40 protein-coding genes and 1 pseudogene (1 of these 41 running past the window's edge) are annotated in these 57671 nt (G+C 73.3%); 29 read left to right on the top strand and 12 right to left on the bottom strand.

The features are described from left to right. Window positions 1–168 carry the start of an NUDIX domain-containing protein gene (locus ACFYST_RS35650; RefSeq protein WP_387648267.1) on the bottom strand. The gene continues 384 nt to the left of window position 1, outside the view, so 168 of the gene's 552 nt are visible here — the first part of the coding sequence; it begins with the start codon at window positions 166–168; the stop codon falls past the left edge of the window. Between the two features lie 354 nt (window positions 169–522). Here ACFYST_RS35650 and ACFYST_RS35645 point away from each other — a divergent pair, with 354 nt between their 5' ends. The 7 genes from ACFYST_RS35645 to ACFYST_RS35615 all read left to right on the top strand — a co-directional run bounded on the left by ACFYST_RS35645 (window position 523) and on the right by ACFYST_RS35615 (window position 13311). Further along, window positions 523–732 carry a hypothetical protein gene (locus tag ACFYST_RS35645; RefSeq protein WP_387868522.1) on the top strand — a complete coding sequence of 70 codons (210 nt, stop codon included), beginning with the start codon at window positions 523–525 and terminating at the stop codon, window positions 730–732. A 230-nt stretch (window positions 733–962) separates the two neighbouring features. Next, complete coding sequence (locus ACFYST_RS35640; RefSeq protein WP_387868521.1) at window positions 963–1976, top strand: UbiA family prenyltransferase; 1014 nt, start codon at window positions 963–965, stop codon at window positions 1974–1976. Then, the gene (locus ACFYST_RS35635; RefSeq protein ID WP_387868519.1) at window positions 1973–3718 is read left to right on the top strand and encodes an AMP-binding protein; all 1746 of its coding nucleotides are present in this window, start codon (window positions 1973–1975) and stop codon (window positions 3716–3718) included. The genes ACFYST_RS35640 and ACFYST_RS35635 overlap by 4 nt, the downstream gene beginning before the upstream one ends. Window positions 3719–4108: 390 nt before the next feature. Beyond that, a complete protein-coding gene (locus ACFYST_RS35630; protein WP_387868516.1) occupies window positions 4109–5797 on the top strand; it encodes a protoporphyrinogen/coproporphyrinogen oxidase in 1689 nt (562 codons plus the stop codon). Next, window positions 5797–6615: a class I SAM-dependent methyltransferase gene (locus tag ACFYST_RS35625; protein ID WP_387868515.1), complete on the top strand. Its 819-nt coding sequence runs from the start codon at window positions 5797–5799 to the stop codon at window positions 6613–6615. The genes ACFYST_RS35630 and ACFYST_RS35625 overlap by 1 nt, the downstream gene beginning before the upstream one ends. Before the next feature lie 132 nt (window positions 6616–6747). Further along, window positions 6748–8361 carry a CoA transferase gene (locus ACFYST_RS35620; protein ID WP_387868513.1) on the top strand — a complete coding sequence of 538 codons (1614 nt, stop codon included), beginning with the start codon at window positions 6748–6750 and terminating at the stop codon, window positions 8359–8361. 3300 nt (window positions 8362–11661) lie between these two features. Then, the gene (locus ACFYST_RS35615; RefSeq protein WP_387868511.1) at window positions 11662–13311 is read left to right on the top strand and encodes a class I adenylate-forming enzyme family protein; all 1650 of its coding nucleotides are present in this window, start codon (window positions 11662–11664) and stop codon (window positions 13309–13311) included. Window positions 13312–13371: 60 nt separating this feature from the next. Here ACFYST_RS35615 and ACFYST_RS35610 read toward each other — a convergent pair whose 3' ends face one another. Both ACFYST_RS35610 and ACFYST_RS35605 read right to left on the bottom strand, forming a co-directional pair. Continuing rightward, a complete protein-coding gene (locus tag ACFYST_RS35610) occupies window positions 13372–14523 on the bottom strand; it encodes a DegT/DnrJ/EryC1/StrS family aminotransferase (RefSeq protein WP_387868509.1) in 1152 nt (383 codons plus the stop codon). Next, window positions 14520–15692, bottom strand: a complete 1173-nt coding sequence (locus ACFYST_RS35605; RefSeq protein WP_387868506.1) for a DegT/DnrJ/EryC1/StrS family aminotransferase — start codon at window positions 15690–15692, stop codon at window positions 14520–14522. The genes ACFYST_RS35610 and ACFYST_RS35605 overlap by 4 nt, the downstream gene beginning before the upstream one ends. Window positions 15693–16070: 378 nt before the next feature. On the opposite strand from ACFYST_RS35605, the gene ACFYST_RS35600 reads away from it, so the two are divergent. The 6 genes from ACFYST_RS35600 (at window position 16071) to ACFYST_RS35575 (ending at window position 22244) form a co-directional block, all read left to right on the top strand. Beyond that, on the top strand, window positions 16071–17207 hold the full coding sequence (locus ACFYST_RS35600) for a hypothetical protein (protein WP_387868504.1): 1137 nt from the start codon (window positions 16071–16073) through the stop codon (window positions 17205–17207). Continuing rightward, window positions 17204–18172 carry a sugar phosphate isomerase/epimerase family protein gene (locus ACFYST_RS35595; RefSeq protein ID WP_387868501.1) on the top strand — a complete coding sequence of 323 codons (969 nt, stop codon included), beginning with the start codon at window positions 17204–17206 and terminating at the stop codon, window positions 18170–18172. Before ACFYST_RS35600 ends, ACFYST_RS35595 begins: the two co-directional genes overlap by 4 nt. A gap of 121 nt (window positions 18173–18293) precedes the next feature. Further along, complete coding sequence (locus ACFYST_RS35590) at window positions 18294–19583, top strand: M20/M25/M40 family metallo-hydrolase (protein WP_387868500.1); 1290 nt, start codon at window positions 18294–18296, stop codon at window positions 19581–19583. Between the two features lie 119 nt (window positions 19584–19702). Then, entirely contained in the window at window positions 19703–20839 is a 1137-nt protein-coding gene (locus ACFYST_RS35585; RefSeq protein ID WP_387868498.1) for an Ldh family oxidoreductase, read from the top strand. Continuing rightward, window positions 20836–21795 carry a Gfo/Idh/MocA family protein gene (locus ACFYST_RS35580; protein WP_387868496.1) on the top strand — a complete coding sequence of 320 codons (960 nt, stop codon included), beginning with the start codon at window positions 20836–20838 and terminating at the stop codon, window positions 21793–21795. Before ACFYST_RS35585 ends, ACFYST_RS35580 begins: the two co-directional genes overlap by 4 nt. Further along, window positions 21792–22244: a DUF6917 domain-containing protein gene (locus ACFYST_RS35575; protein ID WP_387868494.1), complete on the top strand. Its 453-nt coding sequence runs from the start codon at window positions 21792–21794 to the stop codon at window positions 22242–22244. The genes ACFYST_RS35580 and ACFYST_RS35575 overlap by 4 nt, the downstream gene beginning before the upstream one ends. A gap of 112 nt (window positions 22245–22356) precedes the next feature. Here the strand turns inward: ACFYST_RS35575 and ACFYST_RS35570 are convergent, their stop codons facing one another. Continuing rightward, window positions 22357–22896 (bottom strand): EF-hand domain-containing protein, encoded by a 540-nt coding sequence (locus ACFYST_RS35570; protein ID WP_387648312.1) that lies wholly within the window; start codon window positions 22894–22896, stop codon window positions 22357–22359. 303 nt (window positions 22897–23199) lie between these two features. Here ACFYST_RS35570 and ACFYST_RS35565 point away from each other — a divergent pair. The 9 genes and pseudogenes from ACFYST_RS35565 to ACFYST_RS35525 all read left to right on the top strand — a co-directional run. Beyond that, a pseudogene (locus ACFYST_RS35565) lies at window positions 23200–23499 on the top strand (carboxymuconolactone decarboxylase family protein); the annotation flags it as partial. Between the two features lie 238 nt (window positions 23500–23737). After that, window positions 23738–24727, top strand: coding sequence for a homocysteine S-methyltransferase (mmuM, locus tag ACFYST_RS35560; protein ID WP_387868493.1), 990 nt, complete (start codon window positions 23738–23740; stop codon window positions 24725–24727). Between the two features lie 7 nt (window positions 24728–24734). Further along, window positions 24735–25370, top strand: coding sequence for a DUF7003 family protein (locus ACFYST_RS35555; RefSeq protein ID WP_387868530.1), 636 nt, complete (start codon window positions 24735–24737; stop codon window positions 25368–25370). 183 nt (window positions 25371–25553) lie between these two features. Next, window positions 25554–26180: an RNA polymerase sigma factor gene (locus ACFYST_RS35550; RefSeq protein WP_387648319.1), complete on the top strand. Its 627-nt coding sequence runs from the start codon at window positions 25554–25556 to the stop codon at window positions 26178–26180. A 107-nt stretch (window positions 26181–26287) separates the two neighbouring features. Continuing rightward, window positions 26288–26941, top strand: coding sequence for a hypothetical protein (locus ACFYST_RS35545; protein WP_387868490.1), 654 nt, complete (start codon window positions 26288–26290; stop codon window positions 26939–26941). Between the two features lie 110 nt (window positions 26942–27051). Then, window positions 27052–28227: a serpin family protein gene (locus ACFYST_RS35540; RefSeq protein WP_387868488.1), complete on the top strand. Its 1176-nt coding sequence runs from the start codon at window positions 27052–27054 to the stop codon at window positions 28225–28227. Window positions 28228–28869: 642 nt separating this feature from the next. Then, complete coding sequence (locus ACFYST_RS35535) at window positions 28870–29634, top strand: IclR family transcriptional regulator (RefSeq protein ID WP_387648324.1); 765 nt, start codon at window positions 28870–28872, stop codon at window positions 29632–29634. Window positions 29635–29936: 302 nt separating this feature from the next. Beyond that, window positions 29937–31460: a glycerol kinase GlpK gene (glpK, locus tag ACFYST_RS35530; RefSeq protein ID WP_387868485.1), complete on the top strand. Its 1524-nt coding sequence runs from the start codon at window positions 29937–29939 to the stop codon at window positions 31458–31460. Window positions 31461–31535: 75 nt separating this feature from the next. After that, the gene (locus ACFYST_RS35525) at window positions 31536–33119 is read left to right on the top strand and encodes a glycerol-3-phosphate dehydrogenase/oxidase (RefSeq protein ID WP_387648329.1); all 1584 of its coding nucleotides are present in this window, start codon (window positions 31536–31538) and stop codon (window positions 33117–33119) included. A gap of 71 nt (window positions 33120–33190) precedes the next feature. Here the strand turns inward: ACFYST_RS35525 and ACFYST_RS35520 are convergent, their stop codons facing one another. Both ACFYST_RS35520 and ACFYST_RS35515 read right to left on the bottom strand, forming a co-directional pair. Continuing rightward, the gene (locus ACFYST_RS35520; RefSeq protein ID WP_387648332.1) at window positions 33191–34591 is read right to left on the bottom strand and encodes a gluconate:H+ symporter; all 1401 of its coding nucleotides are present in this window, start codon (window positions 34589–34591) and stop codon (window positions 33191–33193) included. 80 nt (window positions 34592–34671) lie between these two features. After that, window positions 34672–35196: a gluconokinase gene (locus tag ACFYST_RS35515; RefSeq protein ID WP_387648335.1), complete on the bottom strand. Its 525-nt coding sequence runs from the start codon at window positions 35194–35196 to the stop codon at window positions 34672–34674. A gap of 169 nt (window positions 35197–35365) precedes the next feature. Here ACFYST_RS35515 and ACFYST_RS35510 point away from each other — a divergent pair, with 169 nt between their 5' ends. After that, the gene (locus tag ACFYST_RS35510) at window positions 35366–36064 is read left to right on the top strand and encodes a FadR/GntR family transcriptional regulator (protein ID WP_387648337.1); all 699 of its coding nucleotides are present in this window, start codon (window positions 35366–35368) and stop codon (window positions 36062–36064) included. Window positions 36065–36172: 108 nt separating this feature from the next. Here ACFYST_RS35510 and ACFYST_RS35505 read toward each other — a convergent pair whose 3' ends face one another. Beyond that, complete coding sequence (locus ACFYST_RS35505; protein ID WP_387648340.1) at window positions 36173–36424, bottom strand: hypothetical protein; 252 nt, start codon at window positions 36422–36424, stop codon at window positions 36173–36175. 312 nt (window positions 36425–36736) lie between these two features. Next, on the bottom strand, window positions 36737–37831 hold the full coding sequence (locus ACFYST_RS35500; protein ID WP_387868483.1) for an NADH:flavin oxidoreductase/NADH oxidase: 1095 nt from the start codon (window positions 37829–37831) through the stop codon (window positions 36737–36739). Window positions 37832–37940: 109 nt separating this feature from the next. On the opposite strand from ACFYST_RS35500, the gene ACFYST_RS35495 reads away from it, so the two are divergent. The 3 genes from ACFYST_RS35495 (at window position 37941) to ACFYST_RS35485 (ending at window position 43134) form a co-directional block, all read left to right on the top strand. Next, window positions 37941–38321 (top strand): ArsR/SmtB family transcription factor, encoded by a 381-nt coding sequence (locus ACFYST_RS35495; RefSeq protein ID WP_387868480.1) that lies wholly within the window; start codon window positions 37941–37943, stop codon window positions 38319–38321. Window positions 38322–38623: 302 nt separating this feature from the next. Further along, on the top strand, window positions 38624–40288 hold the full coding sequence (locus tag ACFYST_RS35490; protein WP_387868477.1) for a glycosyltransferase family 2 protein: 1665 nt from the start codon (window positions 38624–38626) through the stop codon (window positions 40286–40288). Between the two features lie 14 nt (window positions 40289–40302). Beyond that, complete coding sequence (locus tag ACFYST_RS35485; protein WP_387868474.1) at window positions 40303–43134, top strand: acyltransferase family protein; 2832 nt, start codon at window positions 40303–40305, stop codon at window positions 43132–43134. 159 nt (window positions 43135–43293) lie between these two features. On the opposite strand, the gene ACFYST_RS35480 is transcribed toward ACFYST_RS35485, so the two are convergent. Genes ACFYST_RS35480 through ACFYST_RS35470 form a run of 3 tightly spaced genes read right to left on the bottom strand, consistent with a single transcriptional unit; the run spans window position 43294 to window position 50354 of the window. Next, entirely contained in the window at window positions 43294–47841 is a 4548-nt protein-coding gene (locus ACFYST_RS35480; protein WP_387868471.1) for a hypothetical protein, read from the bottom strand. Window positions 47842–47899: 58 nt separating this feature from the next. Next, window positions 47900–48781 (bottom strand): hypothetical protein, encoded by an 882-nt coding sequence (locus ACFYST_RS35475; protein WP_387868469.1) that lies wholly within the window; start codon window positions 48779–48781, stop codon window positions 47900–47902. Between the two features lie 52 nt (window positions 48782–48833). Further along, window positions 48834–50354: a hypothetical protein gene (locus ACFYST_RS35470; RefSeq protein ID WP_387648357.1), complete on the bottom strand. Its 1521-nt coding sequence runs from the start codon at window positions 50352–50354 to the stop codon at window positions 48834–48836. Window positions 50355–50510: 156 nt separating this feature from the next. Between ACFYST_RS35470 and ACFYST_RS35465 the strand changes: the two genes are divergently transcribed. Next, entirely contained in the window at window positions 50511–51110 is a 600-nt protein-coding gene (locus tag ACFYST_RS35465) for a hypothetical protein (RefSeq protein ID WP_387648360.1), read from the top strand. A 26-nt stretch (window positions 51111–51136) separates the two neighbouring features. Here ACFYST_RS35465 and ACFYST_RS35460 read toward each other — a convergent pair whose 3' ends face one another. Beyond that, on the bottom strand, window positions 51137–51841 hold the full coding sequence (locus tag ACFYST_RS35460) for an ABC transporter ATP-binding protein (protein WP_387868467.1): 705 nt from the start codon (window positions 51839–51841) through the stop codon (window positions 51137–51139). A 153-nt stretch (window positions 51842–51994) separates the two neighbouring features. Between ACFYST_RS35460 and ACFYST_RS35455 the strand changes: the two genes are divergently transcribed. Next, a complete protein-coding gene (locus ACFYST_RS35455) occupies window positions 51995–55216 on the top strand; it encodes an FtsX-like permease family protein (RefSeq protein WP_387868464.1) in 3222 nt (1073 codons plus the stop codon). Beyond that, window positions 55213–57671, top strand: a 2459-nt coding sequence (locus tag ACFYST_RS35450) for a hypothetical protein (RefSeq protein WP_387868461.1), incomplete at its 3' end; no start/stop codon positions are given. The genes ACFYST_RS35455 and ACFYST_RS35450, both read left to right, overlap by 4 nt.

Genomic DNA, 57671 nt, shown 5'->3' with positions numbered 1-57671 from the left:
CGGGAGAAGGCTGACGGTGACCGGGAGCGGGTTGCGGTAGCTGATCTCGTGGCAGCCGGGGCAACTGCGCGGCCAGGTCATGGTGCCGGCCGGGTACGGCGTTCCGCACCAGTGGCAGTGCGTGTTGGGGCCGAAGAGGGTGGGGCGGGCGGACGGCTGGGTCGTCATGGATGGATGGTAGTTCGATCGGGTGACGGGCCGGGCGGGAAGCGGGAAGCCGGTGGCGGGGGTGGTGGCGCCGGGCGGGCGGCCGCGGACGTCATGCGTTGGGAGCGCACGGGGGGTGCGGGCGGGGCGGCCGGACGGCGTTGAGGACCGGCCAGGCGGGTGAATACGGAGTTTGCCGTTGGAATTCGGGAGTGCGTGCGCGATAGCGATGAGTGAGCCCGTGACAGACATGGGCTTTGAATGTGCTTAAGGATGATTGTGCGAGCAATTCTGGTTTCCCTGGTAGCTGCGGCATCGGTACTCGGCCTGGCGGCTCCCGCGCCTGCGGCGACGCGGTCGGCAAACGGCCAGGTCGTGGTGTTCTCCACCGAGCTGCAGCCGCTGGATGTTTACAGCAACCCGTCCGGCTGCCAGCAACTTCCCACTGCTGCACACGTGTTGAGCAACCAGACGGACGCTCCCGTGCGGGTGTACGGCAACCCGCTCTGCCTCGGCCCGTCGGTGACGGTGCAGCCCGGGTACGGGACGCACGTGCCGGGTGGCGCGGGGAGCTTCTCCGCCTGACCCGACGGTTCGGGAATTCGGGTGGGCGGACGAAGAAATGGGCGTCCGCCCGCTTTTATGGTTATCACAGAAATGCATCCAACCGGTGGCTCTGTGTCATCATAGTGATCGCCGACTTCTCGCCCGTCGTGGCGAATTGGCGCACCATCAGCGCGGTCGGCTCCTTGCCTGAGGCCCCCCGGCGCAGTGGCGTACCCGGGTTGCGGCCGCCACTGAGAGGACTGCGTCCCGTGGAGCACGTCGCTGTGTCCGTCGCCCCAGAGCAAGCCGCGTTGGAGGCGACGGTCGCCACCCGCGAGGCGACCCCAGCCTCCTGGCGGGCGTACGCCAGGCTGGCCAAACTCGACATCTACGACTACTACTTGAGCGTCCCGCTGGTGGCCGCGATGGTGGTGGCGACCGGGTCGGGCTCGGGGGCGAGTGTCGGCGGGGCGCTGGCGGTGCTGGTGCTGTTCCTCGGCGGCGAGGTCGCGATGAGTGCGGCGATGTGCACCTTCGACGATGTGACCGGGTACCGGGACGGCAGTGACGCGGTGAACTACGGGCCGGACGCGCCGGCCCGTCGGCTGGCCCGAAAGCCTTTGGTGGCAGGCACGTTGACCGAGCCGCAGGCGATCCGGTTCGGCTGGGCGACGGTCGCGGCGTGCGTGGTGTGCTGGCTTGCCGCGGTCGCGCTGGCACCGGCCCGGCCAGGGTGGGCGGTGGCCGGGGTGGTCGCGCTGGCGGTGTGCGGCTTCCAGTACTCGTGGTGGCTGCGGATCAGCTACAACGGCTTCCAGGAGTTCTTCCTCGCCGCACTCGGCTGGCTCTTCGTGCTGCCCCTGTACGGACTGCTGACCGGCCGGTTCGACGGCTTCGTCGCGGTGCAGGCGCTGGTGTTCGGCCTGGGGCCGCTGCTGTTCGGCGTGTACTCCAACACCAATGACATTCCGGGCGACCGGGCGGTGGGCCGCAAGACCGTCGCGGTACTGGCCTCGCCGCGCGGCAACGCCGCGTTCGTGGCCGGGTGTTCGGCGCTGGAGGCGGCGCTGCTGGTGGGTTCGGCGGTCGCCGGGATCGCGCCGTGGTGGTTCCCGCTGGTGATGGCTCCCGTGATGGCGTTGCGGACCCGGCAGTGGGTGCTCGGGTTCGTCCGGGGCGACATCCTGCTGGCGCGCCGGCTGGGCATCCACCTGCACCGGCTGTGCTGTGCGCTGCTGGTGGGCGTGGACCTGGCAGTGGCGGCGTTCGGCGGCGGGCTGTGACGGCGCCGGGCCGGACGAACCGGCGCGGCGGCCTCGCGTCCGTGGTGCGGCGGCTGCCGCTGGACCTGGGCCCGTTCTTCGACACACTGGCGTCGCAACGTCCTTCGGTGGACGTCCGGTTGGGGCGCCCGCTGGACCTGGCGCCGGACCGCGGCACCTGCTGGGACACCGCCGGGCTGGCCCGGTTGGTGCAGGAGACGGCGGCGTGGCTGGCGGCGGCGGGTGCACGTCCGGGGTCGTCGGTAGCGATCGTGAAGCGCAACCACTGGGACTACGTGCTGCTGGCGTGCGCGGCGGCGCGGCTCGGTGCAGTACCGGCACTGCTCTCCGACCGGGTCGCGCCGGACGGGCTGGTCGCGCTGCTGCACCGGCTGCGCCCGGACGTACTGGTCACCCAGCGGGACGTCCTCGTCGGCGCCCGGGCGGCCGGGCACGACCTGGACCGGCTGGCCGTCCGGACAGTGTGCCTGGACGGGCCGGCGGAAGGCACGTTGACGCCGGACGACCTGCGCGGCGGGGCGGTTCCGGCGGTGCACACGCGCGGGGACGACGAGCCGCTGGCGATCATTCACACCTCGGGCACCACCGGGGTGCCCAAGCTGGTGGTGCACTCCACCCGGACGCTGATCCGGCGGCTGTCCGCGTTCGAGGCGCGGCCCTGGCCGGTGCTGTCGGTGCGCGGCGACGACACCGTTGCCAGCGCCATCTCGTTCGCCCACGGGCGGGCTCTGACCTGGACCGTCAGCGCGTTCTGGCGTGCGCCGCGAACCGTCGCGCTGCTTCCGGACTCCGACGTTTCGACCGCTGCCGCGCTGCTGCGCAGCCACCCACCGACCGTGCTGGAGGCGATGCCGTCCAGCTATGTGCGGTGGCAGCAACTGGCGGGCGGAGGGGAGAGGGTGGGTGCGGGGGTGGATGCGGGGGTGGGTGCCGAGGGGGCCGCTGGGTCTCTTGGGCCTGCCGGGGCGGCTGCGGCCGCTGCGGCGGCGAATCCGTTCCGGGACGTGCGGCTGTTCATCTCGACGTTCGACGCGATGCATCCGCCGACGGTGCGGGCCTTCCTGGGGGCGAGCCGGCGGAGGCGGCCGTTGTGGATGCAGGGGTGGGGGCAGAGCGAGACCGGTCCGTTGAGCTTCCGGTTCCTGACTCGGAAAACGCTTTCCACACCCACTGGGCGGCATCCGACCACGCGCGACCTGGGACGTCCGGTGCCCGGGTGGGTGCGGGTGAAGGTGGCCGATCCCGAGCGGCCCGGGCGGGCGGTGCGGCGTGGCGAGACGGGCATGCTGTACGCCCGCACCGGGGCGCTGTGCCTCGGCTACCTCGGCGAGCCGGAACGGTGGGCGCAGAAGGTCGACGGCCCGTGGTTCAACACCGGCGACCTCGGGGTGCACACCCGCGACGGTCGGGTCTTCGTGCTGGACCGGGAAGTGGACATGGTTCCCGGGCTGAGCTGCGTCGAGATCGAGGACGTGCTGCACGAGCGCCTGCCGGACGTCGAGGAGGCCGTGCTTCTGTCGGTGGCGGACGGACACCCGCAGCCGGTGCTGGTCACCGCGGCCGGCGAACTCGACCCGCAGCGCTGGCAGGACGCGGTGCGTGATCTACCGCCACTGGCCGAACCGTTGGTCGTCCCCTGGGACGCGGTGCCGCGCACGGCCACCGGGAAGGTGCGGCGGCACGAGCTGCGTGAGCAGGTGCTGGCGGGGAGCTCACCGATCGGGACTGGGCGGTGGACGTGAGTTGGTGGCGAGTGGGCGGTGAGCCTGGGCCGGCGGGGGTGGCCGATGGAGGTGGGCCAGCGGCCGGTGAGTGGGCGCCGGGTCGGGTAGCTCTGGGGCCGTGGTTCTCGGCGGGGTGGTCACGCGCTGGAGATTGTCTACGCATAGATCAACTCGCCGCGGGGGCGCTGGTCATTTTCGATCAGCGGTCGTACGCACGCCGGAGATTGTCTACGCGTAGACCAACTCGCCCGGGGGTGCTGATCATTTTCGGTCAGCAGCGATCACGCGTCGGAGATTGTCTACGCAGGGACTAAACGGCCCTCGAGTCCGGCGGTAGGGCCGGTTGGGTCACGGGCGGGGTTGCAACGGGTCGGCTGGCGGACGTGGGAACGGACGGAGGAGTTGGACATGGACGAGCTCGATGTTGCGGTGGTCGGTGCGGGGATTGCGGGGCTGTCTGCCGCTCACCACCTGGCGGCCGCCGGGCGTGAGGTGCGGGTCTTCGAGGGTGCGGAGCGGGTGGGTGGGCGGATGGCGTCCACCAGGGTGGACGGGTGGTTGCTGGACGAGGGTGCGGAGACCATCGCAGGGGCCGGGTACGAGGCGACCTGGGAGTTGATTCGCGCGGTCGGCATCCCGGAGTCGGAGGTGCCGGTGATCGAGCCGGGCTTCGCGCTGTGGCGGGGCGGTCGGGCGCATGCTCATCTGGGCCGCCCGAAGGGCCTGTTGACGGGTGCGGGACTGTCCTGGCGGGGCCGGGCGGCGTGGGTGCGGTTCGCGATGGAGTTGGCCACGTCCTGGCGCGGTTTCGACCCGGATCGGCCGGAGACCGCGCCCAGCCGGGATCTGACGCTCAGCGAGTTCTGCGCCGGTTCGGCCGGGCGGGAGGAGTTGCTGGCGGCGATGCTGCAACCGCTGTCCAGTCACTGTTTCGGCTGGCGGCCGGAGAGTTCCGCGGTGGCACCGATGGTGGCGACGCTGATGTCGGTCGGTGGGGCCGGTGCCCGCTGGATGACGTACCGGGACGGCATGGACACCCTGGCCCGACGGCTTGCGGAGCGCCTCCGGGTGGAGCTGGGCTCGCGGGTCACGGCAGTCCAGGAGCAGCCCGGTGGGGCCGGCGTGCGGCTGGAGTTCGCCGACGGTTCGGAGGTGGTGGCCCGGCAGGTGGTGCTGGCGGTGCCTGCGCCGTTGGCCCTGGAGTTGCACGGTACAGCGGCGGAGGATGCGCGGCCGTACCTCGCGGCAAGTACGTTCACGCCGATGCTCAAGGTGGCGTGCCTGCTGGACCGTCCGCTGCCGAGTCCGACCCGCTCCCCCAGTTATGCGATGTCGGTGCCGGAGAGTGAGAGCCGGGTGTGTACCGGCGTGATCCTGGACCATCTGAAGGCGGAGGGCCGGGCCCCCGAAGGGCAGGGGCTGGCGAGTGTCTTCGCGTCGCCGTGGATCTCCCCCGAGTTGATGGACGAGCCCGACGAGCGGGTGGTGGAGACGGTTTGCACGGAGGCCGAACGCTTCCTGCCGGGCCTGCGGGACGCCACCGTCCGCACGCTGGTGCACCGTTTCCGGCTGGGCCTGCCGCAGGGTTCGCCGGCGGCGGTGCGGGAACGGGCCGCGTTCCTGGCCCGGCCGGCCCGGGCGGTGGAGTACGCCGGTGACTGGGTGATGCTCCGGCCGAGCAGTGAAGGTGCCGTCCGTTCGGGCAAGTTGGCGGCCGAGCGGGCGCTTGCCTTCGCGGCGGAGCGGTCCGGGGTGGTGGGGGCGTCCAGGGTGTCCGGGGTAGGGGCGTGCGGGGCGGTGGCGGTGGCGGTTTCGGTGCCGGCGCCTCGCGTTGCTGAGCCGGATGGCGTGGAAGCGGAGGTCGCGGAGACGGACGCGGTGCGGTCGGATGTTGCGACGCCCGAGGATGCGGTGGCGGTGGCGGTGCCGGCGCCTCGTGCGACTGAACCGGATGGTGTGGAGCCGGGTGTGGTGCGGTCGGATGCTGAGGCCGATGCTCCGGGTGGTGTGGAGCCGGGTGCGGTGCGGTCGGATGCTGAGGCGGATGCTCCGGGTGGGCGGGCCGGTGGGGCGGCTGAGACGGCCGAGGTGGCCTGATGGGTGGGGTGGTGCGGGAGTTGGCGTTCGGGATTGGTGGGAGTTCGTATCTGTTCGACAACGCCAGTGCGCATGCCGGTGGTCAACATCGGTGTCTGGCGGGGTGGTTGGACCGAATCAGCATCGGGACACTGAGCCGGGTCGGGGTTCGGCCCGGGATGAGTTGTCTGGATGTGGGGGCCGGGGCGGGGAGTATCGCGGTCTGGCTCGCGGACCAAGTCGGGCCCGAGGGCGCGGTGTTGGCCACGGATGTGGCGCCGCTGCCGATGGCCGACCGGCGTGCGTTGGCGGTGCGGCGACACGATGTGGTGCGGGACGCGTTGCCGGAAGCGTCGTTCGATCTGGTGCATGTGCGGCTGGTGTTGTCCCATCTGCCGGAGCGGGAGGCCGTGTTGGCGCGCCTGTTCGCGGCGTTACGGCCGGGCGGTGTGCTGCACCTGTTGGAGTTCGATGCCGAGTACGCGCCGGTGCTGACCGTCCCGGGCGAGCGGGCCCGTGATCTCTACGAGCGTTACCAGCAGGCTAAGTTGCGGGCCTTCCGCGCGCGCGGTTCGGATCAGGGCTGGGGGCGGAAGTGCGCCGCCGCCATGGTGCGCGCCGGGTTCGTCGGGGTGGAGGCGTCGCCGTACCTCGACACGCTCGCGCCCGGCACGCCGCAGTTGGAGATGCAGGTGCACAACACCTGGCATCTTCGTGAGGCCCTGCTGCGTGAGGGCCTGACGGACGACGAACTCGCCGAGCTACGGGCCTTGTTCGCCGATCCGGCGTTCCGGGCCTGCTCGAACGTGGTGTACGCGGTGCACGGCCGCAAGCCGTGACGGTGGTGGAGGTGTCTGTTCTCGCTCACCGGTCGGGGTGGGCGAGCGGTTCGGCCGGGTGTGACGTGGCGGCCTCTCGGTGAGGCGGGGCGGGGTGGTGCGGCTGGCCCGTGACGTGTCTGGGAGGTTCGGATGGATGTCAAGCAAGTGCTGTGCGATGAAGGGGCGTTGGTCAGAGAGGCGCAGGACACATTGCCGTCGGTCGCTTCTCGGGTAGCAGCCGACCTGCTGCGGGCGGCCGGGGCGGAGGTGACGGCGGCGGGCGGGGCGCTGGAGGTCGGCGGGGCCTTGACCTGCCGGTTGACGTGGGCGGGGCCGGTGGCGCTCCCGTTGCGAAGCGAGGCGGACGTGCAGGCGGCGTGCGGGGTGATGCACGTCCACGGGCGCAGGTACGGTGGCCCGCGCCTGCTCGGGGTGGACTTCGCGTCGGTTGCGGCCGGGGTGCTGGCCGCCGGTGGCACTCTCGCGGCCTTGCGGGCACGGGAGTTGGGCGTGCCGTACCGGGAGGTGGAGGTCTCGGTGGCGCAGGCCGCGCTGCTCGGCGTGTCGCAGTACCTGGCGGCGGCGACGGCGGAGGAGCCGTGCCCGGAGCCGGCGGGGGCGGGTGGTCCGCCGTTCCGGTCGTCGGACGGTGTCCGGTTCGAGCTGGAAGCCCTGGCCGCCGACAGGTGGTTGCGGTTCTGGACCGAACTCGGCGTCGAGCGGCGGGTGGTGGGCCGTTCGTGGCTCCCGTTCCAGGCACGGTACGGGACGGCGACGTGTCCGTTGCCGGACGAACTCTTCGTTGCGGCTGGTCGGTTGACGTTCCCGGAGGTGGTCGCGTCGGCGGAGCGGTGTGACGTCACCGCGACGCCGGTGGAGGCGCGGCCGATGGCGGCAGGTGAGGTGCCGTGGCAGTTGTGGGAGGGGTCGGCAGGGGCCTCGCGGTGCGTTGCTCCGGCGGGTGGGCGCGGCCCGCTGGACGGCGTGACGGTCGTCGAGGTGGCGCGGCGCGTACAAGGCCCCATGGCTGGACGGGTGTTGAGCCTGCTGGGTGCGCGGGTGGTGCGGGTCGAGCCGCCCGGCGGGGACCCGTTGCGGGGCGTGCCGCCGATGACCGGGATCGACGGGGAGCCGGTGTCGGCGCGGTTCGCTGCGCTCAACCGTGGCAAGGAGGTGCGGGAGGCGGACCTTCGGTCGGCGGAAGGACGGTCTGCTGTAAGGGAGTTGGTGCGGGGTGCGGATGTGCTGCTGCACAGTCTCGCACCGTCGAAGGTGGTCTGCCTGGGCCTGGACGCCGGGACCTTGGACGCGGTCCGGCCTGGCCTGGTCTACGCACAGGCGTCCGGGGGCGCGCCCGGGTTGAACACCGACTTCCCCGTGCAGGCGCACTCCGGTCTCGCCGCGCTCCTGGTCCCGCCCGGGTTGCCGCCGCAACCGACGCTACTGACGGTCTGCGACGTGCTGGGCGGACTGGTCTGCGCGACGGCGGCCGTCGCCGGGCTGGCGGCGCAGGCGCGGACGGGGCGGGCGCAGCGGGTGGAGTCGTCGCTGTTGTCGGCGGCGCGGCTGTTGTGTGGCGCGGTAAGTGCGCCCGGTCGGTGTGGGGTTGAGGTCGAGAGCGGGAACGAGAGCGGGAACGGGAACGGGAGCGGGAGCGGGGTGTGCACGGATCTGGCGGCGCTGGCCGGGGATCCGCGGTTCGCCGAGGCGCTGGACAGTTCGGGGTGCGCCATCGTGCGGGCGCCCTGGGAGTTCCGGACGTGAGCGGGTGGCGGTGGCGCGAGCGGCGCCCGCGACCGCTGTGCGGACGCTCAGGACAGCGGGCGTCACGCCGCAGGGGCCTCGCCGGGCGGGGCCGCAGGCGCTGCGTGTACGGGCGGTGGGGTCGGTGCTGCCCTCCGTCCGAGGGCGTTTCGGACGGAGGGCAGGGGGGCGGGTGCGGGCCTGGGCGCAGTGACGAGTGGCCGGCGACGACGGGTGGGTGGACGGCTGACGGCGGTGGGCGGCGGGGCGGCGCGCTGGGGTCTGGTGGTTCGGGCGGGCGGGGGGCGTGCGCGGCGGGGCGGCGTTGGCGGGCGGGTGGCCCGGCGTCGGCGGCGAGGAGCGGCGTGGGCTCGGCTGGGGTGGGCCGGCACGGAGGCGTTCGTCGTGGTGTGGCGGGCACGGCTGCGCCTGCGGGTCTACGGCGCACCAGGTGCGGGCCCGCGGGCGGCTCGGCAAGTGCCGGTTCGCGGCGGGGTGGCCGTGCGGCCTGTGGTGGGCTTCGGCGACGGCGGGTGTGTCGTGCGCTGACGCCCGGGGCGGGGGCGGGGTGGTGCGGCGCCGGAAGCGGGTTGGTGGCGGGCAGAGGGCGGCGCGGCCGGGGAGTTGTTCGCGGTTCGACGGTTGGCGGTGGCGGCGCGGTTCGACGCTGCGGGCCCTGGACGCGTTCGCCCGGCGGTCGGCCATCCGCGCGCTGTCGAGCAACGGCCCTGCTCCGGGTGGCCGACGGCGGGTGGGAAGGTTCGCGGAGGTGCCACGCTCCGGGTGTTGGGGTGGGGGGGCGGCGTGGGGCTTCGACGGGCGCGGTCGGGTGGCATTGCGGCGGTGCGGCGGGCTCGGCGGGTGAAGGCCGTTGTTTCGGTCCGGCCGGGACTCTGCGGGGTGGCTGTGGACAGCGTGTCGCGTCACCAACGTCCTTGTCCTGCCCGGGTGGTGGCGGTTCAGGCCACACGCTCCGGCCACGATCGAAGCGCGGCGCATGTACGCGCGGCGCCGCCGCCGGGCGGCGCGACGCCGTGACACGCGGCGGCAAGTGGGCCTGCGGAGCCGCGCACGCCCCCGGGGTCGGCGACGCCCACTCGGCTGGAATGGTCCGCTGGTGCAGGCACTGGTCACGTACACCTGGCAACCGACCAGACTCCCGTTGCCCAGCAACGACCCTGCGCCGGGCAGCCGATGCCAGGTGGGGGTGCGCTCGGAGGTGCCGCGCTCTGCCTGCTGCGGCGGAGGGGCGAAACGGCGGCCCGGCAGGTGCGGTCGGGTGGCATTGCGGCGGTGCGGCGGGCTTGGCGGGTGGGGGTCGCTGTCTCGGTAGAACTCCCGCCACGCCACTCATGCCCACCCCCGCCGGGATTCCGCAGGAGATCTGCGGGCGGCGCGACTCGTCACGCCGCAGGCACTGGCCGCGACCGAAGCACCGTACTTGCGCATCCGACCCCGGAGACCGGCGGCACGGCAGCGCGAAGACGTCGGTGACAGGCAGGCACGGCCGGGGCTTCGGTGCTGCCCAGGCTCCAGTGATCGGTAGCGCCCCCGCAGGCGACGCGGACCCGCGGAATGGGGCCCGGTCACGCGGATCTGGCGATCGACCACACGCGCGCTGCGGAACAGCCACCCCCGTCCAGGCGGCCGATGGCATGTTGGGGCGCTCGCCAAGGTGCCGCCCTCTGCATGGCGGAGCGAAGGGATGGCGCTGCGTTGCGGCGGATGCGGTTGGGTGTCGTTGCGGCGCCGCGGCTGGCGCAGCAGGTCGATGTCGTGGCCTCAGTGGGACGGGCCCGCAGCTGCGAGCTCACTCCGGCGCGCCGGGAGCTTCTGCCTCGGTGGAACCGCCGCAGGGTGCCGGTGCGCGGTGCGACAGGTCACCAACGGCCCTGCCCTGGAGGCCCGGTGGCGCTGAACCCCTCACACCTCGACGGACACGCCCCACCTGCATGCCAGGCACCGCCACCGGGCGGCGCGACGCTGTGAACGCATCGGCGGCGGGCAGACACGGCTGGGGCTGTGGAGCTGGCCAGGCTCCGGAAGTCGGCCCTGCCCACTCAGGCGAAGCGGAACCGCGAAACGGGTCCCGGCCACGCGAATCCGGCGATCGACCACACGCACGCTACCGACCAACCACCCCCGTCCAGGCGGCCGACGGCATGTTGAGGCGTTCGCCAAGGTGCCGCCCTCTGCCTGCTGGTACGAAGGGACGGCGCCGCATCCCGGCAGACGCTGTCGGGTGGCACTGCGGCACCGCAGCTGCCCCAGCAGGTGGACGCAGTGGCCCCAGTGGGACGGGTCCGCAGCTGCCGGCTCACCCCACTCCTGGACCGGTAGGGCAGCCACCGGGCGCCGGTATGCGAGCTGGGAGACCGTCAACGACCGCGCCTTGTAGAGACATTGACACCGAACGTCGCGCCTCTCGGCTACGACAGACACGCCACGCCTGCACGCCAGGCACCGCCGCCGGGCGGTGCGACGCCGTGAACGTATCGGCGTCGGGCAGGCACGGCTGGGGCTGTGGAGCCGGCCAGGCTTCGGAAGTCGGCGCTGCCCACTCAGACGATGCAGGCCGGCGAGGCGGCGTTCGGTCATGCGGATCTGGCGATCGACCATTCATGCGCTGCCGACCAACTGCCCGGCCTCAGGCGGTCGACGGCAGGCGGGGGCGCTCGGTGGTGCGCCGCCCTCGGCCTGCGGACGGCAAGGTGTCTCGACGAACGTGGCCGGGCGGCGTTACGGCGCTGCGGCAGGCTGGGCAGGTGAACGCCGTTGTCTCGATGGGACGGGTCCACATCTGCTGGCTCACCCCGCCGCGCCAGGAACACGCGCACTGGCGGAACCGCCGCGGAGTGCCGGCGGGCGGCACGGCAGGTCACCGACGGCTCGGCCCTGGAAGGCCGGTGACGCTGAACTCCGCGCAACTCGGCAACGACCAACTCGCCCCGCCTGCACGCCAGGCAGTGTTGCCGGGCGGCGTGACCCCGCGAACGCATCGGCGTCGGGCAGACGCGACTGCGGCTGAAGAGCGAATCAAAGCCGGTGGCACCTGGCGTTTCGGCAGCGACAAATACCGACTGCCCGGACCGCAGGTGCGTTGGTGGCGGCCCGGACGCTACGCGGCCCGGTGGGTTCGGCCGGGCGGCACTGCGGCGTTGCGCCTGGGGCGCCCGTGTCGGCCCCGCCGTCGGCGGCGTGTCGGGGCAAGGGGTGTCGGCGGTGCGGGCAGGGGTGGGCGGCAATGGCGTGGGGTGGGCGGGGAGTTGGCGTGTTGAGCGAGGGGTGTTGGTGGGGGTTTCGGTGTGGGATCGATCAGTGATGGGAGTGGTGGTTGTGGGCGGTATGTGGGTCTCGGTGGCTGGGGTGGAGTTTCCGGATCAGGTGGGGCGGGAGTTGCGGGAGGAGTGGGTGGCTCGGGGGTGGTGTCCGGGGCGGGGTTTGTACGAGTTGTTTGTGGGGCGGGTGGGGGTTGATGGGGGGCGGGTGGCTGTGGTGGATGACGGGGGTGAGGTGACGTTCGCGGAACTGGCGGGGCGGGTGCGGGGGTTGGCGGCGGGGCTGGCGGCGCGGGGGGTGGGGCCGGGGTCGGTGGTGGCGACGAAGGTGCCGGCGGATTGGCGGGCGGTGGCGGTGGATCTGGCGGTGGCGGCGCTGGGGGCGGTGGTGTTGCCGTGTGTGCCGGGGCATGGGCGGCGGGATCTGCTGGCGTTGTTGGGGGCGTCGCGGGCGGATGCGGTGGTGACGGTGCCGGAGTGGAAGGCGCTGGTGGACGGGTTGCGGCCCGAACTGCCTTGGCTGCACGAGGTGGTGGTGTTGGGGGCGGAGCCGTGGCCGGAGCGGGTGGGGTGGGAGCCCGCGGTGGTGGATGCGGAGGCGCCGGCGCGGATTCTGGTGTCGTCGGGGTCGGAGGGCGCGCCGAAGTTGATCGCGTATTCGCACAATGCGCTGGCGGGGGGCCGCGGGCGGTACGTGGAGCGGGTGTTGGAGACGGTGGACGGGGCGCCGCCGCGGGTGTTGCTGTTGGTGCATCCGGCAACGGCGTACGGCTCGTTGACGGTGGTGTCGTTGGTGCGGTGCGGGGCGACGGTGGTGTTGCGGGAGCGGTTCGATCCGGCGGATGCGCTGGCGGCGGTGGGGCGTTGGCGGCCGACGCATCTGGCGGCGGTGCCGACGATGCTGCGCCGTCTCGCGGATCAAGCGCCGGTGGCGGGTGAGGACTTGTCGTCCTTGCAGGCGGTGGTGTCGAGTTCGGCGATGCTGTCGTCCGCCGTGCTGGGGGCGGCGTTGCGGCGGTTCGGGTGCCCGGTGGTGAATGTGTACGGGGCCAGTGACGGGGTGAACTGTCATGCGCGGTGGACGAGTTCGGACGTCGATGTGCTGCGGGTGGGGCGTCCGGATCCGGCGGTGGCGGAGTTCCGGGTGTGCGGGCCGGACGGGCTTCCGGTGCCGGTGGGGATGGCGGGTGAGGTGCAGGCGCGGGGGCCGATGAGTCCGCTGTGTCACGTCGGGGAACCGGAGTTGGACGCCCGGCTGCGGGTGGACGGCGGGTGGGTGCGGTCCGGCGATCGGGGGGTGCTGGAGGCGGACGGGTCGCTGCGGGTGGTGGCGCGGATCAAGCAGATGGTGAACCGGGGCGGGGTGTCGATCGGCCTGTCGGAGGTGGAGCGCCTGCTGGAGGGCCACCCCGGGCTGGTGGAGGCGGTTTGCGTGCCGGTGCCGGATCCGGATCTCGGCGAGCGAATGTGTGTCTGCGCGGTGCCGCGCGAGCCGGCGGGCGGGTTGGCGCTCGTTGAACTGACCGACTACCTGGGCCAGTTGTGCGGGCTGGAGAAGTACAAGTGGCCGGAGCGGCTGGTGCTGCTGGAGCGGTTGCCGCTGGGTGCGTCCGGGAAGCCGGACCGTTTGGCGCTGACGGAGTTGGCGGCCGCGGCAACCCGTGGGCAGGGACAGGTGGTTGCCGTGAGTTGAGACGCGTGACGGCCGGGGCCCACCACAGCTGCTGGGTGGGCCCCGGCGATGCGTGGCGGGTCAGCCGACGGGGGCGGGCGCGTCGGCGAAGGAGAGCACTGCGGCGGTGATCCGCTCGACCTGGGTGTCCGTCAGGTGGGGGTAGACCGGGATGGAAAGGCACTGGCGGGCGGCGCGTTCGGCGTTCGGCCAGTGGCCGCCGTCGGGGACGGCGGAGGCGAACGCGGGCTGGTGGGGCAGCGGGCTCGGGTAGTAGACGTGGCTGTCGATGCCATGGGTGGCGAGGTGCTTCCTGAGCTGGTCGCGGTGCTCGGCGAGCAGTGAATAGACGTAGTAGCAGCGGCCGTTGGTGCCGGGCGGCGGCGGCGTGATGCCGTGGCCGGCGAGCGGGGTGAACCGTTCGGTGTAGTGGGCGGCGATCTCGGCGCGGCGGGCCAGGCGGCGGGCCAGGCCGGGGTGGCGGCGCAGCTGGAACGCGGCAAGGATTTCGTCGAACCGGCTGTTCATGCCGATCAGGTGGTGCCGGAAGCGGTGCACGCCGTCCTGCCCGTGGTTGCGCAGCATCCTTACGGCGCGGGCGAGTTCGGGGTCGTCGGTGACCACGACGCCGCCTTCGCCGGGGCCGCCGAAGGACTTCACCTGGACGAACGAGAACAGGCCGGCGTCGCCCCAGGTGCCGGCGGGCCGGCCGTCCAGGACGGCGCCCTGGGCGACGGCGGAGTCCTCGATCAGGCGGAGGCCGTGGCGGGTGGCGAGGGCGCGCAGGCGTGGCATGTCGGCCATCACGGAGAACATGTGGGCGGGCATCAACGCCTTGGTGCGGGCGGTGATCAGGGCCTCGGCGGCGTCCGGGTCGATGACCAGGGTGTGCGGGTCGATGTCGGCGAACACGGGGGTGGCGCCGACGCCGAGGACGGTGTTGGCGAGTGGGGCGCAGCCGAAAGCGGGGACGATCACCTCGTCTCCGGCGGTGATGCCCATGGCGCGCAGGATGAGGGTGAGTGCGGTGGTGCCGCTGCCGCAGGCGATGACGTTGGCGACGCCGAGGTCGGCACGCAGCAACTCCTCGAGGCGGGCGGTTCGTTCGCCGAGGATGAAGCGTTGGGCGGGGTCGGTGGCGACCTCGTGGACGACGTCCAGCAGCAGGTCGCGGTCGTCCTCGAAGAGGTCGGGCGGGAAGAACGGGATCGGCGGGGGTGCGGTGGTGGTCATCGGTGAGTCCCGTGCTTTCGGTGCTGGAAGCCGCGGACCAGGTCGCTGACCAGGTCCAGGTCGTGGTCTGCGAGGTCGGGGTAGAGCGGCAGCGCGAGGGCGCGTTCGCAGGCGGCCTCGGCCTGCGGGAACTCGCCTCGCCGGTGGCCGAGTTGGGCGAAGCAGGGCTGGAGGTGCAGCGGCGTCGGGTAGTAGGTCTCGGTCTGGACTCCGTGCCGGGCGAGGTGGGCGGCGAGCTCGTCGCGGTGGTCGGACTCGATCAGGTAGACGTACCAGACGGGGTTGGTGGCGGCTTCCCGCGGGACGACGGTGGGCAGGGTCAGGCCGGGGGTGCCGGACAGGCGCTCGGTGTAGCGGGCGGCGAGCTCGGCGCGGCGAGCGATGCACTGGTCGGCGCGGGTGAGCTTGGCGAGCAGGACGGCGGCCTGGATGTCGTCCATCTTGCTGTTGGTGCCGAGGAGTTCGGTGGGCCGGTTGATGGTGGGGAAGTCGTCGACGGTGCGGCCGGTGCGGCCGTGGTGGCGCATCGCGGCGACGGCGTCAGCGATGGCGGGGTCGTCGGTGAGGACGGCGCCGGCGTCACCGATCGCGCCGAGCGTCTTGGTGGGGAAGAAGGACAGTACGCCGCCGGTGCCGTGCAGTCCGGCGTGGACGCCGTCCCAGCGCATGCCGAACGCCTCGGCGCTGTCCTCGACCACGGTCAGGCGGTGGCGGTCGGCGAAGTCCAGCAGGGCGCGCAGGTCGGCGAGTTGGTGGAACAGGTGGACCGGCATGATCATGCGGGTGCGCTCGGTGCGGACGGCTTCCGCACTGGCCGGGTCGATGCTGTAGCTGAGCGGGTCGATGTCGGCGAAGACCGGGCGGCCGCCGGCCAGCACCACGGCGGTGGCGGAGGCGACGAAGCTGTACGTCGGGACGATCACCTCGTCGCCGGGTTGCAGGCCGGCCGCGCGCAGCAGCAGGACCAACGCGTCGGTGCCGCTGTTGACGCCGACGACGTGGCGGGCACCGGTCCAGGCGGCGAGGGCGGCTTCGAGTTCGGCGACCTTGGGGCCGTGCGAGTACTTGCCGCGGTCCATCAGTTCGTCGAGGTGGCGCCGGGTGGTGGGCCAGAGGGATTCGAAGGTCTCGGCCTGGCTGAAGAAGGAGACGCCGGAGGAGGCACCCATGGAACTCTCATCGGTTGTGGGGCGGTGATGGACGGTGGGGCGGTAGGGGGGCATGCCGACGTTGCGCGAAGGCGGCGCCGCCGGTTCGGAGGCAACCGGAAAACGCTTTCCGAACACCGCCACAGGGAACGGGAAAGCGTTTTCCGGTTGGATTCGGTACCGGCCTTCCGGAGCAGGTGAATCGTCCGCACGGCAGCCGGGTGCACCCCGCTGAATCTATGCCGCCGCCACCGCCGTCCACCGCGCGAGAATGGCGACTTCACTCTTTCGAATGGCTTGCAGGACAAGCGAGTTGACGTCCACGCGGTCATGGCCGGAAGTGCTGGTTGAATACCCGGCGAAGCGATCCCCGCGAATCGGACGGAAGGACGGCTCGCCATGTCGAACGGACTCGGGACCTTACTGGTCGGAATGGGACGGGCGGGCAGCGGACTCCATCTGCCGGTGCTGCGCCGGTTGCGCACCGCCGCCGATTCAGCGCACCTGTTCGCCCCCGCACCGATACTCGCGGTCGACCCGCACCGCCGTCCCGGGGCAGCCGTCGATCTGCGGCCGGTCAGCCTCGCGGAGGCACCCCGGCTGGCCGACCCGGCCGACACCGTCGTCCATCTCTGCACCCCGCCGACCGAACGGGTCGCCGCCCTGGACACCTTGGGCCGCCTCGGCTACCGGCGCATCCTGCTGGAGAAGCCGTTCGCCGCCGACGCGGCCGGGCTGGACGAACTGCTCGCGCTCCGCGAGCGTCACGGGCTGGACCTGGTGGTGGTCGCCCAGTGGCTGGGCAGCCGGCTGACCGACCGGCTGCGCGCCGCACTGACGAGCGGGGCGTACGGCCCGCTGCGGACCATCCACGTGGTGCAGCGCAAGCCGCGCTTCTCCCGCTCGCTGGCCGGCGACGGCCACCCCACCGCGTTCGACATCGAACTGCCGCACTCCCTCGGCCTCTGCCTCTCGCTCGCCGGGCCGGGCCGGGTCACCGGCGCGGGCGGCACCGACATGGTGGTCGGCGGGCGGGTGCTGCCCCGGCTCGGCACCGCCTGGCTCAACCTCCAGCACGAGAGCGGCGCGTGGACCCGGATCCGCTCCGACCTCACCTCCCCCGTCCGGGAGCGCCGGGTCACCCTGGAACTCGCCCACGGCACCTTGATCGGCCACTTCCCCGGCAGCGAGGCCGACGCCTACGCCCGGCTGACCGTCATCGATCACGACGGCGAGAGCACCGAACTGCTCCACGACGACTCGCTGAGCACCTTCCTGCACCGCGTCTACGCCTACTTCGCGGCGGGCGGCACGGCAGGCGGCGCGGCGGGCGGCGTTCATCACCCGCACCCCGACCTGGCGGTCAACTCCCAGGTGGTGCGGCTCCTCGACCAGGCCAAGACGATCGCCGCGCAGGCACGTGAGACGCAGGCGCGTGAGGCCCAGGCCCAGGTCCGTGACGCGCAGGTCCGTGACGCGCAGGTCCGTGACGCGCAGACGCATGACGTGCAGCGCCGCGCGACGGCGGCCCGATGACCGCCGCCCCCGCCCCGCGTGCCACCGGCACCGCCGTCACCACGTCGGGCGAAGCCGCCCCCACGATCAGCTTCGGCGGCATCGGCGACGAGGCCGCCCCGGACCTGCCCGGCCAGCTCGACGCGCTGGATGAGCTCGGTTGGCGCGACCTCGAGTTGCGGACCGTGGACGGCAGCTGGATCGCCGAGCTGCCGCTCGACCGGGTCGGCCGGATCGCCGAGACGCTCGCCTCCCGGGGCTTCCGGGTGACCTGCCTCGCCTCCCGGATCGGCAACTGGGACAGCCGGATCACCGCCGACTTCGACCGCGACCTGACGGAACTCGCCGCACTCGCCGCCCGCGCCGCGCTGCTGGGAACCGACCGGATCCGGGTCATGTCCTACCCCAACGCGGGCCTTTCGGAGGCGGATTGGCGCCGGCGGGTGCTGGAGCGGCTGGCCCGCTTGGCCGAGCTGGCCGGCCAGGACGGCCTGACCCTGCTGCACGAGAACTGCAGCGGCTGGGCCGGCACCGCCGCCGAACGCCAACTCGACCTGGTGACCACCGTCGACAGCCCGGCGCTGCGCCTGCTGTTCGACGCCGGCAATGGAGTCCCGCACGGCTACGACGGGCACCTGATGCTCCGTCAGATCGCTGACCACGTCGCGCACGTGCACATCAAGGACGCGGTGGGCGGCGGCGACCGTACCGAGTACGTGCTGCCGGGCGACGGGGCGGCGCGGCTCGCGGAGAGCCTGCGCTTCCTGGTGGACCGGGGCTGGAGCGGCGGATGGTCACTGGAGCCCCATCTCGCCACCCGCCCGCACCAGGGCCTGGCGGCGGACGGCACCGCCGCGAGCGGGTTCGTCGCGGCCGGACGGGCGTTGAGCGCGCTGGTGGAGCGCGAGATCCTGCCGTCCGCGGCCGGTTGGCGCCCGGCGCCCGGCGGGCTGGAGCACGCGGCGGGGGTGTCGCGTGCGCGGTGACACCACAGCCCTTGGTGCCGAAACCGGCGCCCACCCGACGCCAAAGCCAGCGCCGACGCCAACGCCGACGGCAGTGCCAAAGCCAGCGCCGACGCCGACGGCAGCGCCAACGCCAGCACCGATGGACGCCCGACTCGGGCCTGGCGACCAGGAGTTGCTGCTCGACCTCCTCCGGCTGCCGACCGCCGGCCCGTTGGAGACCGGCCCGGGCGCGCCGCGTCCGCTGCTTGCCGAGGCGCTCGAGGTGTACGCCCGGGCGGCGGGGGCGATCGGCCTGGCCGAGGTGTATCGCGGCGCGCCCCGGGCGGCGGATCTCGACCGTCCGGACGTGCCGCTGAATGTTCGCGAACGGGCCTGCGAGGAAGGCTTCTTGGCGTCCCAGCCGAGCCTGGTGCTGCGGCTCGGCCCGGAGCTGCCCCGGTCGGCGACGGTGATGTTCAACGTGCACCTGGACACGGTGGCCGGCCCGGAGCCGGTCGGCTTCGACGGGCAGCGGTTCACGGGGCGGGGCTCGATCGACGCCAAGGGCCCGGCGGTGGCGTTGCTGGCGGGGATCCGGGCGGCGGTCGCGGCTGAGCCCGGCGTGGGCAGTTCGGTCAGGGTGCTGGTGCAGGCCGTGTCGGGTGAAGAGGGCGGCGCGATGGGCGTGTTCGGCACTCGTCCGCTGGTGGAGGCCGGGTACGTGGGCGCGCTGAACGTGTTCTGCGAGCCGACCGGCCTGCGCTATCTGCCCCGGGCCACCGCCGCCGCCACCGCCCGGCTGAGGGTGCGCGGCGAGGACGCGATCGACGACTGCCCGGGCGCGGGCCACAACGCGACCGTCCTGCTCGGCTTCCTCGCGCAGTACCTGGCGAGGGAGTTGGGCACCGTGGCCGCTCCGCGCGACCCGGTGTGCGTGGCGGGTCTGAGCACCGGTCCGCTGCACAACCGGGTGTACGGAACCGGCGAGCTGCTGCTCAACCTCCCCTACCGGGACGCGAGTTCGGGGCGCCGGGCGGAGGCGTCGGTGCTGGCGGCGGTCGAGGCCGGACTGGTCGCGTTCCGGCGGGAGTTCGCCGGGCTGCCGGAGTTCGCCCGGACCGCCGCCGACTGCGCGCGGATCACCCGACTGGACTGGCTCAAGCGCGGCCTGCCCGTCCTGGACAACCGGCATCCCGCGTTCGAGGAGCTGCTGGCGCGGCAGGCCGGCATCCCCCGACTCCCGGACGGCGAACCGGCGTTCACCTGCGACGCGATCTGGACGGCGGGCCTGCCGGACGCGTTCACCGTGGTGCTCGGCCCCGGCGACCTGGGCGCCAACCGGGCGCACGCGGAGGGCGAGTTCGCCGACCTCGCCCAACTCGACGGCTTCGCCGTGGCGGTGGCCCGCCTGCTGGTGGCCTTCGCCCGTCACCGAACGCACCGCCGCTGACCGGGCCGACCGCCGACCGCCGACCGCCGACCGCCGACCCGCCGGGAGATGCCCGGCAGGGCGTTCACCAACTCCGCTCCCCACCCCAAGACTTCACCACTGTCCGGAGGCTGTTGCCCATGACCACCGTGGCGTCCTCGCCAACGTCCGCCGCCGCCCGTACCGTTCACGTTCCGTACGCCGAGCTGATCCGGTTCACCACCGAGGTCTTCGTCGCCAACCAACTACCGCCCGGGCGAGCCAGGTTGGCGGCCGAGGCGTTGTGCTACGGGGACGCGGCGGGGATGGACTCGCACGGGTTGGTGAACCTGTCCCGGCTGTATCTGCCGCTGTTGGCGGAGGGCCGGGCCGATCCGCTGGCCGAACCGGAGGTGGTGGCCGACCGGGGGGCGGCGGTGCTGGTGGACGCGCGGAACGCGCTCGGGCTGTGGCAGGCGGGCGCGGCCATGGAATTGGCGGCGGACCGGGCGGAGCGGCTCGGCATCGGGCTGGTCTCGGTGCGGCGGGCGACGCACTTCGGGTGTGCGGGGCACCATGCGGCGCGGGTGACCGGGCGCGGCATGATCGGGCTACTGGCGTCGAACTGCGGACGGCAGCGGATCGCCCGCCCGCCGGGTGGCGCGGTCGCGCTGCTCGGCACCAACCCGTGGAGCGTGGCCGCGCCGGCGGGTGAACTCCCCCCGTACGTCCTGGACATGAGCACCACGGCGGTTCCGACGGGACGGGTGCGGGCTGCGGCGCGGGCGGGGCGGACCATCCCGGAGGGGTGGCTGGCCGACGAGGACGGGCGGCCGGTGACGGATCCGGCGGCATTCGACCGGGGCGAGGCGCATCTGCTCTGGCTGGGCTCGGGTTCGGGCGCCGGGTTCAAGGGGTTCGGGCTCGGGCTGATGGTGGAGGTGCTGGCGGCGATGCTGCCCGGTGCGGGTCTCGGCCCGGAACCGGCGGCGCTGGACGGGGACGGCGGTCCGACCGGCCGGGACGACGACATCGGCCTGTTCGCGCTGGCGATCGCCCCGGCGGCGCTCCGCGATCCGGAGCAAGTCGCCGCGGACGCGAGGACGTTGTTCTCCACGGTGCTGGCCTGCCCGCCCGCCGCCGGGCAGGCCGGTCCGGTCGTCTACCCCGGCTGGCACGAGGCCCGGCGGACCGCCGCGGCGCACCGTGACGGCGTGCCACTGGCCGCCTCGCTGCTGGACGAACTCGCGTCTGTGGCAGCCAAGTTCGGAGTGCGACCGGTGGAGGTGGCGGAGTGAGCGGCCTGCGGGTGGGAGTGATCGGGCTCGGGGTGATCTCGCGGTTCTACCTGGCCGCGCTGGAGCAGGTCCCGGGGGTGCGACTGGCGGCGGTGTGCGACCGGGACGCGGAGCTGCTGCGCGAGTTCGAGGGCCGGGTGGGGTGCTTCACGGACCACCGGGAGCTGCTGGCCACGGGCGGCCTGGACGCCGTCGTGGTGACCGTCCCGAACGACCTGCACCTGACGATCTGCCGGGACGCGCTGCGGGCGGGCCTGCCGGTGTGCGTGGAGAAGCCGCTGGCGCTGCGGGCAACGGAGGGTGCGGAGTTGGCGTCGCTGGCGGTCGAGCGCCGGGTGCCGCTGTTCACGGCGTTCCACCGGCGGTACAACGCGGCGGTGCGGGAGCTGTGCCGAACGCTGGAGGGCGCGGCGCCGGTGCGGTCGGTGACGGCGCGGTACTTCGAGCGGATCGAGGAGCATGTCGGCCGGGACCGCTGGTACTTGGACCCGGAGCGCTGCGGCGGCGGCTGCATCGCCGACAACGGCCCGAACGCGTACGACCTGCTGCGCCTGCTGGCCGGCCCGATGCGGGTGGAGGCCGCGAAGGTGGTGCGCGACGAGGGCGGGGTGGACCGGTACGCGCTGCTGGAGCTGTCGGGTCCGCGCGGGGTGCGCGGCCGGATCGAGCTGGACTGGTCGCACCCCGGCGAACTGAAGGACGTGGCCGTGGAGTTGGCGGACGGCTCGGTGCTGCGGGCCGACCTGCTGGCCGGGCACGACGGGTTCAAGCAGTCACTGTGGCACGAGTACGTCGGCATCGTCACCGACTTCGCCGACCTCCTGGCCGGCGGCGGCGCGGGCGGCGGCGCGGGCGGCGGCAACAACTTCCGGGGCTTCCGGGGCCCGGACGGCGTGGACGCGCTGCGGGTGGTCGAGGCGGCGTACCGGGCCGAGCGGGCGGGGGTGCGCGGGTGATCCGGCAGCGCGAGGACCGGGCCCAACTCGCGGCCCCGGTACGGGAGAGCGGGCCGAAGCGAACGGTGACGGGCACGCTGGTGAAGGTGCTGCTGCACAGCCGGACGGATCGCGGGATGAGCCTGGAGCCGTTCGCCAGCCGGTGCGTCCGGGCCGGCGAGGTGCACGAGTTGGTGACCACCGACCAGCGGGACACGGCGGCGGGCGCACGGATCGACCGGGTGGGGTTCCTCGGCTTCGCGGAGATCGCGGCGGCGGGGGTGCTGGACCGGGGCGACGAGGTGTTCGTCGGCGAGCACCGAGTGGGGACGGTGCTGGGCTTCGACGCCTGCCACTTCCCCAACCATTACAACGTGCTGATCGCGGCCGATCACCTGCTGACCGGCGAAAAGCTGGACCTGCGGCCGGAGTTGCCGGTGCGGTTCGTCCCGGCGGCCACCGAATCCTGACGCCTGTCGGAGCCCGAGGCGACCCGAACAACGAACGAAGGCCCGGAGCGGGAGGCGCCTCCCCCGCTCCGGGCCCGGGTGCGTCAGGCCGTCGCCGGCCGCGCGGCGGGGCTCAGCGGCCCAGCAGCGGAACGTCCAACTCGCCCATGTGGTAGGCGCGAACGGCCTGGACCAGCTCCTCGACGGACAGCTGGCCGTCGCCGTTGGCGTCGATCTGGCGGAACGCCTCGGCCGGCTCGATGCCCTCGACACCGATGGCGTCCAGCCAGGTCTTGAACTCGGCCGGGTTGACCTGGCCGTCGCCGTCCACGTCGACCAGCTCGACCATGGCCTGGATGGTCGGCTTGACGACGCGGGCGAAGCCGGCGCCGCCGTTCTCCAGCACGTGCTCCTCGGCGACGTGGTTGAACTGCTCGGGGGTGAGCGCACCGGTCTGCTCGTCGATGCCGACCTTGTCGGCGAAGAAGCTCCACATGCCGAGGTAGGCGTCGGTCAGCTGACGAGCGGCCGGGGAGGTCGGGTCCTCGCCGAAGGCCTGCAGGATGCGCTTGGCCTCGGCGTCCCAGTCGGACCGGTCGATCTGGCCGTCACCGTTCACGTCCCAGAGGTCGAAGCGCTTCTGGGTACGGTCGGCCTGCACGGAAATGGTCATCTCGGGTCTCCAGATTGAGTCTGAGCGGGCGGATCATTTCGAGGAGTCGGCCATCACACAATCGGTGCGGTCGGACACGGAACGTCACAGTACCGGCGTGACGCACTCCGGTTCGCCGACGTACCGCCAACTGGGTGACGGCGCCCCCGCATTGACCGAACGCGAGGCCCACACCCCTTGAACTCCCGGCCTCCAGCCACGTTTTGGGGACTCCGTCAACGGTTTCGCGACCGGCCTCACGAGCGGGTGAACGTCGTCCGGTTCGCTGGCGGAGGGCGCGCTCCGGGCCCCTAACCTCGCTCCGTGACCGAGACCTCCACGACGCTCCCCGCGCTCCCGCTGATCGAACTCGCCCCGCAGGCCTTCGCCGCCGTGCACGCCCTGCACGCCGCCGTCGAGCAGGCCGCGGCGGCCGCCGGGCTGGAACCGCTGCTGCTCGAACTGGTGCGGCTGCGCTGCTCGCAGCTGAACGGCTGCACGTACTGCGTGGACCTGCACACCGCAGCCGCCCGGAAGGCCGGCGAGTCGGACGAGCGGCTGGGCCGGCTGGCGGCCTGGCGCGAGTCCGGCGCGCTGTTCACGTCCCGCGAGCGGGCCGCGCTGGCCCTCGCGGAGGCGGTCACCCGCCTTCCGGACCACGCGGAGGGCGCACGGGCGCAGCGTGCGGCGCGCGCGGTGCTGTCCGACGCCGAGGCGGCGTTCGTGGCGTGGGCGGCGACGGTGGTGAACGCGTACAACCGGATCGCGGTCACCTCCCGGCCGGTGCCGGCCACCGAGGGCCGACCGTCCCGCCCGCGCGCACCGGTTAGCCCGGTGGCGGGTTGTGCGGCAGGCTGGAGGGATGACAACGGTGCGCGAGGACCCCGGCGGGTTCGCGGCGGCGATGGCGGCGGGGCCGGTGGTGCTGGACGGCGGGCTGTCCGCCCAACTGGCCGCGCAGGGCTGCGATTTGTCCGGCGCGCTGTGGTCGGCACGGTTGCTGCTGGACGATCCCGGCCAACTGGTGGCGGCGCACCGGGCGTTCTTCGAGGCGGGGGCGCAGGTCGCCACCGCCGCGAGCTACCAGGCGAGCCGGGCGGGTTTCGCGGGGCGGGGCGCGGGCGCAGCCAAGGCGGACCGACTGCTGGCGTTGAGCGTGGAGTTGGCGCGGCTGGCGGCCGAGGAGACGTCTTCGCGGCTGGGCGACGGGCGGGCGCGCTGGGTGGCGGCGTCGGTGGGTCCGTACGGGGCGGTGCTGGCGGACGGCTCCGAGTACCGGGGTCATTACGGGCTCTCCGCCCGGGAGTTGACCGCCTTCCACCGTCCGCGCCTGGAGGTGCTGGCGGCGGCGGGGCCGGATGTGCTGGCGGTGGAGACGGTGCCGGATCTGCTGGAGGCGTCCGTTCTGGCGGAGTGCGTACGGGGGTTGGGCGTGCCGGTGTGGTTCTCGTTCGGCGCGGCGGACGGCCTGACCCGGGGCGGGGAGCCGCTCGCGGAGGCGTTCGCGCTGGTGGCGGACGTGCCGGAGGTGGTGGCGGTGGGCGTCAACTGCTGTGCGCCGCAGGAGGTTTCGTCGGCGGTGCGGCTGGCGGTGGAGGTGACGGGCCGGCCGGCGGTGGCGTACCCGAACAGCGGCGAGGGCTGGAACACGAGAGCCCATGACTGGGCGGGCGCAGCGACGTTCGACCCGGGTGAGGCGCCGGGCTGGGTGGCGGCCGGGGCCCAACTGGTGGGCGGCTGCTGCCGGGTGGGTCCGGACCGGATCGCGGCGGTGGCGGCGGCACGGGCGGGTGACCGCCGGCCGACTCCGGCCGACTCCGGCCGACGGCGACGGCGACGGCCCGTAGCCTGAAGCCGTGATGACAACCTCGTCGATTCTCGGACAGTTCGATCTCTGTGCGGACCGGGCGGAGTTCCCTGACCAGGACAACGGCTACTACTACCCGGTCGATGCGCGGATCCACCTGTTCGGCGACGACACCCGCTGGGCCGTGGTCGCCGAGCTGCTGGGCTACACCCCGCGCGGCGGCAACCTCATCGACGTCGTGCACTGCTTCGGCAACTGCCTGACGCGCGGTGAGCCCGGGTTCGGCGACTTCCTGGACCGGGTGGACAACATGGCGGAGATCGACCCCGACGGCGAAGAGGTTTACGCGGGCGGAGTCCCGGTCGTCGTCCGCGGCACCGCACTGACGGTCGACGCCCCGGCGGGCACCCCGCTGCAGGACGTGTTCCGCCTGCTGGCCCCGGCCAACAGGGACCTCCTGATGGCCGACGGTACGGAGCTGCGCGCCCGCATCCCCGCCGACCTGCCCGAGCTGCTACGGCTCGACGAGTGGCACCAGCCGGAGGACCTCGGGGCCGTCATGCCGAGCGGGCACGAGACCTTCCGGATGATCGCCGAGGTACTGGATTCCGGCGACCCGACCCGGTACCGGCCGACGCTCCCCGCGAACACCCACTGGTCCCACTGGCCGGACGCCGGAACGCTGTAACGCCTGCCCGGACAGCCCGGGAGCGTCTCGTGACAGGTGGGCGCGGGCCGGACCGGATCGCGGCGGTGGCGGACGCCGTGCGCAACCGCGGGCGGCAGTGAGGTCCCCGTAGCAGGCAACGCCCGGTCGCGGTGTGGTTCACCTCACGTGGAACCCGTGTGCCCGTGGTCGGCGGAGAAAGGTATGGATCCAGGATTTCGGGCCCGGATACGGGCGGGTGACGAGGGCGCCTTCGGGGTGCTGTTCCGTGAGCACGGTAAGGCGGTGTACAACCACTGCTTTCGGCTGACCGGCGACTGGTCGGGGGCGGAGGACTGCGCCTCGCTGGTGTTCCTCGAGGCGTGGCGGCTGCGGGAGAAGGCCGAGCCGACCGGCGGGAGTCTGCTGCCGTGGCTGCTGGGAATCGCGACGTTCGTGGTGCACCGCCGTCGCAGGGTGGCGCGCCGGCACCGTGCGCTGATGGAGCGGATGCCCGAGCCGGAGCTGTTGCCCGACTTCGCGGACGAGTTGGTCGGGCGGCTGGAGGACCAGGAACGCATCGCGGCGGTGCAGGAGGTTCTCGAACGTCTCTCCCGCTCCGACCGCGAGGTGCTGGCGCTGTGCGTGTGGGCGGGGCTGGACTATGCGGCGGCCGCGCACGCGCTCGGGGTGCCGGTGGGCACGGTCCGTTCCCGGCTGTCCCGGGCCCGCCGCCGCTTGGACCGGCTCGCACAAAAAAATCTCGGCCTGCGGGTGGAACCGCCGGCCACAGGACGGCAGGTAACAGATGACCGCACCGAAGCGGTCGGGCCGAAGAAGGGGAACGCGTGATGACCGGGTACCAGGACGACGACCTGCGGACGCTGCGTCGGATGCTGCCGGTGCCTGCCGAACGCGACTTTCCCGCCGGCCGTGGGCACCAACGTGAGGAACATCTGATGAGCAGCTTGCTGACCACGTCCCGTCACGACGACGAGCGGCGGAACGCGAACACGAAGCGTCGGCGTCTCGGCGTGCGGATCGCGCTGCCGGCCGGTCTGGTGGCCGCCGCGGCCGGTGTCGTCGTGGCCGCGCTGCCGGCCCAGACCGCGGCCGCGTACACCCTGCAGACCGCCGACAACGGCACCGTGAAGCTCACCGTCGTCAACCCGGCGGGGAAGATCGACCTCGCCAAGGTGCAGCGCGAACTCGATCGGCTCGGCGTCCGCGCCCGCGTCTACGCCGGCGATCCCAACTGCCAGGCCCCGGCGCCTCTGCCGTCCACTTCGGCCAGCTCCGCGCCCTCGAGCTCGCCGTCCGCCTCCGCGGACGCCCCGGCCCCCTCCGCGGACGCCCCGGTCCCCAACGCGAGCCCCGCGTCCGAGCCCAGTGACCAGAGCTGGACCCTCGGCCGGGAGAACGGCAAGCTGGTCCTGATCCTCAACCCCGCTCGGATCCCGGCGGACAAGCAGGTGCAGATCGTCTTCCCGCTGGCGAAGACCGACCCGGCCCACGGCACCAGCGTCATCATGGGCGGCCTGACCGACATCCCGGGCCCGGACTGCGCGCCCGCCCTGCCGGCCGACGCCATCGCGGACAACAACCCGCAGTAACCGTGACACGGTCGGGGGAGGCAGCGGCTGTCCGCTGCCTCCCCCGCTGTGCTGCCGCGCGCCGGACCGGCCCGGGGAGGGAGGATGTCCGTGGACGGAGAGGGGTCGCGGTGCGGGCGGTCGGTGTGGTGAACGGTCTCGGGGCGCGCTGGGGGCGGGAGTTGACGTTCGGCTCCGGGCAGGTGTGGACGGCGGTGGGGGTGTGGCCGCTACTGGCGATGCTGGCGGCCGGGGCGGGCGAGCCGGTGCGCGAGGAGCTGGCGGAGGCTATGGGGGTGCCGGCCGAGCAGGCTCCGGCGGCGGCGCGGGAGTTGCTGGCGGGAGTGCGGCGGGTGCCGGGGTGTGCGGCGGCGCTCGGGCTGTGGACGGCGGAGCACGTCGAGGTGGAGCCCGACTGGGTGAAGCAGCTGGGTGCGTCGCTGTGGGGGCGGTTGACGGGTGATCCGGCGAAGGACCGAAAGGTGCTGGACCAGTGGGCGGCGAAGCAGACCGGTGGCCTGCTGAAGCAGCTGCCGGTGGACCCGGCCGAGGCCGAACTGGTGCTGGCGTCGGCGGTGACGGTGCGGACCAGCTGGGTGGTCCCGTTCAAGCCGGGCTGGTTCCCGGTGACCGAAGGCCCTTGGGCGGGGCGGGAGTTCGAGAAGCTGGAGCGGACCGGGCCCGAGCTGTTCGAGCGGATCTCGGTGGCGGAGACCTCGGCGGGCCGGGTGACGGAGGTCCGGGTGGCCGGGGACGGCGAGGTGGACGTTCACCTGGTGCTGGGCGGGAGCGGCGCCGCGCCGGGTGCGGTGGTGGCGGCCGGGTTCGAGCTGGTGTCGGGCGAGTCACGGCGGCTGCCGCTGGCCGACCGCCCGGACGGGGAGCCGTGGCCGGGCCTGGAGTTGACCACGGTGGAGTCGGCGTCGCCGGGCAACGTCGGTGCGCTGCTGACGGCCGGTTTCCTCGTCCGGTCCGAGCACGACCTGCTGCGGAGCGCGGACCTGTTCGGCCTGCGGACGGCCGCGCAGGACGGCGACTGGTTCCGGGGCATCAGCCGGAGCACCCCGCTGAAGGTGTCGCAGGCCCGGCAGGTCGCGATGGCGGAATTCTCGGCGGAGGGTTTCGAGGCGAGCGCGGTGACGGCGATGACGATGGTCAGGTCCGCCGCGATGACCCCGCTCCGCCGGTTCCGGGTCCGCCACGCGACGGCCCGCTTCAACCGGCCGTTCGCGTTCCTGGCGGTGCACCGCACCTCGGGCCTGGTGCTGATGGCGGGCTGGGTGACGGAGCCGGCGCCACGGTCCTGAGGCCGCGCGCCTGCTCCCGCAGGGAGACGGCACGGGGCCCGGCGCCTCGCGCCGCATGGCACTGGCCATGGGCCGCAGACGGGACCCCGCACTCGGAGCCGCGGCGGAGCTCGCGGAAGACCTCGACGCTGCCGCACCACAGACGCCGAAGCCGACGCGAACGACAGGCTGCGCGGCGCAGCCGGCACCGTAGTCCTGAGGACGGCGCGCCTGCTCCCGCAAGGGGAACGGCACGGGGCCCGGCGCAGCCCGGCTTTGCACGGCGCGCCGCACGGCACTGGCCATGGGCCGCAGACGGGACCCCATACCCGAGGCCGCGGCGGAGCTCGCGGAAGGCCTCGACGCTGCCGCACCACAGGCGCCGGGGCCGGCGCGAACGGCAGGCTGCGCGGCGCAGCCGGCACCGTAGTCCTGAGGACGGCGCGCCTGCTCCCGCAAGGGGAACGGCACGGGCCCGGCGCAGCCCGGCCACGCGCCGGACGTGGCGAAGCCCGGGCCCGCACGAATTCGGCGCTGTCCGGGCCGGGCGCCGGAGGTGCGGGTTTCGGTGCCGGGCGTCCGGGGGTGGTCGCCGGGGTAGTACGGTCGGAGCACGGTAGGTTGGGTCGGCATGGCCGACCGGTGGTCTGTGGAGGTGGGCCGGTGTCCGGTGCGATCCAGTCGCTGTCGCGGGCGGCCGCGATCCTGCGCCTGTTGGCGGGTGGGGAGCGGCGGCTCGGCCTGTCGGAGGTGGCGACGGGGCTGGGGCTGGCGAAGGGTACGGCGCACGGCATTCTGCGGACGTTGCAGCAGGAGGGGTTCGTCGAGCAGGACCCGGACAGCGGCAAGTACCAGTTGGGGGCGGAGCTGTTGCGGCTCGGCCAGAGCTACCTGGACGTGCACGAGTTGCGGGCCCGGGCCCTGGTGTGGGCGGACGATCTGGCGCGGGCGGCGGGCGAGACGGTGTACCTGGGGGTGTTGCACCAGCGGGGGGTGCTGGTGGTGCATCACGTGTTCCGGCCGGACGATTCGCGGCAGGTGCTGGAGGTCGGTTCGATGCAGCCGCTGCACGCGACGGCGCTGGGCAAGGTGCTGCTGGCGTACGACCCGGTGGCGCGCGGCGAGTTGGGCGACGGTCCGTGGGAGGCGTTCACGCCGCGGACGGTGACCGAGCCGGCGGCGCTGGACGCGCAGTGCGCGCTGGTGCGGGAGCGGGGCTGGGCGGACGCGGTGGAGGAGACCTGGGAGGGCGTGGCGTCGGTGGCGGCGCTGATCCAGGACCGTCGGCGCAACCCGGTGGGCGCGGTGTGCGTGAGCGGTGCGGTGGAGACGGTGTGCGAGGACGGGGTGGTGCGGCCGTCGCTGGTGGCGTCGGTGCGGACGGCGGCGCGGGCGATCTCCCGCGATCTCGGGGCGCACCGCTTCTGAGTAGGCGCACCGCTTCTGAGTGGGCGCACCGCTTCTGAGAGGCCTTCTGCGTGGGCCTTGTGGGCAGTGGGTGATCGTTCGGCGGCGGCGCGTGGTCGTCGGGGCGTCGCGGGTCACAACGCCTTGACGTCGGGCGTCCGGCTGCTGTTGGCTTCCAAACGTCGGTCGACATTGTCGAACGACGGCTGGAGGGTCCGGGGCGTTCCGCGCCGCCCGCGTGGTTTGCCGGACCCGCGCGCACGGGGACTGACGAAGAGTCACCCCGAGCCCGTTGACGTCCCCGAGCCGAGCCGAGGAACCGCATGACTGCCAGCTACATCGCCGCGATCGACCAGGGCACCACGTCCAGCCGGTGCATCCTGTTCGGGGCGGACGGCCGGATCGTCGCCGTCGAGCAGCAGGAGCACGCGCAGCTGTTCCCGCAGCCGGGCTGGGTGGAGCACGACGCGGCGGAGATCTGGACGCGGGTGCAGGCGGTGGTGCGGGGTGCGCTGGAGAAGGCGGGGCTGACCCGGGAGGACATCCGGGCGGTCGGCATCACCAACCAGCGTGAGACCACGGTGCTTTGGGACCGGCACACCGGTGAGCCGGTGTACAACGCGATCGTCTGGCAGGACACCCGTACCGAGGCGCTCTGCCGGGAGCTGGGCCGCAATGTCGGGCAGGACCGTTTCCGCCGGGAGACGGGGCTGCCGCTGGCGAGCTACTTCGCGGGGCCGAAGATCCGCTGGCTGCTGGACAACGTCGAGGGGCTGCGTGAGCGCGCCGAGGCGGGGGACATCCTGTTCGGCACCATGGACACCTGGGTGATCTGGAACCTGACCGGCGGCGCGAACGGCGGCCGGCACGTCACGGACGTCACCAACGCGTCCCGCACGCTGCTGATGAACCTGCACACGCTGGAGTGGGACGAGCGGATCGCCGAGTCGATCGGCGTGCCGATGGCGATGCTGCCGCAGATCCGTTCCTCCGCCGAGGTGTACGGCGAGGCGGTCGGGGTGCTGGCGGGTGTGCCGGTGGCGGCGGCGCTGGGCGACCAGCAGGCCGCGCTGTTCGGCCAGACCTGCTTCGACGTGGGCGAGGCGAAGTCGACGTACGGCACCGGAACGTTCCTGCTGCTGAACACCGGTGAGCGGATCGTCAACTCCTACCACGGGCTGCTCACCACGGTCGGCTACCGGATCGGCGACCAGCCGCCGGTGTACGCGCTGGAGGGGTCGATCGCGGTCACCGGCTCGCTGGTGCAGTGGCTGCGCGACCAGCTCGGCATCATCTCCACGGCGGCGGAGATCGAGACCCTGGCGGGCACCGTCGAGGACAACGGCGGCGCGTACTTCGTGCCCGCGTTCTCCGGCCTGTTCGCCCCGTACTGGCGTTCCGACGCGCGCGGTGTGATCACCGGCCTGACCAGGTACGTCACCAAGGGCCACCTGGCCCGGGCGGTGCTGGAGGCGACGGCCTGGCAGACCCGCGAGGTGGTGGACGCCATGCAGAAGGACTCCGGCGTCACGCTGACCGCGCTGAAGGTCGACGGCGGCATGACCTCCAACAACCTGCTGATGCAGAACATCGCGGACGTGCTGGACGTCCCGGTGGAGCGCCCGTACGTCGCCGAGACCACCGCTCTCGGCGCGGCCTACGCGGCCGGCCTCGCGGTCGGCTTCTGGGACGGGCTGGACACGCTGCGCGCCAACTGGCACCGGGCCGCCGAGTGGACGCCCCGGATGGACGGCGCGACCCGCGAGCGCGAGCACCGCAACTGGCTGAAAGCGGTGGAGCGCACCATGGGCTGGATCGAGCAGGACGACGAGCAGCCGCAGCTCTGACACCTCCGTCAGAGCCCGCATCACCGATCGGAAGGAGACGCGGACCGGCCGCGAACCGGGCCCGCCGCACACACCATGGCAAGCATCCCGACCCTGGGCGCCGAGCGCGCCGCCGGCCGCGTCGCCTCCCGCGCCGCCACCCGCGACCTGCTCGGCCGGGCCCGCTACGACCTGCTGGTCATCGGCGGCGGCATCCTCGGCACCGCCACCGCCTGGACGGCCGCCCAGGCCGGGCTGAAGGTGGCCATGGTGGACGCCGGGGACTTCGCGAACGCCACCTCCTCCGCGTCCTCGAAGCTGGTCCACGGCGGCCTGCGCTACCTGCAGACCGGCGCGGTCAAACTGGTCGCGGAGAACCACAAGGAGCGCCGGGCGCTGGCCACCGACGTGGCCCCGCACCTGGTCAACCCGCTGACCTTCTTCGTCCCGGTCTACGAGGGCGGCCCGCACTCGGCGCCCAAGCTGGGCGCGGGCGTGTTCCTGTACTCGGCGCTGTCGGCGTTCCGCGACGGCCTGGGCCGGGTGGTCTCCCCCGCCCAGGCGGCCCGCGCGGTGCCGGGGCTGCGCACCGAGGGCCTGCGGCGGGTCGCGGTGTACGGCGACCACCAGATGAACGATGCCCGGATGGCCGTGATGACGGTGCGGGCGGCGGTGGACGCGGGCGCGGTGGTGCTCAACCACGCCGAGGTGACGGGGCTGCGCTTCACCCGCGGCCGGGTCAGCGGCGCGGAGGTCCGCGACCGCCTCGACGGCACCGAGTTCGGCATCGACGCGCGCCTGGTGCTGAACGCCACCGGCCCGTGGGTGGACCACCTGCGGCGGATGGAGTTCCCGGGCGCCGAACCGTCGATCCGGCTGTCGAAGGGCGCGCACGTGGTGCTGCGCCGGCAGGCGCCGTGGCGGGCCGCGCTGACCATTCCGATCGACCAGTACCGGGTGTCCTTCGCCATCCCGTGGGAGGACCACGTCCTGCTGGGCACCACCGACGAGGAGTACACCGGCGACCCGCTGGACGTGCGGGCCACCGACGCCGACATCGACCAGATCCTGTCCGAGGCGGGCCACGCGGTGCGCGACGAGCACCTGCGGCGCGAGGACATCACCTACGCGTTCGCGGGCCTGCGGGTGCTGCCGGGCGGTCCGGGGGCGACCGCGGCGGCCAAGCGGGAGACGGTGGTCACCGAGGGCCGGGCCGGGATGCTGTCGGTGGCGGGCGGCAAGTGGACCACCTACCGGCACATCGGCCGGGTGGTGCTGGAGAAGCTGAAGAACGCGCGCGGCGTCGGCCTGGCCGAGGACATCTCGCCCATCCCGTCGACCGTGCCGCTGCCCGGCATCGGCGCCCCGCAGGCCGTCGCGCACCGCCTGCTGATGGACCGCGAGCCGGGCTCCCGGATGGACCCGCTGGTGGCCCGCCACCTGGCCACTCACTACGGCACGCTGTCGTTCGAGATCGCCCGCATGATCGCCGAACGCCCCGAGCTGGGCGAGCGGGTGCACCCGGACGGGCCGGACGTGTGGGCGCAGGTGGTGTACGCGGCCGAGCAGGAGTGGGCGTACACGGTGGACGACGTGCTGCGGCGGCGCACCACGCTGACGGTGCGCGGGCTGGACACCGAGGAGGTCCGCAAGCGGACCGCGGAGCTGCTGGCCCGATGAGAACGCGACGACGCCCTCCGGGAGAGAGAAGCGGGATCCGGAGGGCGTCGCGGTATGTGGGGTGCTGATCGCTAGATGATCAGACTCAGCGGCAGGATCAGGGCGATCGCGACCACCGAGATCACCGTCTCCATCACCGACCAGGACTTCAGCGTCTGGCCGACGCTCATCCCGAAGTACTCCTTCACCAGCCAGAAGCCGGCGTCGTTGACGTGCGACAGGAACAGCGACCCGGCGCCGATGGCGAGCACCATGAGCGCGGCGTGAGTGGTCGACATGTCGGCGGCCAGCGGGCCGACGATGCCGGCGGCGGTGATGGTGGCGACCGTGGCGGAGCCGGTGGCGAGGCGGATCAGCACGGCGATCAGCCAGCCGAGCAGCAGCGCGGAGATGTGCCACTTGCCGGACCACTCGCTGACGGCCTGGCCGACGCCGACGTCGATCAGGGTCTGCTTGAAGCCACCGCCGGCGCCGACGATGAACACGATGCCGGCGATCGGGCCGAGCGAGTTGCCGACCGTCGCGGAGATCTTCGTCTTGTCGAACCCGGCGGCCTTGCCGAGGGTGACCATGGCCAGCAGGGTGGCGGCGAGCAGCGCGATCAGCGGGGAGCCGATGAAGTCGAAGAACCGCTGAACGGTGTTCTTCGGGTCGTCGATCGCCACGTCGGCGAGGGCCTTGCCGAGCATCAGCACGACCGGCAGCAGGATGGTCGCGAGGACGGCGCCGAACCGCGGGGTCTTCTCGTTCTTGACGGTCTCGGCGGGCGTGGTGTCCGCGGGTATCTCCAGCGGGCCGACCCAGCGCTGGGCGAACCGGGCGAACAGCGGGCCGGCCACGATCAGGGTGGGGACGGCGATCAGCAGGCCGAGCGCCAGGGTGACGCCGAGGTCGGCCTTCAGGGCGTCGACGGCGACCAGCGGGCCCGGGTGCGGCGGGACCAGGCCGTGCAGCACGGACAGGCCGGCCAGCGCGGGGATGCCGATCCGCATCAGCGGGACGTTGCCGCGGCGGGCCACCAGCAGCACGATCGGGATCAGCAGGACGACGCCGACCTCGAAGAACAGCGGCAGGCCGAGCACGGCGGCGATCAGCGCCATCGCCCAGGGCAGCATCTTCGGGCCGGTCCGGGCCAGCACCGTGTCCGCGATGATGTTGGCGCCGCCGGAGTCCGCGAGCAGCTTGCCGAGCATCGCGCCGAGGCCGATCAGCAGGCCGACCGAGGCGACGGTGGAGCCGAAGCCGGTGGAGAAGCTGCTGAGCAGCTTGTCGAACGGCGCGCCGGCGACGGCCGCGAGCAGGCCCGAGCCGAGGGTCAGCGCCAGGAACGGGTGCAGCTTGAACTTGGTGATCAGCAGCACGATCGTGCCGATGCTGAGCAGCACCGCGAGCAGCAGCTGTCCGTTGCTGTCCGTGTGGGGGAGCGCCGGCGCGGCGGCGGCCAGCAGGGTGGGGGTCACGCGAGTCTCCATTGACGAGCCGGCACCGCCCGGGGGTCCGGTGGGCGGTGGCGGGGTGTGACGGGGTGGGGCGGGGGTTTCCGAGCCGGGGGTCAGGCCGGCAGGGCGGCGACGGCGCGTTCGACGAGGGTGTCGGGGTCGGCGTCGACATCCAGCACGGTGCCGCGCTCGTCCGCCTGGAGCGGTTCGAGGGTGGCGTACTGGGAGTCCAGCAGCGAGGTCGGCATGAAGTGGCCCGTGCGGTGGGCCAGTCGGTCGCCGACCAGTGCGTGGCTGCCGGTCAGGTGCAGGAACTGTGCCTCGGGGCAGGCGTCCCGCAGGGTGTCGCGGTAGGCGCGCTTGAGGGCGGAGCAGGTGACGACGCCACCGGTACCGGCCGCGGCCCGTTCGCCGAGCCACGTGCCGAGGGCGCGCAGCCAGGGTTGCCGGTCCTGGTCGTCCAGCGGGATCCCGGCGCTCATCTTGGCGATGTTGGCGGCGGGGTGGAAGTCGTCGGCCTCGGCGTACGGGAGGCCGAGGCGGTGGGCGAGCAGTCGGGCGACGGTGGTCTTCCCGACTCCGGAGACGCCCATCACCACGATGACGGGCGGCTGCTGGTTCTCGACGCTGAGAGCCATGGGTGGTGCTCCTGTCCTTGCCTGGTCACGGGCAAGGTAAGCCCAAAGGTATGACTTATTCAAGCCACCGAAACCCAATCGTCATACGTATATGCATCGCCGCAGGTGGGAGGCCTCCACCGATCCCCCTCCCCCCGATCTCCCGTGACCTCGCCGATAGGCTGGCCGAATGGAGATCCAGGGCCTGCCCGGCCGCCTGCTTGCCCACCTCGGTCCGGCGATCGCCTCCGGCGAGCTGCCCGCGGGCACCGTGCTGCGCACCGAGGAGTTGGAGGAGCAGCACGGGGTGTCCCGCACGGTGGTGCGGGAGGCGGTGCGCGTCCTGGAGTCGATGCGACTGGTCGAACCGCGCCGCCGGGTCGGGATCACGGTGCGGCCGCAGAGCGACTGGGACGTGTTCGACCCGCTGGTGATCCGCTGGCGCCTCGCCGGCGCGGGCCGCTCCGCGCAGCTGCGCTCGCTCGGCTCACTGCGGGTCGCGGTCGAACCTGCCGCGGCGGCCCTCGCCGCCCGGAACGCCAGCGACGACGACCGGCGGGAACTCAGCGCGCTGGCCGTCGAACTGACCGTCACCGCTCGGGCCGCGGACCTCGAATCCTTCCTCGCGCACGACATCGCCTTCCACGCGGCGGTGCTGCGGGCCTCCGGCAACGAGATGTTCGCGCACCTGAAGGACACCGTCGGCGCGGTCCTCACCGGCCGCACCGAACACCGGCTGATGCCGCACCGCCCCCGCGAGTACGCGGTGCAACTCCACCGGGACGTCGCCGAGGCGATCTGCGCCGGCGAACCGGAACTGGCCGAACGGGCCATGCGCACCATTGTGGTCGGCGCGGTGGAAGAGCTGGACGCCACCCTGCCCGACTGACCCTCTTGCGGACCTGAATACGATTCCCGACAGGGGGGGTTGACGGCCGGTCGGCACGACACGCCCGGTTTGAGTGGAATTCCACCGGGTGGCCGCATACCTTCACCCTTATTGGGGCAGTCTGGGAAGCACCGGACGGGTGCGCATCCGACAGGGGGTGGCGATGGCGCGTCGTCGGCGCAGTCGGCTGCCGGACGAAGTGCGGGCAGCCGCGGTCCGGGCGGGCCTGGCGTTCGCGTTCACGGTGGTGACGGTGATCGTCGCCGTCCTGGCGTCCTGGTCGCACACCACGCTGATCGTGCCCGCGCTGGCGACGATGGCGATGGGCGTCTTCATCCTGGCGTGGTGCCTGATAGACATCGCGGTCTCCCGCCAGGTCGCGGCGAGCCGCAGGCGCGCTCCGCACTCGGCCAGTCCGATGGCAGGGGCGAAACCGGGGGCGCGGGGAACGGCGCGGCCAGCCGTGCACCCTCAGCCAGATCGCCGCGCAGGATGGTGAGTTGCACTATCGCGCGACATTGCTGACGGGTGCGAAAACAGGGGCGCTGGGAACTGCGCGCAGCGGAAGGCACCCCGACAGCCAGGTCGCGAGACAGTGCAACTCATTGCCCTGCATCGCGATCTGACTGACGGTCCTCGGCTGGCCGCGCCGTTCCCCGCGCCCCTGACTTCTCAACCTCGCGTGCCGATCGCGTAGCCGTACTGCACCGGCCAGTTCCGCTCCGCGCCCAGCGTCTTCGCCGCGTGCAGCGGCCAGTACGGGTCGCGGAGCAGCTCGCGGCCGAGCATGACGACGTCCGCGCGGCCTTCCGTCAGGACGGCTTCCGCCTGGGCCGGCTCCGAAATCATTCCGACCGTGCTGACCGCCACGCCGGCCTGCTCGCGGATCTGGGAAGCGAACGGGACCTGGTAGCCGGGCCCGACGGTGATCTTCGCGTCCGGGACGAGGCCGCCGGAGGAGACGTCGATCAGGTCGATGCCGATGGCCTGGAGTTCCTTGGCGAGCAGGACGCTCTCCTCGACCGTCCAGCTGGGCTGCTCGGGGACCCAGTCCGTGGCGGAGACGCGGAACAGGACGGGGAGGTCCGCGGGCCAGACGGCCCGCACCGCGGTGGCGATTTCGCGGGCGAGGCGGCTGCGGCCGGCGAAGTCGCCGCCGTAGCCGTCGGTGCGGTGGTTGGTGAGCGGGGAGAGGAACTGGTGGATCAGGTAGCCGTGGGCGCCGTGCACCTCGACCACCTGGAAGCCGGCGGCCAGGGCGCGGCGGGCGGCGGACGCGACGTCCTCGACCAGTTCGGCGATCTGAGCTTCCGTCAGTTCGGCAGGCGCCGGGTAGCCGTCGCTGAACGGGATCGGCGAGGCGCCGACGACGGGGAAGCCGCCGTCCTCCGCGGCGAGCGGCCCGCCACCCGAACTCGCCTTCGCCGTCGAGGCCTTGCGTCCGGCGTGGGCGAGCTGAATGGCGGGCACGGAGCCGTGCGAACGGATCAGCGCGGCGATCCGCGCCAGCGCGTCCTGCTGCTGGTCGTTCCACAGGCCGAGGTCCCAGGGGGAGATCCGGGCGTCGGGGCGGACGCCGGTGGCCTCGACCATGACCAGGCCGGCGCCGCCGGCGGCGCGGGCGCCGAGGTGGGCGAGGTGGAAGTCGGTTGCGACGCCGGTCTCGGGGCCTTCGGCGGCGGCCGAGTACATGCACATCGGACTGAGCCAGATCCGGTTGGGGATGGTCAGCGTACGGAGGGTGATCGGCTCGAACAGGGCGCTCACGACGGCCCGTCCTTCCTGTGGTCCCGACAGCGACGGTCTCTTCGCTTCGTACGATAGCTGCCGTACTACGAGATCTGTCAAACTACGAGGACTCTCGTACTATGGCGGGGTGACCATCGACCAGGACTGTGCCGGCGACCCGGAGTGCCAGAAGCTGCTGCCCGAGCCGGCCGTCGCCGAGCTGCGGCTGGAGGCCGTGCTGCACGCACTCTCCGATCCGACTCGGTTGCGGATCGTCGCCGAACTGGCGGAAGCGGGGGGCGACGAGCTGAATTGCCTCGCATTCGAGCTTCCAGTCACCAAGTCGACATTGACACATCACTTTCGGGTTCTCCGCGATGCGGGACTGATTCGTCAGCATCGGCGCGGCACTTCTAAGATGAACACACTGCGCTCGGCCGATCTCGGCGAGCGCTTTCCCGGTCTGCTGGACGCGGTGCTGGCCGCCGCCGAGCCGCGCCTCCACACCCCGAAGCCGGCTGCCCGCTGACCTTTCGACCGAACCGCAGGCCACGAGCCTGACGATCCGTCAATTCTCGCGCGGCGAGTCCCCGCCATGGACTTCGGCGGCGCTTCGCCAACCGCATTCGCAACCACTCGGACAACGCCGCACGTCAACCGCCGCAGCAACCCCTCCTGGCGCAGCCGAGGGGTAATTTCTGGCGCGGTCATGCCTTGTCACGCAGGCTTCACCGAAGTTGCCCCAGCGTTCATCGAGCGTGGTCATTTGGTCTATACCAATCAGGTAATCTGACCGTCGACAGGTGTCAATGACCGGCCGTGGGGGGCCTTATGACTGTCAATCACCTTCCGTCGCCACCCTCCGATCAGGAGCTCTACTGGTACTTCGGACCTCAGCGCCGCTGGGTCCCGCTGCTCTCCGCGCTCGCCTTCGTGTTCAGCGCGGCCACGATGTTCAGCTTTTCGCTCCGCAATCCTGTGCTCTGGCCGTTCCTGGCCGTGCTCGGCATCAACGTGGTGGCTCTCGCCCTGACCTGCGTCAACGGGCTCCGCCGCCGCCGCTTCACCCGGGCCGGCCACGAACTGCTGGTCGCCGCCTGGCAGCCCGCCGACCCGCCGTCCGTCGACCTGTACCTGCCGACCTGCGGCGAACCGCTCGACATCCTCGCCAACGCCTACCGCGCGGTGGCCCGGATGGACCACCCCGGCACGCTCGACGTGTGGGTGCTGGACGACGGCGACCGGCCCGAAGTCGCCTCGCTGGCAGCCGAGTTCGGCTACCACTACGTGGTGCGGCCGAACCGCGGCGAGTTCAAGAAGGCCGGCAACCTCAACCACGCGCTCACCCTGAGCAAGGGCGAGTACATCGCTATCCTGGACGCCGACTTCGCGCCGCGTGCCGACCTGCTGCAGCACCTGCTGCCGTACTTCGGCGACCCGAAGGTCGGCATCGTGCAGAGCCCGCAGTGCTTCGACACCGACGCCTCGATGGGCTGGGTGCAGCGCGCCGCCGGCGCCGCCCAGGAGTGGTTCTTCCGCTGGGTGCAGCCCAGCCGGGACGCCTCCGACGCGGCCATCTGCTGCGGCTCCAACGCCGTCTACCGGCGCTCCGCGATCGACGCCGCCGGCGGCTTCGCCCGGCTCGACCACAGCGAGGACATGTACACCGGACTCGCCCTGCACCAGCAGGGATTCAGCACCCGGTACGTGCCGGTGCTGGTCGCCAAGGGCACCTCGCCCGAGTCCACCACCAGCTTCGTCAACCAGCAGTACCGCTGGGCGATGGGCAACCTTCACCTGATCGGCGACCGGCCCGCCCGCAAGGCCATGACCTGGCGGATGCGGCGCTGCTTCGACGAGGGCATCGTCGGCTACCTGGCCGCCGCCGTGAACGTGCTCACCGCACCGCTGCCGCCGCTGGTCATGCTGTTCGCCTTCCCCGGCGAGGTCCGCGCCTGGTACGTGCTGCCGATGCTCTCCCTGCTGTGGCTGTGGCACGTGCTGCTGCCCCGGGTCAGCCGCACCCGCTGGCGCACCGAAGTGCTGCGCGCAAACGTGCTGATGAGCTTCGCCGCCGCCACCGCCTACTGGCACACCCTGCGCGGCCGCAGCGCCGCCTGGGTGCCCACCGGCGTCGCCAAGCCCGGCGCCTCCGGCGGCATGGCCCGCAAGGTGCTGCTGGTCTCGCTGCTGTGGACGGCCGGCACGCTGGTCGCCACCGCCGTCGGCGTCACCGTCGCCACCGCCATGTACGGCTGGCACTACACCTGGGGCCTGGCCCTGTACCTCGCCGTGCAGCTGCACGCCGGCGTCCCGCTGGTCCGCGACCTGTACGCCGAGCTGCGGCCGCACCCCACCCAGAACACCGAATCCGGGGCCCGCCCGGCGATGCGGCCCAGGCGCTGGCCCGAGGCCCTCGCCGTCACGAGCACGCTCGCCCTGATCGCCCTGCTCGCCTCCGGCTGGGTAGCGCCGATGCTGCCCTGGCTGGGCTGAAAGGTCCACCTCCCGTGTCCACCAGCACCGCCCCGCTCACCGTCGTTCTCGGGCAACCACCCGCCGAGCGACCGAAGTTCAGACCGGACATCGAAGGACTGCGGGCCGTCGCCGTGCTCGCCGTGCTCGCCTTCCACGCGGCCGTCCCCGGCCTGGCCGGCGGCTTCGTCGGCGTCGACGTGTTCTTCGTCATCTCCGGCTACCTCATCACTGGACTGCTGCGCAGCGAGAGCGCCGCCACCGGCAAGGTCCGGCTCGCCGAGTTCTACTCCCGGCGCGCCCGCCGCCTGCTGCCCTCCGCCGCCGTGGTGCTCGCCGTGGTCGCCGTCCTCGGCGCCCTGCTCACCGCGCCGCTGCGCCGCGCCGACCTGGAGCGCGACGTCCTCGCCTCCGCGCTGTCCGTCGCCAACTGGCGCTTCATCGCCGAACAGACCGACTACCTGGCGGCCGGCCGCGACCCGAGCGCGCTGCTGCACTTCTGGTCGCTCGCCGTCGAGGAACAGTTCTACCTGCTGTGGGCCCCGCTGATGGCGCTCGCCGCCCGCTGGGTCTGGAAGCGGCGCACGCTGCTCGGCCTGACCGTGCTGCTCGGCGCCGGCTCGTTCTGGCTCTCCCTGCACTGGAGCGCCGGCGCGTACCTCTCCACGCCCACCCGGGCCTGGCAGTTCGCGGCCGGCGCGATCATCGCGCTGCTGCCGATCCGCCGAATACCGCGCCTGGTAAGGGAGTTGCTGGGCCTCGGCGGCATGGCCGCGGTGCTCGCCGCCGTCCTGCTCTTCGACGCCCGCACCCCCTACCCCGGCTACGCCGCGCTGGTGCCGACCGTCGGCACCGCCGCGATCATCCTGGCCGGCACCGGGCCGCACCTGGTGGGACGGCTGCTGTCGCTCGGCGCGCCGCGCGCGATCGGCCGGCTCTCCTACAACCTGTACCTGTGGCACTGGCCGGTGCTGGTGCTCGCCGAAGCCCAGTGGGGCAGCCTGCACTGGGGCGTCAAGGTCGCGCTGACGGCGGCCGCCGCGCTGCCCGCGCTCGCCGCCCTCAACTGGCTGGAGCAGCCGCTGCGCCGCAGCCGGGTGCTCGGTGAAATCCCGCGCCGCGGACTGTCGTTGGGCCTCACCGCGGTGGTGCTGCCGGTGGTGCTGGCGCTGGTCGTCGGCACCGGCACGATCCGGATGCTCGGCCCCGCCACTCCCCCGGACCCGTCCGGCCTGCCGCCGGGCGCCCGCGACGGCCGCACCCTGCTCGCCGCCGCCCCGCCCGCACACGCCCCGACCGTGCCCAACCCCCTCCAGGCCCGGGGGGACTTCCCGCCGGACGGCGCCTGCGAGGTCAACCCCGCCGACACCACCAGCCCGCCCTGCCGCTTCGGCACCGGCGACGACCGGATCGTGCTGCTCGGCGACTCGCACGCCGGCCAGTGGTTCTCCGCACTGCTCGGCATCGCCGCCCAGCACCACCTGTCCGTCGAGGAACTCGTCAAGCAGGGCTGCCCGCTGCCCGAACTCACCGTCACCAACCCCCAGTTGGGACGCACCTACCACGAGTGCGACACCTGGCGGGCGAACACGCTGCGCCGGCTGGGGGACGGGCCCAAGCCCAAGCTGATCGTCGTCTCCACGCTGAACCGCTACACCGCCGACCGCGACGCGCTGCTGCACGGCTGGGAGCAGACCCTCACCCCGCTGCGGGAGCTGGGCGTCCCGATCGTCTACCTGCAGGACACGCCGAACCCCGGCCGGGACGTCCCGGCCTGCGTCTCCGGACACCCCGACACCACCTCCGCCTGCGACTTCCCGCGCAGCGAGGGCCTGTGGGCCGACCCGCTGGCCGAGGAGATCGCCGCGGGCCGCGTCCCCGGCGTGCGCACCATCGGCGTCAACCAGGTGCTGTGCCCCGGCGAGGGCCGGATGTGCCCCGCCGTCCTGGAACACGTCCTGCTGTACCGCGACGACTCGCACCTGACCAACGCGGCGGCCGTCGTCCTCACCGCGCGGCTCGACCAACTCCTCATCGAGGCAGGCGTGTTCGGCAACCGCTGGACCACCCTGCTGCACGACGAGTTCGACGGCCCCGCCGGCGCGAAGCCCGACCCCGCGAACTGGCAGTACGACCTGGGCACCTGCTACCCCGGCTGCCCCGCCGCCCAGTGGGGCACCGGCGAGGTCGAGACCATGACCGACTCCACCGCGAACGTCCGGCTGGACGGCCAGGGTTCACTGGAGATCGTCCCCACCCGGGACGCCTCCGGCCACTGGTCCTCCGGCCGCATCGAGTCCAAGCGCGCGGACTTCACCGCACCCGCGGGCGGAGTGCTGCGCGTGGAAGCCAAGTTGGCCCTGCCGGACGTCAAGGGGCCTGCGGCGTCCGGCTATTGGCCCGCGTTCTGGGCGCTCGGCGGGAAACTCCGTGACGGCTACACCGGTTGGCCCGGCGTCGGCGAACTCGACGTCCTCGAATCGGTCGGCGGGCGGGGCGTCTTCGGCACCATGCACTGCGGCACCACGCCGGGCGGCCCCTGCAAGGAGCCTGCCGGCCTCGGCTCCGGCGAACAGTCCTGCGCGGACTGCTGGGGCACGTTCCACACCTGGGCGGTGGAGGTCGACCGCTCCGTCTCTCCCGAGAAGGTTCGCTGGCTGCGCGACGGCCAGGAGTACTTCGCGGTCACCTCCGACCAGGTCGAGCCCACCGCGTGGGACCAGGCGGTGCACCATGGCATCTTCCTGATCCTGAACGTCGCGATCGGCGGCAACCTGCCCGCGGCCCACGGCAGTTCCCCGACGCCGGCCACCGAACCGGGCCACCCGATGAAGGTCGCCTCGGTCACCGTTTCGACACGAGGTTGACCATCAGGGGCGCGGGGAACTGCGCGACAAGCGCCAACCAGTCCGCAAGGTCGCGATCAAGTGCAAGTCATTGTCCTGCGTCGCGATCTTGCTGACGGGTGCCTTCCGCTTCGCGCAGTTCCCCGCGCCCCTGTTTTCGCGCCCACCCGCTCGCAGCCGCTACTCAGGCTTGCGGAACATCCGGGTGGCCGTGATCTCCCCGTGAATCGTCGGCCCGTCCGGGTCCTGCGCCGCCGGGAGGCCGGGGCGGAGGTGTTCCTCGACCGAGATGTACTTCAGGCCGGCCCGGAGGTCCGCGTCGTTGCGGAGGCGGATGACGAGGGGGAACTCGGCCAGTGCGGTGGTGTCGAACAGGCCGGTGGTGTAGATGAGTTGGACGCCGAGCGCGTCGGCGACGGCGCGCTGGAGTTCCAGCAGGTACGTCGCGTTGGCGCGGCCGATCGGGTTGTCGAGGAAGAGCGTGCCGGCGTGGCGGAGCTGTGACTGGCCGCGGTCGTTGGCGCGGAGGGCGGCCATCGTGCAGTAGAGGGCGATGGCGGCGGTGAGCAGCTGGCCGCCGGAGAAGACGTCCGACATCTGGCCGACGGAGACCCGTTCGGCGCGCAGGACGGCGTCGGGCTTGAGGATTTCGACCGAGACGCCCTTGGGGCCGATCGCGGCGGCGACGCCGCGCAGCAGCAGGGACATGCCGTCGCGGCGCAGGTCGGAGTTCTTCTTGACGGCGGACTGGGTGGCGTCGTCGATGACTTCGCCGAGCCGTTCGACCAGGACGGCGTGGTCGGGGTCCTCGAAGCGGATGCGCAGGAACTCCTGGCCCGACCATTCGCCGAGGCCTTCGGGCAGGCGCGAGAGCCGCTGCGCGGCGCGCAGGGTGGCGAGCGAGGACTCGACCAGGCCGCGCAGGCGGTCGACGATGGAGGCGCGGTTGCGTTCCAGCTGGGTGAGTTCGTCGGTGAGGACGCGCAGCCGGGGGGCGAACGCGGCGGCCCAGGCGGCGGCGTGGTCGGGCAGGGCGGCGGCGGGCAGCTCGCGGATCTGCTGGCGGGCGGGGGTGCGGACGGCTTCGTAGCGGGCGGCGTTGGCGTGCCGGACGAGGGCGTCGGAGGCGTCCCGGACGGCGAGTTCGGCGCCGGTGAGTTCGCCGGCGGCGGTGCGCATGGCGCGCCGGGTGTCGGCGACGGCGGCGCGGGCCGCGGCGAGGCCGCCGAGGTAGGCGTCGGCGGCCTCGGTCTCCTCGCCGTTGTCGCGCAGCGAGTCGCGGAGCTGGCCGGCGAGTTCCTCGAAGTCGGTGGCGGCGGCCTGCGCCTGGTCCAGGGTGCGCTGGAGGTCGGCGTGTTCGGTGCGCGCGGTGTCGACTCGCTCGCGGCGTTCGGCGAGCAGCGCGGTGGCGGTGCGGAGCAGCGCCTGGGCGTGTTCGGGGTCGGCGGGGAGGAGGTCGTCGGGGAGTTCGGTGTGGGCTTCGCCGTTGACGGGGGCGGAGCGTTCGGCGTCGCCGCGCAGGCGCCCGACTTCTTCGGCGGCGGCGCCGGAGCGGGCTTCGATGATGGTGACGAGTTCTTCGGCGCGGGCGGCGGCGGCCTGTCGGGCGGGGCCGTCGGCGCCGTCGGGGCTGGCGAGGAGTTCCTCGGCGCGGGCCTTGACCTTGTTGCTGAGGCGGTCGAGTTCGGCTGCGGCGGCGGCTTCGTCGCCTTCGGCGCGGGCCTGTTCGGCGCGCAGGTCGGCGCCGACGCCGACCTTTTCGTACAGCTGGGCTGCCGCACGGTAGGCCTCGCGGAGGGCGGGCAGCGAGGTGGGGGTGGCGGTCTCGTCGAGTTCGATGCTGGTGTCGGCGGCGGCGATCTCGGCGCGTTCGCCGCGCAGGGTGCGTGCGGTGCGGCGGGCGTCGTCGGCGGCGCGCTGGGCGGCGCGGCGGTCCTCGTCGCAGGTGCGGGCGCGTTCGGTGCACAGGGCCTGGCGGCGTTCGCATTCGGTGGCGTCGTCGGCGAGTTCGCGCTGGCGGCGGGTCCAGTTGGCGCGTTCGCGGAGGCGGAAGGCGAGGCCGGCCAGGGCGTCGGCGCGGCGGCGGGTGCGCTGGGCGGTTTCCCGGCATTCCTCGTGGCGGGCGGCGGCGGCCTGGTGGTCGGCGTCGGCTTCGGTGTGGTCGGCGCGCAGGGTGGCGAGTTCGGCGGCGGTGGCTTCGGCGTGTTCGGCTGCCGCTGCGGCGGCTTCGGCGAGTTCGGCGAGGGTGCCGGGCGGGCAGCTGGCGTGCCAGGAGGCGAGGCGGGCGGCGAGGGCGCGGTCGCCGCCGAGGCGGGCGGCGAGTTCGCGGATGTGTTCCTCGCGGGCGGTGGCGCGGGCGCGCAGTTCGCGGCGTTCGTCGTCGGCGGCGGTCTCGTTGTGCATGGCCGGGTTCGGCGGCACCAGGAAGAACGCGGGCTCGGCTTCGATCGGGGCGGTGAGGGCGGCGGCGGTGCCGACGGCGACGGTGGAGCGGGGCAGCAGGGCGGCGGCGGCGAGCGCTTCGCGGGCCCGGTCGAGCGAGCTGGGGTCGGTGACGACGACGCCGTCGACGAGTTCGGGGCGGGCGGCGAGGATGGCGTCGTGGTCGGCGGGGTCGACGGACTGGGCGAGGTAGCGCCAGCCGGGCAGCGCGGGGATGCCCTGTTCGCCGAGGTATTCGACGGTGGCGAGGACGTCGGGGCCGGGCGGCAGCAGGCCGCCGTCGCCGAGGGCGGCGAGGATCCGGGAGTCGTCGGCGGCGGCGGTGCGCAGGTCGAACAGGGTGCGTTCGGCGCCCGCCACGGACTGGTCGAGCAGTTCGCGCAAGTCCTCGGCGGACGCGTCGAGTTGACGGGGCGTCAGGAAGCCTTCGGTCTCCTCGGCGCCGTCCTGGTAGGGCGTCAGGGAGAGCAGTTCGGCGAGCCGGGGTTCGGCGGCGAGCTGGGCGGCGGTGCGCTGTTCGGCGGCGAGGGTGCGTTCGGCGGCGGTGCGGGCGTCGGTGGCGCGGGCGGCGGCGAGTTCGGCGCGGGCCTCGGCGGCGGCGGATTCGCGGGCCCGGACGGCGGCGGATTCGGCGGCGGTGCGCGCGAGTTCGAGCTCTTCGGTGGCGGCGCGTTCGGCGTCGGCGGCGTGCAGGGCGGCGCGGGCGGGGTCGGGTTCGGCGCCGGAGTCGTCGATCCAGCCGGCTTCGACGGCGGCGGCGGTCTCCTGCTCGACCTCGGTGAGGCGCTGGCGCAGGTGTTCGGCCTCGGAGCGGGCCTTCTGCGCGGCGGTGGCGGCGGCGGTGGCTTCGGCCTGGGCGGCGGAGCCGTCCTGCTGCAACTCGCCTGCGCGCAGCTCCTCCTGGTCGGCGCGGGTCTCGGCGCTCAGCGCGGCGGATTCGAGGGCGCGGGCGAGGGCGCCGGCGGCGCGGTCGCGGGCGGCGAGGGCGGGCGCGGCGTCGAGTTCGGCTTCCCGGATGGCGGCGGCGACCCGGCTGGCACGGTCGGCGGCGGCGCGGTGCCGCAGCACCGCTTCGGCGGCCTGCCAGGCGGTGAACTGGGCGCGGGCGTCGGTGAGTTCGCGGCGCAGGCGGCCGGCTTCGGCGGTCGCGGCCTCCAGGCCGAGGGTGGCGTGCCGGTAGCCGAGTTCGGAGACGATCAGGGCGTGCCGGGTGCGGTCGGTCTCGGCGGCGGTGACGGCGCTCGCGGCGGCGGCGACCTCGACGGAGAGGTCGTGCATCCGGTCGCGTTCGACGGCGGAGCGGGCGGACAGCGAGGTCGCGAGCTTGCGGGTGCGGCGTTCGGCGGCGCGGTGGCCCTCGCGGACGGTCTCCCGGCCGGCGGTGGCGTCGACGATGCGCTGGAGCAGGTCGACGGAGCCGGCGGTGAAGTCGCGTTCGGCGGTGAGTTCGGCGCGGCGGCCGAGCTTGGCGGCGAAGCCGTGCACCAGGTCGGCGAGGCCGTCGGTGTCGCGGGTGTCGGTGACGGCGCGCAGCAGCAGGTCGGTGAAGTCGGCGTCGTTGCGGACCGCGAACAGGCCGGCGGCCTCGCCCTCGTCGGCGTTCATCTCGCGCTGGTAGCGGAAGAGTTCGGGGTCGAGGCCGAGTGCGCCGAGGTGCTCGATCCAGCGGTCGTGGATCTCCTCGAAGGTGACGTCGAGGTGCGGGTGGGCCTTGGCGGCCTCGGTGAGGGTGTCGCGGAAGCCCTTCATGGTGCGGCGGCGGCCGCGGGCCTTCTGGTCGCCGGCCAGGCTGGGCCGTTCGGCGACCGGCAGCGCGTCCAGGGTGAGGCCGGGGCCGGGCCGGAAGGAGTACCAGAGTTCGGCGAACTTCCGCGGGTCGGAGGAGACCTGGCGGCCGCGCCACTCGCTGACCTTGCCGACCACGACGAGTTCGCCGGTGACGGTGTGCTGCCACTCGAGGGCGACGTGGCCGCAGTCGTCGGCCAGCAGGAACTTGCGCAGCACGCCGGAGGAGGCGCCGCCCAGGGTGTTGCGGTGGCCGGGCAGCATCACCGAGAAGATCAGCTTGAGCAGCACGGACTTGCCGCCGCCGTTCTCCAGGAACAGCACGCCGGCGGGCGCGGGGCGGCGCTGCGGGCCTTCCGGCTCCTCCCCGAACAGGCCGATCTGCTGCGGCTGCGGTTCGGGGACCGGATCGCCGACTCCGCGCAGGTCGAGCACCGTGTCGGCGTAGCGGGCGCCCGCCGGTCCGATCGAGTACAGGCGGACCCGGTTCAGCTCGTACATGTGCGGTGGTTCTCCTGGAGCGGCAGTTGCAGGGTGGCGCTGGACAGTTGACGGAGTGTCAGAGTGCGTGGAAGGGCAGGCCCGCGTCGGCGACGAGTTCGTCGCTGTCGTCGGGCGGCAGCAGGGTGGCCGTGCCGTCGCTGACCGGGACGACGCCCAGGTCGAGCAGTTCGGCCATGGCGGCGCTGCCGGCCAGGTCGCGGACCTGCAACTGGTAGCGGGCGGTGGTGCGGTAGGTGCCGCCGGCGTCGTCGGAGGTCTTCTGCAGGAAGCCGGAGTCGACCAGGAAGGACACCGCCTTGGAGACGATGCCGGTGGTGGAGCCGGACAGCCGGCGGGCGTCCTTGGTGGCGCCGGTCGCGGAGCGGCGGGCCCACACCCGCCAGGCCGCCTCCAGGGCGGGGGCGGAGCTCGCCGGGTCGGTGTTGCTGCCCTCGGCCGCGGCGCGTTCCTCGAGGCGGCGGCAGGCCTGCCGGACGAACGCGTCCACGCCGTTGACGCTGACCCGGCCGAGGTAGCCGTCGTCGGCGAGGTCCTCGGGGCGGGGGAAGGCGAGCGCGGCGACCGCGAGGTGTGCGAGGCCGTGCAGGAAGCGGTCGGTGGACTCGGAGGCGGCGCGGCGCGAGTAGTCGCCCATCCGGACGGCGAACACCGACTCCTCGGCGGCGGCGACGGCCATCCCGGCCCGCGGCGAGACCTCCAGCACCACCAGGCCCATGCCGGTGGCGACGGCGTCGGCGAGGCGCCCGAACTGCGGGTCGTCGCGGTAGCGGCGCACCAGTTCGGCGTACTCCGCGTCCCGGGACGGCAGCAGCTTGGCCTGCAGGCCGAAGGACACCAGGCGGGCGGCCTCGGCGACGTCCGCCGGGCTGATCGCCGGGTGGGCGGCAGCGGCCGGCTCGGCGTCCTGCGGCGCCCACGCCTCGGTGCTGGTGGTCATGCGGGTGCTCCTTCGGTGCGGGCGGTGCAAGTGGTGCTGGAAGAACGGCTCGTCACTTCGCGTCCCGGCGGTCGGCGGCCATCCCGGCGGCGTCCAGCAGGGCGCTGCCGACGATCAGGTCCGCGCCGCCGAAGCCCGGGTCGTCCAGGCGGGTGCCGTCGTCCACGGCGAACAGCAGGCGTTCCTCGCCCTGCCGGTACGCGGTGCCGACCGGCGGGCTGGCGGCGTGCACGGCCAGCAGGGCGACCAGGTAGGCGAGTTCTTCGCCGTCCTCGCCGTCGTCGGTGCCGCGGGCGCGGGCGTCGGCGAGCAGGCCGGACAGGCGGCGGGGCGCGTCGGCGGGCAGGTCGAGCAGGTCGAGCGCGGCTTCCAGTTGGGCCTCGGAGAACCGGCTGTCGTCGGGGGTGGCGACCAGGTCGGGTTCGGGCAGTTCGGCGCCGAGGTGTTCGCGTTCGACCGGCGGGGTGAGCAGCAGGTCGACGAGGTCGCTGACCCGGACCGAGACGGGGGTGCGCAGGCCGGTGCCGCGGGCGAAGAACGCGTCGGTGGGCCGGGTGGCGTCCGCGAGCGGGAGGGTGAGAACCGGGGCGAGGAGTTGACCGTAGAGGTCGATGCCGGTGCGCGCGGTGGGTGCGGAGAACGCCTGCCGGTCCTGTTCGGCGCGGAACAGCGGGCCGGCTTCCAGCAGGCGGGTCTGGAGCTGGGTGTGCCGGCGGATGCAGTCCTTGACGATGTCGACGAGTTCGGCGGCGCGCCGCTTGTGCTCGGCGTCGGTGCTCTCGTCGCGGGCCTTGCGGATGTTGGTGAGGATCGCGTTCTCGTGCCGGTACCGGTCGGCGATGTGGTCGAGCGCCTCGTCGATCAGGTCGGGGACGGTCTCCATCCAGTCGACGGCGCGGACGTTGCGGCGGGTGGCCTCGAGGGCGCGGCGCAGCGTTTCGGCGTACTGGACGGTGCGGTAGCGGGCCTGTTCGGCGGCGAGTTGGGCGTCGGCGAGGCGGCCGCGGCGGATCAGCACCTCAAGTTTGACCTCGGCGGCGATCTGAGCGCTCGTCACGTCGGTGTCCAGCGCGCCGACCAGGACGTTGACGGCCTCGTCGGTGGTGCGCAGGTAGACGCCGCCGTCCTGGCCGGGGACTTCCTCGATCAGTTTGAAGTCGTAGTCGCGGCGGGTGTATTCGCCGTCGGGGCCGAAGGTGCCGTAGACGGCGCGGAAGCCGCGGTCGACGCTGCCGACGTTGATCAGCGATTCCAGGACCCAGCGGGCGACGCGTTCGTGCTCGGTGGCGGCGCGGCCGGGGTTCTGGGCGGCGATCCGGGGGTGGAGCCGGCTGAGGACTATGTCGCGGTCGGCGCCGGTGTCGAAGTCCATGTTGAGGGTGACCAGGTCGATGGCGGCGAGACCGATCTCGGCCATCGTGTACGAGGCGTACTCGCCGGCCAGGTTGACCTTGCGGCTGTCGAGGTCGTGCAGCGGCGCGGTGCAGGCGAGCGCCTTGAGCCGGCGGGCGAGTCCCTCGTCGGCGGCCGGTCCGGGGGCGGGCCTGGTGGGCTGGTCTGCGATGGCGGTCACGGGGGACAAGATTAGGGCTTTCCGTGGACAGGTCCGAAACGTCCCCTTTGGGCGGGCTGTTCCGGCATGTTGAACGTGTTCAATTTCAGGTCTAGAGTCCCTCTCGCGACACCGCGTGCCGTTTCCGGCACCCGCGTCATGGAGGGGGGAATCCCCATGTCCGACATCGCCACCGCCCCGACCGGTTCCACCACCGCCGGCCCCGGCCCCGCCACCGTCACCGACACCGCACTCGTCCGACGCCGGATCAGGCGCTGGCTGTGGCTGTTCATCGTCTGCCTGGTACTCAGCGGAGTGACCGCATTCCCGCTGCAGATCGAGACCGACCTGCTGGTCCGGGCCCTGGACGCGAGCGGACTCGACTCCGCGCTCCCCGCCCTCGACGCCTGGGTGCACCGGGTCCGCGACGGCGTCGCCGACGGCTACGGCAACCACCCGTTCCTCGCCTACGGCACCGACTGGCTGGCGTTCGCGCACCTGGTGATCGCGGCCGCGTTCTGGGGCCCGCTGCGGGATCCGGTCCGCAACCTGTGGGTGATCCGCTGGGCGATGCTGGCCTGCGGCGCCGTCATCCCGCTCGCGCTGATCTGCGGCCCGCTGCGCGGCATCCCGCTGTTCTGGCAATTCGTCGACATGTCGTTCGGTGTCTTCGGCGTCATTCCGCTGCTGGTCGTGCACCGCCTGATCCGCACCCTGGAATGGAATCAGGCGGTCCGCACCCACCACGACTTCGCCAGGGTCATCCCCTCCCCCTGACCGTTCCCCATATGACGCGGCAGTGGTTACGCGGCAGTGGCCTCCGGCAGGGTCACGGTGCCGTCGTGCAGCTCCACGACCCGGTCGGCCTGCTCCATCAGGGCCGGGTCGTGGGTGGCCACCAGGGCGGTGACGCCCTGCGAGTGGACCACCGCGCGCAGCAGCTCCATCACGGCCAGGCCGGTCTCGGAGTCGAGCTGGCCGGTCGGCTCGTCCGCGATGATCAGCACCGGGTCGTTGGCCAGCGCCCGGGCGATCGCCACCCGCTGCTGCTGGCCGCCGGACAGTTCGGTCGGCCGCTGCCCGGCGTGCTCGGCCAGCCCGACCAGGGCCAGCAGGGTGCGCGCCCGCTCCTCGCGCTCGGCGGCGGGGAGCCGGCGCAGCCGCATCGGGACGCCGACGTTCTCGGCGGCGGTGAGCATCGGCAGCAGGCCGAAGGACTGGAAGACGAAGCCGATCCGGTCCCGGCGCAGCGCCAGCCGCCCCGCCTCGTCGAGGCCGGACAGGTCGGTGCCGTCGAGCGAGATCCGGCCGCTGGTCGGGATGTCGAGGCCGCCGACCAGGTTGAGCAGGGTGGTCTTGCCGGAGCCGGAGCGGCCCTTGAGGGCGGTGAGTTCGCCGCGGGCCCCGGTGAAGGAGACGCCGCGCAGCGCGTGCACGGTGCGGGCCCCGGCACCGAAGCTGCGCCACAGCTCCTCGACCACGACCATGGGCTCCTGCGGTTCGGTCATCTCGGTCTCCCCCGTTGGCTGTTGGGTGTGAAGGTGCACGATTCTGCTCACTCTGACAACGGTTCGCGCAAGCCCCTTCCGCTGCTTGATCCCATCTGACAGAGTCGTCCGCCATCCGGTACACGCTGAACCGGAACGGGGGTACGGGGAACAATGTTGGGCTTTGTGCTGCGCCGACTGCGCGGGCGGCTGCCGTTGGCCGCCGCCGTGCTGTTCACGGTGCTCATCACCACCACGGTGCTGACCACCCTGGTGGCCTTCAACCGCACCGTCGCCGAGGCCGGCCTGCGCCGGAACCTGGACGGCGGCAGCCGGGCCGTCCTGCAACTGGGCGCCGACCACGCGGCGGACACCAGGGCGGCGGACGACGCGAAGGCCGCCGCGCTCGGCACCCAGCTGTTCGACGGGCTGCCGGTCACCACGCAGTCGCTCGCCCTCAGCCGCGCGTACGGGCTGCCCGCCCTGTCGAGCGCCGCCGGCCGCGAGGTGGACCTGACGGTGCTGGCCGCGCTGGACCGCAGCCGGCTGAAGCTGACCGCCGGTCAGTGGCCGGCCGCCGGCGGCACGGTGCAGACGGTCGTGCCGAGGAGCGCCCTGCTCCGGCTGGGCCTGACCGAGAACGCGCTGCCCGCCAAGGTCACGCTGGCCGACCGGTACGGCGGCCGCCCGCTCACCGTCGAGGTCACCGGCGCCTACCAGGTCGCCGACCGGGACGCCCCCTACTGGCGGCTCGACCCGCTCGGCGGCCGCGAGATCCAGGTCAAGGGCTTCACCACGTACGGTCCGCTGATGGTGGACGACGGCGTGTTCACCTCCGGCCTGCTGACCCAGGGCAGCCGGAGCCTTCAGCTGACCGCCGACTTCTCCACCGCCGCCCCGGAGCGGATCGACCGGATCCGCTCCCGCGCCGACAAGCTGAACGACCTCGTCAAGCAGCACTCCCCGGGCCTCCAGGCGCGCACCGAACTGCCCGCCCTGCTGGCCGAACTGCACTCGGCGACGCTGGTCGCCCGTTCCAGCCTGCTGATCGGGGCGCTCCAGCTGGCGGTGCTGGCCGGGGCCGCGCTGCTGCTGGTGGTGCACCTGGTGGCGGACCGGCAGTCCCGGGAGAACGCCCTGCTCACCTCGCGCGGCGCGACCCGGCGGCGGCTGGCCGCCTGGACGGCGGTCGAGGCACTGCTGCTGGCGCTGCCCGCCGCCGTGCTCGCCCCGCTGCTGACCGGGCCGCTGCTGCGGCTGCTGACCTCCTACGGCCCGCTGACGGGGATGCCGCTGGAGCACACCGACTCCGCCGTCCGCTGGCCGGTGGCCGCGCTGTGCGCGCTGGCCTGTGTCGTGCTGGTCGCGCTGCCGCCCGTGCTGCGGCGCGACGCCGACCGGGTGGTGTCGCGCCGGCAGGCGGTGGTCAGCACCGTGGCCCGCTCCGGCGCCGACCTGACCCTGCTGGCGCTGGCCGTGATCACCTACCAGCAGCTGGCCGCCCGCACCGGCGGCCTCTCGGTGGACGCCGCCGGGCAGCTGGGCATCGACCCGGTGCTGGTCGCGGCGCCCACCCTGGCGCTGTGCGCGGGGACGCTGCTGGTGCTGCGGGTGCTGCCGTTCGCGGCCCGGCTCGGGGCCCGGCTGGCCGCCCGGGGCCGCGGCCTCGGCGCGGCGCTCGGCGGCTGGCAGCTGGCCCGCCGCCCCGGCCGGGCGAACGGGCCGGTGCTGCTGCTGGTGCTGGCGGTCGCCACCGGTGTGCTGGCGCTCGGTCAGCACGCCGCCTGGCGCGACTCGCAGCGCGACCAGGCCGACTTCGCCTCGGCGGGCGGCCTGCGGATCCAGGGCTCGGCGCTGCCCGCGTTCGGCCAGGGCGGCCGGTATTCGGCGCTGCCCGGCGGCGACCGGCTGCTGCCGGTCGCCGAGTTCGACCAGTGGCTCCCGGGCGACAAGCGGGGCCGGGTGCTGCTCACCGACACCGCCCGCGCCGCCACCGAACTGCACGTCCGGCCCGACCTGTTCGGCGGCCGGCCCGCCACCGAGCTGTTCGCGCCGCTGGCCGAACCGCAGCCGGCCGGCCTCGAGCTGCCCGGAAAGCCGGCCCGGATCGACCTGGCCATGGCCGTCCACGTCGCCGACCGCCCCACGGGGATCTACCCACCCGGTTGGGCACAGCCGGAGGTGACGGCACCCGATCTCTGGCTCCACCTGCGGGACGCCTTCGGCGCGCAGTACCGCGTCCTGGTGCCGCAGCTCCCGGCCCAGGGCGAAAAGTCCTTCTCGGTCGACCTGGACGCGCTGACCGCCGCCCCGCTCGGCTCAGCCGCCGCGCCGCTCAGCCTGACCGGCTTCGAGCTGACGTACGGCACCAACAGCAAGGACTCCGCCAGCGAGGTGACGATCCGCCGGCTGGCCGTCTCCGACACCGCGACCGGACCGGCCACGCCCGTTCCTACGCCCCCCGGCACCTGGAGCGGCACCGGCACCCCGGTGACGGTGACCGGCGACGGCGCCGAGGACCGGCTGGTGACCGTCGCGTACACCCCGGTCCGGGGCGAGGGCGTGAACGAAAGCAAGCGCGCCCTGGTGCTCGCCCCCGGCGCCACCCCGTCCGGCCCGGAGGTCAAGGCCCTGGCCACCCGCACGTACCTGACGGACTCCGGCGCCAAGGTCGGCGACCTGATCAAGGTCCAGCTCGGCAGCACCAGCATGCCGGTGCGGATCACCGGCCAGGTCGAGGCGCTGCCCGTGTACGGCGACACCGGCCTGCTGCTCGACCTGGCCGGCACCCACCGCTGGCTGACCGACCACGGCGCCGAGGTCCCGCCCGTCTCCGAGTGGTGGCTGCCCGCCACCGGCCCCGGCGACCGTACCCCCGCCGAGGCCGCCGCCGCCCTGCGCGCCGGACCGACCGCCCAGCAGCTGACCCTCCGCGAGGAGGACGCCGCCGCCCGCTCCGGCGACCCGCTGAGCGCCGCCCCGCAGAGCGCGCTGGCAGCGCTGGCGCTGGCCGCCGCCGTCCTCGCCACCATCGGCTTCGTCGCCGCCGCGGCCGCCTCGGCGAGCGAACGGGCCGGCGAGTCGGCGGTGCTGATGGCCCTCGGCACGCCGCCGCGGCTGCTGCGCCGGACCGCCGCCGCCGAACAGGTCGTGCTGGTCGGCATCGGCACCGGCGTCGGGCTGCTGCTCGGAGCCGCGCTGGCCCACCTGGTGGTGCCGCTGGTGGTCCTCACCCCCGCGGCCCGCCCCCCAATGCCCGAAGTCCTGGTCGGGCTGCCGCTCGGCCAGGTGCTCGCCCTGGCGGCCGGGACCGCCGCCCTGCCGCTGCTGTCCGCCTTCCTGGTCGGCAGCCGTCGCGACATGGCCGCCCGGCTCCGGTTCGTGGAGGACAAATGAGCACCCCGGCCCCCTGGATCCGTACCCGGCTGCGCGCCGCGCCCCTGGGCGCCCTGCTCACCGCCGCCCTGGCGTTCACCGTGGTCTTCCTGTCCGCGGCCCTGCCCCGGGCGCAGGACCGCGGGGCGGACGGCGCGCTGCAGAGCTACCTGCGCACGGTCGGCCCGACCGCCACCAGCGTGCAGGTCACCGCCGCGGTCCCGAACAGCGGCGACACCCCGCAGCTGCTGGACTCCACCGCGGAGCAGATCGCCGCCGCCATCGGCCCGGTGCTCCCGCTCGACCCGAGCGGCCCGGTGTACGGACGCCGGGGCGCCCAGCCGCGCAGGCTGCCCGACCCCGCGCTGATCCGCCCCGAGGGCGTCCCGCCGGAGTTCGCCCTGCAGTACCAGCACGGGGCGCGCGAGCACCTGAAGCTGACGGCGGGCCAGTGGCCGGACAGCCCGCCGGACGGCGGGCCGATCCCGGTCGCGCTGTCGGCGTCCGCCGCCGAGACCGTCGGGGTCAAGCTCGGCATGGTGCTCGACGGCACCAAGTCGATCACGGACCGCATCTCCGTGCCGCCGAACGCGTCGCAGATCCGGGTGGTCGGCTTCTACACCGTCGACAACCCGTCTGACCCGTTCTGGGACCGGTTCGGCTGCGCTGTCGCGGCCTGCACGAACTACACCCCCGGCGGCCCCGGCCAGCCCCCGGAGAAGTACTGGTACGCCGTCGCGCTGACCGGTTCGGAGAACATGTCCCGGATCGGCGAGTGGGGCCACGGCAGCGAGGACTACTGGCGGCTGCCGGTGCGGGTGGACGCGCTGCGGGCCGACCGGCTCCAGCAGACCTCCTTCGACCTCGCCTCCGTCACCCAGGGCCCGGTCTCCGTCAAGCTGACCAACGGCCTCGGACGGATCAACCTCCGCGTCACCAGCCCGCTGCGCACCATGATCGACAACGCCTGGGGGCGGCAGCGCGCCATCGACTCGCTCACCGAGGTCGGCCCCGCCGGCGCGGCCGGAGTCGCCGCCGTGGTGCTCTGCCTCGCCGCGGCGCTGACCGCCGAACGGCGCACCGCGGAACTGCGGCTGCTGCGGGCCCGCGGCGCCTCGATCCGCGGCACGTGCCGGCGGCTGCTCGGCGAAGGCTCGCTGACCGTGCTGCCCGCCGCCGCACTCGGCGCGCTGCTCGCCTTCACCCTGCTGCCCACCCCGCGCTGGCTGCCCGCCGCCGTCGCGGCCGGCTCGGTGACCCTGCTCGCCCTGCTGGCCTTCCCGGTCCGGGCCGCGCTGCTGCTCCGCGACAAGGCCGGCAGCGGCTTCTCCGGACGCCGCCGCCTGATGGCCGAAATCGCCGTGCTGGCCACCACCGCGGCCGCCGTCACCCAGGTCGTCCGGCGCGGGGTGGCCCCGGCCGGCGAAGGGGTGGACCTGCTGCTGGTGGCCGCACCGCTGCTGCTCGCGCTGACCGGCGCGCTGCTGCTGGCCCGGATCCAGCCCGCCATGATCGGACTGCTGGCCCGCTGGGCCGGGCGGCGGCCCGGCGCCATCGCCTTCCTCGGCCTGGCCCGCGCCGCCCGCGGCAACGGCCGCTCGCGCCCCTCGGCGCTGCCGCTGCTCGCCCTGGTGCTCGCGGTGACCTGCGGCGCGATCGGCGCCACCGTGCTGACCTCGGTCGCCGCCAAACGCACCGAAGTCGCCCGGTACAGCATCGGCGGCGACGTCTCGGTCAGCGGCGGAACGCTCGCCGGACTGTCGGACGCCTTCCTCTCCGCCGCCGACCGGCTGCCCGGCGTGGACGTCTCGCTGCCGGTCTGGACCGACGACGACGTGACGCTGACGTTCGGCAACGGCGGTTCGGTCCGGGTCAACGTGGTGGTGGCCGACCCGGTCAAGTACGCGAAACTCGCCGACATCGCCGGGCGGGGCCGGTTCGACCCGGCGGTCTTCACCGCCCAACCGGACAGTGCGGTGCCCGCCCTGGTCAGCAGCGACCTGCCGAACGGCACCTTCAACCTCCGGCTGGCGGGCGGCGAGGCGGTCACGATCCACACCGTCGCCGTCGCCGACGGCACCCCCGCCTTCAACGGCGCCGAGAACACCACCGTGGTGCTGCCGCTCGGCGCGGCCAAGGACCTGCTGCCCCGGTTCGGCGCCCCCAAGAAGTGGCTGGCGATCGGAAACATCGACGACGCCGCCGTGCGCGCCCTGGCCGCCCAGTACCTCGGGCCGGCGGCCACCGGCGACCAGCCGGGCCACGTGGTGCGGACCCGCACCGCCGACACCGCGGACCTCGGCAACGACCCGCTGCAGGCCTCCGCCGAGCGGATGTTCTGGGTCTCGGTCGGCGCCACCGCCCTGTTCGCGGTGCTCTCGGTCCTGCTCACGCTGTTCCGCGCCGGACCCGAACGGGCCGCGACCCTGGCCCGGCTGCGCACCATGGGCCTGCGGCCCCGGCAGGGGCTGGCGCT

Source organism: Kitasatospora sp. NPDC004614 (genome assembly GCF_042873675.1).
In the GTDB taxonomy this organism is placed as follows: domain Bacteria; phylum Actinomycetota; class Actinomycetes; order Streptomycetales; family Streptomycetaceae; genus Kitasatospora.
This window is presented reverse-complemented; position numbering and strand designations above follow the sequence as displayed.

Bases quoted from the DNA above. Each gene is read 5' to 3' on its own strand.
- ACFYST_RS35630 (WP_387868516.1), top strand. From the start codon at position 4,109: ATGGACGAGCTCGATGTTGCGGTGGTCGGTGCGGGGATTGCGGGGCTG.
- ACFYST_RS35625 (WP_387868515.1), top strand. From the start codon at position 5,797: ATGGGTGGGGTGGTGCGGGAGTTGGCGTTCGGGATTGGTGGGAGTTCG.
- ACFYST_RS35620 (WP_387868513.1), top strand. From the start codon at position 6,748: ATGGATGTCAAGCAAGTGCTGTGCGATGAAGGGGCGTTGGTCAGAGAG.
- ACFYST_RS35615 (WP_387868511.1), top strand. From the start codon at position 11,662: ATGGGAGTGGTGGTTGTGGGCGGTATGTGGGTCTCGGTGGCTGGGGTG.
- ACFYST_RS35610 (WP_387868509.1), bottom strand. From the start codon at position 14,523: ATGACCACCACCGCACCCCCGCCGATCCCGTTCTTCCCGCCCGACCTC.
- ACFYST_RS35605 (WP_387868506.1), bottom strand. From the start codon at position 15,692: ATGGGTGCCTCCTCCGGCGTCTCCTTCTTCAGCCAGGCCGAGACCTTC.
- ACFYST_RS35600 (WP_387868504.1), top strand. From the start codon at position 16,071: ATGTCGAACGGACTCGGGACCTTACTGGTCGGAATGGGACGGGCGGGC.
- ACFYST_RS35595 (WP_387868501.1), top strand. From the start codon at position 17,204: ATGACCGCCGCCCCCGCCCCGCGTGCCACCGGCACCGCCGTCACCACG.
- ACFYST_RS35590 (WP_387868500.1), top strand. From the start codon at position 18,294: ATGGACGCCCGACTCGGGCCTGGCGACCAGGAGTTGCTGCTCGACCTC.
- ACFYST_RS35585 (WP_387868498.1), top strand. From the start codon at position 19,703: ATGACCACCGTGGCGTCCTCGCCAACGTCCGCCGCCGCCCGTACCGTT.
- ACFYST_RS35570 (WP_387648312.1), bottom strand. From the start codon at position 22,896: ATGACCATTTCCGTGCAGGCCGACCGTACCCAGAAGCGCTTCGACCTC.
- mmuM (WP_387868493.1), top strand. From the start codon at position 23,738: ATGACAACGGTGCGCGAGGACCCCGGCGGGTTCGCGGCGGCGATGGCG.
- ACFYST_RS35555 (WP_387868530.1), top strand. From the start codon at position 24,735: ATGACAACCTCGTCGATTCTCGGACAGTTCGATCTCTGTGCGGACCGG.
- ACFYST_RS35550 (WP_387648319.1), top strand. From the start codon at position 25,554: ATGGATCCAGGATTTCGGGCCCGGATACGGGCGGGTGACGAGGGCGCC.
- ACFYST_RS35545 (WP_387868490.1), top strand. From the start codon at position 26,288: ATGAGCAGCTTGCTGACCACGTCCCGTCACGACGACGAGCGGCGGAAC.
- glpK (WP_387868485.1), top strand. From the start codon at position 29,937: ATGACTGCCAGCTACATCGCCGCGATCGACCAGGGCACCACGTCCAGC.
- ACFYST_RS35525 (WP_387648329.1), top strand. From the start codon at position 31,536: ATGGCAAGCATCCCGACCCTGGGCGCCGAGCGCGCCGCCGGCCGCGTC.
- ACFYST_RS35520 (WP_387648332.1), bottom strand. From the start codon at position 34,591: ATGGAGACTCGCGTGACCCCCACCCTGCTGGCCGCCGCCGCGCCGGCG.
- ACFYST_RS35515 (WP_387648335.1), bottom strand. From the start codon at position 35,196: ATGGCTCTCAGCGTCGAGAACCAGCAGCCGCCCGTCATCGTGGTGATG.
- ACFYST_RS35510 (WP_387648337.1), top strand. From the start codon at position 35,366: ATGGAGATCCAGGGCCTGCCCGGCCGCCTGCTTGCCCACCTCGGTCCG.
- ACFYST_RS35505 (WP_387648340.1), bottom strand. From the start codon at position 36,424: ATGTCTATCAGGCACCACGCCAGGATGAAGACGCCCATCGCCATCGTC.
- ACFYST_RS35490 (WP_387868477.1), top strand. From the start codon at position 38,624: ATGACTGTCAATCACCTTCCGTCGCCACCCTCCGATCAGGAGCTCTAC.
- ACFYST_RS35480 (WP_387868471.1), bottom strand. From the start codon at position 47,841: ATGTACGAGCTGAACCGGGTCCGCCTGTACTCGATCGGACCGGCGGGC.
- ACFYST_RS35475 (WP_387868469.1), bottom strand. From the start codon at position 48,781: ATGACCACCAGCACCGAGGCGTGGGCGCCGCAGGACGCCGAGCCGGCC.
- ACFYST_RS35465 (WP_387648360.1), top strand. From the start codon at position 50,511: ATGTCCGACATCGCCACCGCCCCGACCGGTTCCACCACCGCCGGCCCC.
- ACFYST_RS35460 (WP_387868467.1), bottom strand. From the start codon at position 51,841: ATGACCGAACCGCAGGAGCCCATGGTCGTGGTCGAGGAGCTGTGGCGC.
- ACFYST_RS35455 (WP_387868464.1), top strand. From the start codon at position 51,995: ATGTTGGGCTTTGTGCTGCGCCGACTGCGCGGGCGGCTGCCGTTGGCC.